This is a genomic window from Pseudomonas sp. efr-133-TYG-103a, from assembly GCF_030209235.1.
GTDB lineage: Bacteria > Pseudomonadota > Gammaproteobacteria > Pseudomonadales > Pseudomonadaceae > Aquipseudomonas.
Map to the genome: position 1 here is coordinate 113,943 of NZ_JARVSK010000019.1, position 56,478 is coordinate 170,420.

The window sequence follows — 56,478 nt, forward strand, 5'->3', positions numbered from 1 at the left end:
AGCGTGCCGCGCAGCTCGCCCTTGAGCGCCGCAGCGTACAGCTCGAAGCCCTCCAGCTCGCCGAGCAGGCGCAAGGTTTCCTGATGAAACAGCTCACCCTTGCTGGTCAGGCTGAAGCCCCCTCGCCCGCGATGGCACAGCACGATGCCCAGCGCCGACTCCAGCTGGCTCATGTATGTGCTGATGGCGGAGGTCGACAGGTTGAGTTCCTGCTGCGCGCTGGCGAAACCTTGATGGCGCACCACGCAGACGAAGATGCGCAGCAATTTCAGATCGGGTAATGCGTTAGCCATGAAAACACCGGAAAGATCACGTGCTCGAATCAGTCAGAACCCTGGCAGCGGCTGTCGCTAAGACGGGGCCGTCCAGGCGCGGCAGCTTAACCTGATTCAGACGATAGTTCAGAAATCTCTGAACTAAGTATTTTGCCTCAGCGATTGTTCGCACCGCGTGCGCTTCGCAGAATCGGCCCCAGTCTGATAACTCACCCTACTCACCGATGAGGCAATCCCGTGGACAAGATTTTCCACCAACCACTGGGCGGCAACGAAATGCCGCGCTTCGCCGGCATCGCAACCATGATGCGTCTGCCACACCTGCAATCGCCCGCTGGCCTTGATGCCGCCTTCATCGGCGTGCCGCTGGACATCGGCACTTCGCTGCGTGCCGGCACCCGTTTCGGGCCTCGCGAGATCCGCGCCGAATCGGTGATGATTCGCCCCTACAACATGGCCACCGGCGCTGCACCTTTCGACTCCCTTTCGGTGGCCGACATCGGCGACGTGGCGATCAACACCTTCAACCTGCTGGATGCCGTGCGCATCATCGAAGAGGCCTACGACGGCTTCCTGGAACACGGGATCATCCCGCTGACACTCGGCGGCGACCACACCATCACCCTGCCGATCCTGCGTGCCATCCACAAGAAGCACGGCAAGGTCGGCCTGGTCCACATCGACGCACACGCTGACGTCAACGATCACATGTTCGGCGAGAAGATCGCTCACGGCACCACCTTCCGCCGCGCGGTGGAAGAAGGCTTGCTCGATTGCGACCGTGTGGTGCAGATCGGTCTGCGCGCGCAGGGCTACACCGCCGAAGACTTCAACTGGAGCCGCAAGCAGGGCTTCCGCGTCGTGCAGGCAGAAGAATGCTGGCACAAGTCGCTGGAACCGCTGATGGCCGAAGTGCGCGAGAAAGTCGGCGGCGGCCCGGTTTACCTGAGCTTCGACATCGACGGCATCGACCCGGCCTGGGCGCCCGGCACCGGCACCCCGGAAATCGGCGGCCTGACCACTATTCAAGCCATCGAGATCATTCGCGGCTGCCAGGGCCTGGACCTGATCGGTTGCGATCTGGTAGAAGTCTCGCCGCCTTACGACACCACCGGTAACACCTCGCTGCTGGGCGCCAACCTGCTGTACGAAATGCTCTGCGTGCTGCCGGGTGTCGCGCACCGCTGATAACCACGCTGAACCCGCAGGAGCGCGCTTGCCCGCGAATGCAACGTGTCAGTTGCCAGAGAGGTCACTGGCAACCTGCAATCGCGGGCTAGCGCGCTCCTACAGAAACTCATCGCTCCACAACACGATAAACAGCCTTCACCGCTGACCGCCTGTGCTGTCTCAGCCGGATGATGCGCGCTTCACTATAAAAACAATGATTGGAGACACTCCATGGCTTTAGATATTTTCGTCGTGCTGATCTACGCGGCCGGCATGCTGGTACTGGGCTGGTACGGCATGCGCAAGGCCAAGACCCATGAAGATTACCTGGTTGCCGGGCGCAATCTGGGGCCAAGCCTGTACATGGGCACCATGGCCGCTACGGTACTGGGCGGCGCTTCCACGGTCGGCACGGTGCGTCTGGGCTATGTTCACGGCATTTCGGGCTTCTGGCTGTGTGCCGCACTGGGCCTGGGTATCATTGCGCTGAACCTGTTCCTCGCCAAACCTCTGCTCAAACTGCGCATCTTCACCGTCACGCAAATCCTCGAAAAACGCTACAACCCGATGGCGCGCCAAGCCAGCGCGGTGATCATGCTCGCCTACGCGCTGATGATTGGCGTGACGTCTATTCTTGCGATCGGCACGGTCATGCAAGTGCTGTTCGACCTGCCCTTCTGGATCTCGGTCGTGCTGGGTGGCGGCGTGGTCGTGGTGTATTCGACCATCGGCGGCATGTGGTCGCTGACCCTGACCGACATCGTTCAGTTCGTCATCAAGACCGTGGGATTGATGTTCATCCTGCTGCCGATCTGCCTGTATCGAGTGGGCGGCTGGGACGAACTGGTCGCCAGACTGCCTGCTACAAGCTTCAGCTGGACGACCATCGGTTGGGACACGATCATCACGTACTTCCTGATCTATTTCTTCGGCATTCTCATCGGCCAGGACATCTGGCAGCGCGTGTTCACGGCGCGCACCGAAAAAGTCGCGCAATACGCAGGCTCCATCGCCGGCGTCTATTGCATCTTCTACGGCCTGGCGTGTGCACTGATCGGCATGGCCGCCCACGTGTTGCTACCGGATCTGGCCAACGTCAACACCGCCTTTGCCGCCATCGTCAAAGCGTCGCTGCCCGACGGCATTCGCGGACTGGTGATCGCCGCTGCGCTCGCGGCCATGATGTCCACCGCCAGCGCGGGTCTGCTGGCCGCGTCCACCACCCTGACCGAGGATCTGCTGCCCCGGCTGCGCGGTGGCAAACAATCGAGCCTGGGCATCAACCGCCTCTTTACGGCACTCACCGGCGTGGTCGTACTGGCGATTGCGCTGGTGGTGAACGACGTGATCAGTGCCCTGACCCTGGCGTACAACCTGCTGGTCGGCGGCATGCTGATTCCGTTGATCGGCGCGATCTATTGGAAACGCGCCACCACCGCCGGCGCGATTACCAGCATGGCCCTGGGGTTCGTCACTGCACTGGTGTTCATGTTCAAGGACGGCCTGGACGCCAACACGCCGATTTATTACAGCCTGGCGGTCGGCTTGGTCAGTTTCGTGATTGTCAGCCTGGCGTCGCCACGTACGGTAGCCGTCGCCAGCGCGGCATGATCGAGACCACCAGACAAGGGCGCCTGCGGGCGCCTTTTTTATGCGCGGTTACAAAAAAAACAGCACATACAGCCCGTTCCTGACGCTTCAAGTTGAACTAGCCTTAACGTCAGGACTGCCAACGAAGCGGCTTCTCACACGCGCTAGTGAGCGACGAAATCTTTGGCCTTCCACCGACAGCCTCTGTCACAGCAGTCGAGGTGATTTCAGACACATCAGCAGAGGCCCGCCATGGACAAAGACGAAGTGAGACAGCACGTAGATGACGCCTTGGGGAAAATTCTGGTCGACAAGACGCTCATTCAAGAGGACGGCGATCCGCAACTGACCGAATTCATGTTGGAGAAGGATGATGTCGTCGACTTCCTCGACGCCCTGCGCAGCGATTCAAACATCCCCCTTCCAAAAGATTCCCTCAACGAATTTCTCGAAGCCTTTGGCGTTCAGGAGAACGTGGAGGAATACCATGCCGAGCCGCAAAGCACGCTCACGGCTGAAGGACTGGTCGAGCTGATCGTGAAAAAAATAAAGGGCTGAAATACGCGTTCAAGTGAACGCAGATGCGTTTGATTTCGGTATGGGAGCCGGCTACTGAAAAACTCGCTGGCGGATCGCAGCGAGTGGAGAAGCGCGAGCGGGCTATCAGGCGATAGCGCCGCCGATGGGAAGTCCAAATCCGGAAAGACGGGACCGGATCAGTGGTTCAACGGCGAGGACGACGGCGCTCGTCATCGGAACGGACAGGTACTGGCTGCAGTTTCGGCCGTTCGATCAAGCCCAGCGCAACACCTACATCGTGAAGCCATTCTTGCAATTTGCTGTTCATTTAACGCCCCCTTCAGGGAAATACTCGGCAGCCAACTTCTGATCTGCTTAGCGCAGATCATAGTGCTAAGTCGCACTTTACGCCTGCTACCGAGTGTCGCGGCAGGAAATTTTCCCATTCTTTACGCTGTGACAGTCCAAATCCGGAATCTGGACGCGTCACGCGACAAACGGCACGCGGTTCATCCAGTCACGGCAGGCGTCAACGCCGCGCCTTCATGGGCTTGCGCGCGTCTGGCGAACAGGAAGAACAACGCTCCGCCGAGGAAACATCCGGTAAACCATGCGAAGTTGGCCATCGGCTGCAATGCCGGGATGAACGTAATGGCGATGCCGACCAGCGTCGCGAGAATGAGCGCTTTCACCGCCGTGTAATTCACTCCGCCGTTATACCAGTACCTTCCGCCAGGGCCGTCGTTGAACAGCGAGTCGACGTCAATCTGCTGCTTCTTGATCAGGTAATAGTCCACCAGCAGGATGCCAAACAACGGGCCGATGAATGCCGCCAGGACGTCGAGGGTGTAATGGATGACTGCGGGGTTGTTGAACAGATTCCAGGGCGTGATAAAGATGGAAGCGACGGCCGCGATCATGCCGCCGACGCGCCAGCTGATTTTGCTGGGTGCGACGTTAGCGAAATCGAATGCCGGAGACACGAAGTTCGCGACGATGTTGATGCCGATGGTCGCGGTCACGAACGCAAACGCGCCGAGCAGAACCGCCACATCATTATCGATGCGCGCAACGGTGGCGATCGGATCGTGAAGCATCTCGCCGAACACTGGCAATGTGCCGGAAACAATGACCACGGTCACCAGAGAGAAGGCGAGAAAGTTGACCGGCAGACCCCAGAAATTTCCCCGGCGCACTTCAGCCATGCTGCGGCAGTAGCGACTGAAATCGCCGAAATTCAACGTCGGGCCCGAGAAGTAAGAGACCACCAGCGCCGTTGCCATGATCACTTGAGAAAACGCCTCCCAGCCAGTCAGCGATTTCTCTGACAAGGTAAAGCTGATGTTGGCCCAGCCGGCTTTCCAGACGATCCAGCCTGCCAGCAGAAACATGACCGCGTACACCACCGGTCCGGCCCAATCGATAAAACGGCGAATCGAATCCATCCCGGTCCAGAACACGGCGGCCTGCACCAGCCACAACGCGAGGAAGCCGAACCACCCCAGGTAGGACAGGCCAGCAAAATGAGGTTCGGCGTACACCGACATCTGTGGGAAAAAGCGCAGCACCACGATGATCAGCGCGCTTGACGCCAGGTACGTCTGAACGCCGTACCAGGCCACCGCGATCAGTCCGCGGATCACCGCCGGAATGTTCGCGCCGAACACGCCGAACGCCAGGCGGCAAATGACCGGATAGGGCACAGCGGCCTGTTGGCTGGGTTTGGCCAGCAAGTTGGCGATGACCTGAATGATGCAGATACCGACCAGCAGCGCGATCAGCACCTGCCAGCTCGCCAGCCCAAGCGCGAACAGGCTGGCGGCGAACACATAACCGCCCACGCTGTGCACGTCGCTCATCCAGAACGCAAAAATGTTGTACCAGGTCCACTTCTGCGGCAACGGCCCCAGATCCTCATTATAAAGACGGGGGCTGTAGCCCTTAGGCATTGGCTCGGTCATCGCATTTCTCCCTGACAGGACGAACTGGCTCCCATAAGCAGGACAGCGACCACACTGCGTACGGGAGCGAGCGTGGGTTGTATACGAACTGGAAGGCAGAATGCGTGCCAGACGCCCGTCAGCCTCGCTTCAGGCCGCGAGCTCTGCGGCATCCGGATGAAGTCAGCAGGTGAAGATAGCGATACGACATCAGCGATATTCGAGCGTCTGACGCTCGCTGACAGTGCAGCCGTGCTTGAAGGCGGTGCACGCTGCCTGGCAAGTTCAAGGGCGGAGAACGATGGCGAAATTTTGTATACAGGATTTCGTTCGATTGTTCGGATGAATGCAGCGTCGTCCTCGGGCATCGGCGTTGACCGGGGGCCCCTATGATCTGTTGCGGGTCCTGATGTTCTTCGTCGGAGGCCGCTCACCGGACGGCCTCCAGCAGTCGCCTTGCAAGATACTCCCCAGCAGAGACAGACGTCTTACTCCGGCAGTTGAACCAGCCCGTCTTCATCCGTCATCGCGCGTTCGAGCAGGTCCGCAGGCAGCTGTTTGCTTGCGCGTGCGCCCAGAAGCTTGAGCTGTTCGCTGCGGCTGACCAGGTTGCCGCGTCCATCGGTCAGCTTGTTGCGCGCAGCACTGTAGGCCTTGTCCAGTTGCTGCAGACGATTGCCCACTTCATCCAGATCCTGAATGAACAGCACGAATTTGTCGTACAGCCAGCCTGCCCGCTCGGCGATCTCCCGCGCATTCTGACTTTGCCGCTCTTGCTTCCAGAGACTGTCGATGACCCGCAGCGTTGCCAGTAATGTGGTGGGACTGACAATCACGATGCTGCGGTCGAATGCCTCCTGAAACAGCGTGGGCTCCGCCTGCAAGGCTGCTGAGAATGCCGCTTCAATCGGCACGAACAGCAGAACGAAATCCAGGCTGTGCAGGCCTTCCAGGCGTTTGTAATCCTTGCCGGAGAGCCCTTTCACATGGTTGCGCAGGGAGAGCACGTGCTGCTTGAGTGCGACCTGAGAAATCGCTTCATCTTCGGCGGATACGTATTGCTGATACGCCGTCAGGCTGACCTTCGCGTCCACGACCACTTGCTTGTCGCCGGGCAGCATGATCAATACGTCGGGCTGGAAACGCTCGCCGTCCGGGCCTTTCAGGCTGACTTGCGTCTGGTATTCGCGACCCTTCTCAAGGCCCGCGTGCTCGAGCACGCGTTCCAGAATCAGCTCGCCCCAGTTGCCTTGGGTTTTCTGGCCCTTCAGCGCGCGGGTCAGGTTGGTCGCCTCGTCGCTCAGGCGCAGATTGAGCTGTTGCAAACGCTCCAGCTCCTTGCCCAACGAAAAGCGCTCGCGGGCTTCCTGCTGGTAGCTCTCCTCTACGCGCTTTTCGAATGACTGGATGCGTTCTTTCAACGGATTGAGCAGTTGCCCCAATTGTTGCTGGCTGGTCTCGGCGAAACGCTGCTCGCGCTCATCGAAGATCTTGCCGGCCAGCTCCGCGAACTGCGCGCGCAATTCGTCGCGAGAACCCTGAAGGTCAGTCAGGCGCTGCTGGTGGCTTTCTTCCTGCTCGCGCAGTTCGGCACCAAGCGAGGCGCACTGGGCATCCAGGCGGCGCAGTTCCTGTTCCTTGACTGCGCGTTCGTGGCTCCATTGTTCTTCGCTCGCGCGCGCCGTTTCCTGCTGCAGGCGCAACAGCTCGACCTCGCGCCGCAGGGCGGCCAGATCAGCCTGCTTGGCGGCATTGGCCTGCCCCAGATCGCTGATCTCATCCCGGCAGGCGTCGAGTTGGGCATTGAGCCCGTCCTGCGCCATCTGCGCATTGCTCAAGCGCTCGTCCAGCAGCACCGCCTGCGCCTCGTGCCGGGCAATACGCCGTTGCAGTTGCCAGGCCAGTGCCATGAGCGGCAAGGCCGCGATGCCTAATCCCAGCAGCAGGCTGGTCAGCTCCAAACCCATCAAAATGCAGACTCCATCATTCTCGCAGGCAGCATTATGCGCAGATCCGCCGGTGACGTCAGATCCGCATGCGAGATTGCAAAGCGACGGAACCGAGCCTGGCTTGAAAACGCAAAGCCGCGTACTAGAGCAAGCGCTTGGGACAATCCACAGAAGCTGTGGATAACTCAGTGGACAACGCCCAGTGATCCCCCGCAAACGCACGCAGAATGGGGCCTGCGTTCAAACTGACGATTTTTTCACCAACAAAAAAAAGCGATGGTTTTCATTGACTTAATAATTGGCTGCGTGAAATCAATCTGTTAGCGGGCAATGTGACAGTGAGATGGCAGCTACCTGTCGCAATGTGCACAAGTCAATTTCCATTCGCTATAAGCGCATAGCCTGATGGGCGAATGGGTGCTTAATTCGGCGAAAATTGAGGCAAAACGCCACCTCAGATGCTGCACACAATTGAGATCGGTTCCCACGCCGGTGCAGGAGCATGCAGTCCGCTCGTCAGCATTCTGCAATTAAAGTAAGTCAGGGCTTGTGCCGCTTTTTGCGTTCGATTACCATCGCCGCCGTTAGTACCAAGCTGAAAGTCAATTCTGATCGAACAAATCCCCCAATCCCGGTTTACGAACTGAGTGAACGGATTGAAAAAAGGGATCGATCACCTCGATGGTTTCCAGACATGAACTCACACGGCCTGCCGAAGAATCGGAGGGTGTGCAGACTCATTCATGCACTGCCAGACCAGCCTGCAAATTGATCAGGATCTTCACCCCGAGCATCGAACCTTTGCTCCTGTTGTGTCGCCTGCCCTCCGAAGTACCTACCAGTCAGCCCAGCGCCACACGATAACCGCGCTTCAACTGGCTGCTTTTGTTCCAGACAGGTTCTGCGCCCTGCCCCTGACTCGCATTCGAGCATGGGTCCGCGTTTACTGGAACGTTTTTATTTTGCACGCCTCTTATTGCGTGTCGATTCAGGAAACACCTAAACATGACTACTCATATTCAGACCCAGGATGCCATTCGCACCCTCACCAATGCCTTTGCACCGATGGACTGCCTGATCATGGCCGCCCGCAAAGGCTGCTTCAGCTTCACCATCGTCAATGAACACGGTATTGCCCGTCACAGCGAGCGTTTGTATCCCGATCAGTACTCCAGCCCGGAGCCGCTGCAGGCGATTATCGACCGCACGCGTCAGGCACTGATCGCCTGATACCGTCTGTCGGCGAATACCTCGCGAGACCCAAGCCTCACCTTTAAACGGTGGGGCTTTTTTGTGTCTGTTTTTCCTGAAAAAAATCACCTTGTCCGTTTCTTCACTGAAACAGGCTACCGTTCAGCGGGCGGGAAATATTTTAAAAACAGCCCTTTACACCCGGAATATGACACTACACTTCAACTCGAGCGGTCTGAGCCGCTTCCGGTGGACCCGATCTTATCCCTGCTGCCAAGCGCCAGGGTCCACCGGCTCATTGAACTCCCGAGGGTGTTATGGGAATCGCCGCCAGTGAACTGTGCCGTTATGTGATCCGCCCTACGCTGATCTATCTGGGCCGACACAATTGCGCAGCTGAATACTTTCTGCTCGGGGTCGCTGCCAGCCAGTCTGCCTTGGGCGCGGAACTCGATACCCAGCGCGGCCACGGCCTCTACAGCATTCCGGACCTGCGGCATCGGCAATTGTGGGATGACTATCTGGCCCGCGACCCCGACCTTGCCAGCCTGGTGCGTGGCCTGGCCAGCCAGCATGCATTCCTCACCGGTCCCGACCTGGAATTGACGGTCAACCTGCGATACGCAACGGCAATCGCCTGGCTGATGGTTGAAGCCAGCCGACTGACCCTGCCCCACTCGGACGATCTGCTCGGCATGGCACGCATGTGGCGCGAAATATTTCAGCCCGAAGGCCGCCTGCAAGATTTCACCGCGGCCTGGCAAACCTCGGTTCGCCCCTTGTTTCAAGTCGAACCAGCCATTTTGTGACTCGGCGGTTTCGCTGACGTTCGCAACAAATTTCCCGGATTGTCCTACAAAAACTGCTCTATCTCGGGTGATCCAGCCTATAGCGCGTTATGAAAAATGTTGGTAATTTCCGCGCGGTGATCAACAAGGAGTTCTAACAATGAAAAAAACAATGATCAAATCCAGCCTCAGTCTCGCCGTCACTCTTGCCTCCACTCAACTTTTCGCATCCGGTTTTGCCCTGAACGAACAGAGCATCAGCGGCATGGGCACAGGCTTTGCCGGTCGCTCATCGTCCGTCGATGATGCCAGCATCGTGTACGGCAACCCGGCCGGCATGTCGCGCCTCAAACGCCAGCAAGTGACTGTGGGCGTTGCTGCGATCGATGCCAAGACTGACATCTCCGACGCCAGCGGCAGCCGCGCCGGTACCAACAAAGGCGACATGGTTCCGTTCATCGCCGTGCCAATGGGTTTCTACGTCAACCCGATCGACGAGCACTGGGCCTTCGGCCTGGGCGTCTACGCACCTTTCGGCCTGGTCACTGACTACGAAAGCAACTTCCAGGGCCAGAACTTCGGCAGCAAGAGCATCGTCAAGGTCGTGACCTTCCAGCCGACCGTCAGCTACGCCTTCAACGACAAAGTTTCGATCGGTTTCGGTCCGACCATCAACCGCATCTCCGGCTCGCTGGAATCCACGCTCAACGTCAGCCCACTTCTGGGTGCTGCCACCGGCGACGGCCGCGTGCAGGTCAAAGGCGACGACGTCGGCTACGGCTTCAACGTCGGCTTGCTGGTGCAAGCCACCGACACCACCAGCGTCGGCCTGACCTACCACTCCAAAGTGACCTACAAGCTGGATGGCCACACCGAGATCACTCCAGGCGCGGGCGTGCCTTCTGCTGTGCTGCCCGGCGGCCGTTACGACGCCAAGCTGAGCCTCGATACACCGGAAAACGTGGACTTCTCCGTCACTCAGCAGTTGAGCGATGCGTGGAAGGTCTACGCGGGTGCTACCTGGACACGCTGGAGCCGTCTGCACGACATCACCGTCAAGAACTCCGGCATCGTTCCGGTCTCCCCGTTCGATGCCACCGGAGCACTGGCCGGCACCATCACCGAAGAGCAGAAATGGCATGACACCTGGGCCTACGCGATCGGTACTTCGTTCCAGGTCAACAAGCAATGGGTTCTGCGCACTGGCCTGTCGTTCGACCAGTCGCCGACCAACAACGAAAACCGCTCGCCGCGCATCCCGACTGGCGACCGTACGATCTTCAGCCTCGGCGCTGGCTATAGCCCGACTGACGACATCACCATCGATGTCGCGTATTCGTACCTGAAAGAAGAAGACGTCAAGGTGCGTAACACCAACGCACTGGGCCAGAGCTACAACGCCAAGTACGAAAACAGCGCCAACGGTTTCGGCCTGGGTCTGACTTACCGCTTCTGATGCAGTTGGCGGGACAGGCAGATCACCAGTCCGCCAGACAGAAAACCCCGCAGCCAGCGATGGCTGCGGGGTTTTTCGTTGCAAGAGCGCCAATCACCAACAGGACATGCCCAGCTGCAGTGCTGCCAGTCCGACGCGCTGCCAGCCCCACCACGCCAATGCCAGCAGCGCCAGCACAAGGGCTGCAACGCCGCACCCGGCCATGAGGCGCGTCACAGCGCCACCGGTTGCACTTGAAGACGGGCAACGGGACGTTCGCGCACCGGCCAGTTGAGCGCGGCTGCCATCAGGCTCAAGGCGATAGACCCCTGCCAGATCAGGTCGTAGCTGCCGGTGCGGTCATACACCACGCCGCCCAGCCAGCCGCCCAGAAATGCGCCCAATTGATGAAAGAGAAACACAATGCCGCCCAGCATCGACAGGTTGCGGACGCCGAACAGGGTGGCAACGGTGCCGTTGGTCAGCGGTACGGTCGACAGCCACAGCAGGCCCATCGCGATGCCGAACAGGCAGGCCGTGGTCTGCGTCAGGGGCGCCCACAAAAACAGCACGATCACCACCGCACGCAGCAAATACAGGCCGGTCAGCAACCGAGGCTTGGACATTTTGCCGCCGAGCCAGCCTGCCACGTACGTGCCGAAGACGTTGAACAGCCCGATCAGCGCCAGCACCGTGGTGCCCACAGAGGCAGGCAGGTGCTGGTCCACCAGATACGCAGGCAGGTGCACGCCGATGAACACCACCTGAAAACCGCACACGAAAAAGCCGAATGCCAGCAGCCAGAAGCCCGAATGCGTGCAGGCCTCGTGCAACGCTTCGCGCAGCGTCTGCTCGCCCGCGCTGGGCGGCAGCGGCTTATCCTTGAGCATGGCCACCAGCGGCAGGATGAAAGCCACCAGCAAACCCAGTGCGATCAGCGCCATGGACCAACCCAGCCAGCCAATCAATCCCAGCGTGCCTGGCAGCATGGCGAACTGCCCGAAGGAACCGGCCGCGCTGGCCAGGCCCATGCCCATGCTGCGTTTTTCAGCCGGCAATGCCCGGCCGACCACGCCGAGGATGATGGAAAAGGTCGTGCCGGAGAGCCCGATGCCAATCAGCAGACCGGCGCTCAATGACAAGGACGCGGGCGAGTCCGCCATGCTCATGAGCATCAGGCCTGCGGCGTAGAGAATGCCACCGACCAGAACGACCCTGGCCGCGCCGAACCGGTCAGCCAGCGCGCCGGTGAACGGCTGCGCGAGCCCCCAGATCAGGTTTTGCAGAGCGATGGCGAACGCGAAGACCTCTCTGCCCCAGCCAAACTGCGCGCTCATCGGTGGCAGAAACAGCCCGAAGCCATGCCGCGTGCCCAGCGACAGCGCAAGGATCAGCGCGCTGCCCAACAGAATCCAGCCACTGGTACGCCAGACCGATGCCATGATTGTTCTCCGCACTCGACACGTTGCCCGATGGATTTAGGCGCATATGCCAGCAAATCCGAAAGAGCGGACGCTACGCGCCGGTTCTGGAGGTGTCAATCCACGCGTCGCCGCTGGATATGAGCGGTTCGCCCCGACGAGGTTGCAGGACGAAAAGCCGCCAGACTACGCTGCGGTAGGCGCTGGCTCAGCTGGCTTTATCGGCGCACATGAACGCCCGCTGCATCGCCTGCGGCGGTTCGCCGAAGCTGCGCAGAAACGCCTGACGCATTCTTTCCCGATCGCCGAAGCCGGCTTCCCTGGCAATGACTTCGACCGGATGGCGACTGGTTTCCATCATCGCCCGAGCCACCTCGACACGCAGGCTTTCAATTGCTTTGGCTGGCGTCTGCCCGGTTTCTTCGCGAAACACCCGACTGAACTGGCGCGGACTCAATCTCGCCACTGCCGCCAGCGCTTCGATGGAAAGATCGCTTTTGAGGTTTTCCCGGGCGTACGCCAAGGCCAGCTGCACGCGGTCGGATTTAGGGTCCAGTTCGAGGAGCGTCGAGAGTTGCGATTGCTCGCTGCCGCGGCGCTGATAGATGACCAGCTTGCGCGCCACCCGCCGGGCTATGTCGCTGCCCAGATCGTTCTCGACCATCGCCAGCGCCAGATCGAGTCCCGCACTCATGCCGGCGCCGGTCCAGATGTGCCCGTCGATGACGAAAAGCTTGTCCTCTTCGACGCGGATGTTGGGGTAACGCTTGCGAAACTCCGGCGTGTGAATCCAGTGCATCGTCGCGCGTTTGCCTTCCAGCAGTCCCGCCTCGGCCAGCACGAAACTGCCGGTGCACAACGACGCCACTCGCCGAGAATGAGCCGACGCCGTGCGCACGAATTCAAGCAGGCTATTGGTCGGCACCTGGAAGTCCATGTAACCGCTGACGATGGTGGTGTCGTAACCGTCGGGGTGAAGCGCGGTGGTGTTCACCGAAAAACCTTCGGAGGTCATGACCGCGCCGCCGGCTTCGGACACCAGATGAAACGAGTACGCAGGCTCGCCCTGCATCAGGTTCGCGCACGCCAGCACCGATCCGATGGACAGGCTCAGCGACTGGAAATTGGGGTAAACAACCAGGGCAACGCTATGCATGCAGCTCTCCGGTGTGCCGGCCTTGAGCGCCGGTCAGACGACTGACAGTCGGGCTGTCGTGATGGAAGCCGATGCTAGCTTGGCACCGAGGAGCGCGCACGCGGATTTTCGTCGATGTCCGAAATCCTTGCGGATATGACATTGCTGGCATTTGCAGCAGACCCTAAGATCACTTCACCCACTAGACGACTGGTCTACTTAACAGTGATCAACCATGAATACTCAAACAGATGTAAAACAGCGAATCCTCGACACCGCAGGTTCGATCATCGGTAAAAAAGGATTCTCGGCAGTTGGTCTTAATGAAATCCTTCAAACCGTCAAAGTACCGAAGGGTTCTTTCTATCACTACTTCAGTTCCAAAGATGCTTTTGGTGAAGCGTTACTTGAGTCTTACTTCTCAGGTTACCTGGCGGAAATGGACGATATCTTTCTGAATCCGGAAGCGTCGGAATATCAGAAGCTGATCAACTACTGGCAGGGCTGGATTCATAATCAGACCAGCCAGCAGTTCTTCGGGAAGTGCCTGGCGGTCAAGCTCGGCGCCGAGGTCGCCGACCTGTCCGAGTCCATGCGCCAGGCGCTGGACAGAGGCACGGCGCAGATCATTCAGCGCCTGAGCGCGGCGATGCTGCGAGGGCAGCAAGAGGGTTCGGTGAACCTACCGGACACACCGGAAAAGGTGGCGCTGATGCTGTACGAACTGTGGCTGGGCGCCAGCATCATGGTGAAGATAACGCGCAGCGCCGTGCCGTTCGAACACACGATGTCGGCCACTCGGCAGATATTGAAGCCGTTGCAGTAACACCGAATATATTCATGTTTCACCGTCACCCGCTGTTCTTGAACAAGAACAGCGCAGGACAGGCTTTACCGCTTCATTCAATCATTCTCTATATAACGAGGTAACAACGATGAAGATTCTCATGGTGCTGACATCCCACGATCAATTGGGCAATACCGGTAAAAAGACCGGGTTCTGGCTGGAAGAACTGGCCGCGCCTTATTACGTTTTCAAAGACAGCGGCCATCAGGTCGTGCTGGCTTCTCCCAAAGGCGGGCAACCACCGCTGGATCCGAAGAGCAACGAGCCGGATTTCCAGACCGATGCGACTCACCGCTTCGAAGCGGACAGCGAAGCCACTGCGCAGCTCAAGAGCACGTTGAGCCTGAAGGACGTTCGCGCCGAGGAGTTCGACGCAGTCTTCTACCCAGGCGGACACGGCCCGTTGTGGGATCTGGCCGAGGACGCGTTCTCCATCGCACTGATCGAAAACACCCTGGCCGCAGGCAAACCTCTGGCCGCCGTGTGCCATGCACCGGGCGTGTTCCGTAACGTCAAGGCCGCCGACGGTCAGCCGCTGGTGGCGGGCAAGTCGGTTACCGGGTTCACCAACAGTGAAGAAGACGCGGTCGGCCTGACCGATGTGGTGCCGTTCCTGGTCGAGGACATGCTCAAGGAAAAAGGCGGCAAGTACTCCAAGGGCGCGGACTGGTCTTCGTACGTGGTGGAAGACGGCCTGCTGATTACCGGCCAGAACCCTGGCTCATCGGAAGCGGCCGCCAAGGCACTCGTGGCTCGACTGAAATAACGATGACCTGTATCAGCACGGCTTGCCAACGTTCATGCAATTGATGAATCGGCTCGGCAAGCCGGATTGATCCGGGATGCTCAGGCGCTCATCAGCGCAAGCGCGACGATCACCAGGGTTTCCAGCAATTCAAGCATGGCTCCCGCCGTATCGCCCGTGCTGCCGCCCAGACGTTTGATCATCATCCGACGCAGCCAGAAGAATCCGCCTACCGCAAGCAACAGCGCCCAGACACCCGCAACGCCCCCTGACAGCACACACACTACAGCGGTCAGCAGCAACGCCTGCACCGCAGGTTTGCGTGGCAGATGATCCGCCAGCGCCTGGCCCAGACCGCCAGCGCGTACATACGGCGTGCTCAGAAACAATCCCAGCATGGCTGCACGCCCGATGACCGGTGCCAGTAACAGACCAACCCCGTGATGAGCGTCGATCAACGCCAGCAACGCCGTGAACTTCAACAGCAGCACGACCGCCAGCGTCACCACCGCAACGGGGCCGCTGCGCGGATCCTTCATGATGGTGAGCGTGCGTTCACGGTCGCCGAAACCGCCCAGCCAGGCGTCCGCGCTGTCAGCCAGGCCGTCCAGATGCAGGCCGCCACTGAGCAGCACCCACGCGCCCAGCAGCAATGCGCCATGCAGGGGTGTCGGCGCGCCGTCGAGCAATGCGTTCAGCGCCATGAGTATCGAGCCGAACACCAGCCCGACCACCGGATAGAACAGCAGCGAACGGCCAAGCTGCTTCGGTGCAGGCATGCCCGGCAGGCGAATCGGCAGACTGCTGAGAAATTGCAGGGCGATCCAGAAAGGAAGCATTTATACCTCCGTCAACCCATAGTCTTCGCCGACGTCCACGCTGAACAGAGCACCATGGCCGACGATCACTTGAAGCAACTGCTCCCGTGGCAGGCCGCGCGCTTGCGCCAGCAGCAGCCGCATCACGCCACCGTGGCTGATCACCAGGATTCGCTCACCGTCGTGGTTGCGTTGTAACCGTCGAACCGCGCCGAACACGCGGGCGGCAAACGCCTGGACCGGCTCGCCGTTAGGCGGCGTGAAGGTGTAGGGATTTTCCCAGAAGCGGCCAAGCCCTTCGGCGTCGGTTTCCATCAACTGCGCCGTGCCCTGCCCTTCCCAGTCGCCGAAGTGCAGCTCCTTGAGATCGGCGTCCAGCGTCAAGGGCAGCGACAGTCGCGTCGACAGCTCGTCCGCGAAACGCGCGCAACGTTGCAGCGGTGAACTGACGATGCGGTCCCACGGCCCACGACCCTCGACCGAAGTGCGCAGTTGCTGCCAGCCCGACTCGGTCAGCGCATCGTCCAGACTGCCCCGTAATCCGCCGCCGGCTTCTGTTTCGCCGTGGCGCAACACGTCCAGACGCAGGGTCATGCCGGGCGATCCGCCACAGCCGCTTCGGCGAACGTCGCCATGCCGTTGTGCAGTTCGCACGCCATTCGCAACAGCGGCACGGCGAGCGCGGCGCCGCTGCCTTCGCCCAGGCGCAGGCCAAGTTCCAGCAACGGTTCGGCGTGCAGGGCCTCCAGCACGTGGCGATGACCCGGTTCTGCGCCACGATGGCCGAAGAACAGCCACTCACGGCAGGAAGAATTGATGCGCACCGCCACCAGCGCGGCAACCGTGCAAATGAAACCGTCTACCAGCGCGGCAATGCCTTGCTGCGCGCACGCCAGGTACGCGCCAACCAGCGCCGCCACTTCGAAACCGCCCAGCGCGCGCAGGCTTCCCAGAGGATCCTGTGCGTGTGCCGCGTGCAGTTGCAGCGCTTGCTCGATGACCCGGACCTTGTGGCTGATGCCTTGCGCATCGAGCCCGGTCCCTGGGCCGACCAATAGCGAGGCCGGGCACTCCAGCAACGAACAGGCCACGGCGCTGGCGGCGGTGGTATTGCCGATGCCCATTTCCCCGCCGATGAACAACTGGCAACCCTTCGCGCTCGCGCGCAGCACGCTGTCGCGACCGGCCTGCAGGGCACGCTCCAGTTGATCCTGAGTCATCGCCTCGGTCTGGGCGAAATTGGCCGTGCCGGCGCCTAAGTTCAGGTGCAAGACGCCCGGCAGATCCAGCGGCGCTACAGTGCCGAGATCGACCACGTCCAGATGCGCGGACAGTTGTCGGGCCAGCACGCTGATTGCCGCGCCGCCCATGATGAAGTTGTGCAGCATCTGGCCGGTGACAGCCTGCGGATAGGCCGACACCCCTTCGGCGACCACGCCATGGTCACCGGCGAAGATCGCGATCCAGACGTCCTCCACGGTCGGTTGCTCCCGCCCCTGCAGACCGGCAAGACGTACCGCCACCGCTTCCAACTGGCCCAGAGAGCCAGCGGGCTTGGTCAATTGCTGCTGACGGGCCAGCGCTTGATCGCGGCTTTCGCGATTGACTTCACGTGCAGGCGCGAGCCACCAGGCATTACTCATAGTGCGGGTCCTTTCAAGGTCATGGGCAGACCGGCAACCGTGAACACCACGCGCTGGCATTGCTCGGCCAGCGCCTGATGCAGCCAGCCGGCTTCATCGACATAACGACGTGTCAGCTCGCCGAGTGGCACGACGCCAAGCCCGGTCTCGTTGCTGACAAAAATGATTTCGCCAGGCAGATTCGCCAGGCCGTTGAGTAAGGCGTCGCGCTCCTGAACCAGGCGCTGCGGATCGTCGAGCATCAGCAGGTTGGTCAGCCACAGGGTCAGGCAGTCCACCAGCAGGCAGCGATCCGGCGCGGCGTTGTCTCTCAATACGCGCGCCAGCTCGACCGGCTCCTCGATCAATCCCCATGAATCCGGGCGCCGCTGCCGGTGCAGCGCAACACGCTGATTCATTTCACCGTCCAGTGGCTGACTGGTGGCGATGTACACGACCTGGAGCGCGCTTTGGCTGGCGAGTTTTTCCGCCAGCCGGCTTTTTCCGGAACGTGCGCCGCCGAGAATCAATTGCAGCATCAGGGTTGCTCCACGCCACAGAGTTCACGCAGCAACCTGCCGTCCAGGTGTTTCTCGACCAGATCGGCGAGGCGCTCGATATCCCGCTCGCGCAACGCGTGATAGTCGACCTGTTGCACGTTCTGCAAACCGGCCCAACGCAACAGCGCGCTGCTGGAGGCCGGCTGTTCGAACAATCCGTGCAGATAGGTGCCGAGCACCTGACCGTCAACACTCTGCGCGCCGTCGCAGCGACCATCGCCAAGCTGCACCAGCGGACGTTCCAGCGCCGCGCCCGTGGTGACGCCCGCATGGATCTCATAACCGCTGACCTGCGCATCCTCCAGCATCAGTCGGCCTTGCACGTTGCGCAGTTGCTTTTCCCGCTCCAGCACTGTGCTCATCGCCAGCAGCCCGAGCCCCGGGCTCGACCCCGCTGCGCCTTCCAGCCCGAGGGGATCATGGATCTCTTCACCGAGCATCTGCAGGCCGCCGCAGATCCCGAGCACCTTGCCGCCGTAACGCAAATGGCGGCTGATGGCAGTGTCCCAGCCATTGCTGCGCAGATAGCTCAGATCGCTGCGCACGCTTTTCGAGCCGGGCAGGATGATCAGATCGGCGGGCGGAATCGGCTGTCCAGGCCCGACGAATTGAAGATTGACCTGCGGATGCAGACGCAGCGGGTCGAAATCGGTGTGGTTGCTGATGCGCGGCAACACCGGTACGACCACGTTGAGCACCTGTTCGGCCTTGTCGGTCTGGCGCTGATCGAGGCCGTCTTCGGCTTCGAGGTGAAGGTCCATCACGTAGGGCAACACGCCGACCACCGGTTTGCCGGTGCGCTGTTCGAGCCAGTCCAGGCCTGGCTGAAGCAGCGCGATGTCGCCGCGAAAACGGTTGATGATGAAGCCTTTCACCCGCGCCTGCTCGCTGGGCGAGAGCAACTCCAGGGTGCCGACGAGGTGGGCGAAAACGCCGCCTCGATTGATGTCGGCGATCAGCAGAACCGGACAGTCCACGGCTTCGGCGAACCCCATGTTGGCGATGTCACCGGCGCGCAGATTGATTTCCGCAGGCGATCCGGCACCTTCCACGATGACCACTGGCCAATGGGCGCTCAGACGCCGGTGCGAAGCCAGCACCGCTTGCATCGCGATGGCTTTGTAATCGTGATACGCCACAGCGTTCATCGTGGTCACGGCGCGGCCATGAATGATCACTTGCGCGCCGGTGTCGCTGTTGGGTTTGAGCAGCACGGGGTTCATGTCGGTGTGCGGTTCCAGCCCGCACGCCTGGGCTTGTACCGCCTGGGCGCGGCCGATCTCGCCGCCGTCGGCAGTCACCGCACTGTTGAGCGCCATGTTCTGCGGTTTGAACGGCACGGTGCGTACGCCCTGCCGGGTCAGCCAGCGACATAATGCAGTCACCAGCGTGCTTTTGCCGGCGTCCGACGTGGTGCCCTGAACCATCAGGGTGTTGCCGGCTGGCTCAGTGATCATGCACGCCCCCGGCGAATTCGCTGAGCGCCTGCTCCAGTCGCTGCCAGTCGGCCTCTTCGCGCGGCAGGCCGAAACGCAGGCTGCTGTTGTGAAGAAAGATACGCAGCAGAATGCCGCGTTGAGCGCAGAACTCGTGCAGCTCGGCAGCCAATGGCGTGACCAGCCACTGAAACAGCGCGCAGCCGCCATGGGGCGTCAGACCCTGTCGGCTCAGCAGCTCGACCAGACGCTGACTGGCCTGCGCAGTGCGCTCACGCTGCAGCCGGTGCCCCTCGACGTCCGCCAGGCACGCCTGACCGAGAATCCGTGTCGGGCCGCTGACGGACCACGGGCCGATCTGCCTGGCGAGCACTTTCAGAAAACGCGACTCGGCCAGCACGAACCCCAGACGTACGCCCGCCAGCCCGAAAAATTTGCCGAACGAGCGCAGTACGATCAGACCCGGCCGCTGGCTGTGCGCAGCGAGGCTCGCATCAGGCGTGTTGTCCATGAATGCCTCGTCCACCACCAGCCAGGCGCCGCGCTGGGCCAACCGGGCATGCCAGTCGAGCAAGCGCTCCGGAGTCAGGCTCAGGCCCGTGGGGTTGTTCGGGTTGACCACCACCAGCACGTCGAGACTGTCGATGAAGCGCTCGACCTCATGTTCCAACACTTCGCGCACCAGAAACCCGCTGCTGCGCCACGCTTCGGCATGCTCGGCATAACACGGCGACAGCACGCCGACCTTGCCCGCCTGACGCAACCGCGGCAGCGCCTGAATCGCTGCCTGCGACCCGGCCACCGGCAGCACGTCGGGGGCGCCGTAGTAAGCGCACGCTGCCGCTTCCAGCCCATCGTCGGTTTCCGGCAGACGCGCCCAGGCCTGCGTCGGTATCGCCGGGATCGGCCATGACCACGGCGAGATGCCGCTGGAGAGGTCGAGCCAGTCCGCTTCATCGATGCCGTATTTCTGCACCGCCCCTCGCAATCGACCGCCGTGCTCAAGCATAGAATTCAGTCCCCAGGCACAAGACCAGCAACCACAGCCAGACCCCACGCTGCACCAGCTGCCAGCCCCGATCGATGGAATCAGCATCGGCAGGCGCGCCCTCGCCCAATTGCGGACGCTGATGCAACTCGCCGTGATAGATCGCCGCACCGCCCAGTTCAACGCCGAGCGCGCCGGCTCCAGCGGCCATCACCGGCCCTGCGTTCGGGCTGTCCCACTTGGGCCCCTGCGTACGCCAGCAGCGCAAGGCGAGTCGGGTTTTGCCGAGCAATGCGTAGGTCAACGCCACGAGACGCGCCGGAATGTAGTTAAGCAGATCGTCGATTTTTGCCGAGGCCCAACCGAAGCGCTCGAACCGTTCGTTGCGATAGCCCCACATGGCGTCGAGCGTGTTGCACAGCCGGTACAGCACGACGCCCGGCGCGCCCAGTACGACGAACCAGAAAATGGCAGCGAACACTGCGTCACTGCCGTTTTCCAGCACGGATTCGGTGGCCGCACGGGCGACCTCGGTGGCGTCCAGCTCTGAAGTCTGGCGGCTGACCAGAAACCCCACTCGACGACGGGCTTCTTCCAGATCATTGCCGCGCAGCGCCTGCGCGACCGGGCCGACATGCTCCCCCAGACTGCGCAACCCCAGCGCGCAATACAGCGCGAGGACCTCGACCAGCCAGCCGATGTAAGGCAGCCAGCTCAAGAGGGTGATCAGCAGGGTCAGCGGCACGACCGCGATGAACCAGGCGGTGACGCCATGACTGCGCCAGCCTCGGCCGCCTGCGTTGAAACGTTGCTCGATGCGCTCGGCATATCGGCCGAACGCCACCAGCGGGTGGTTTCGTTTTGGCTCGCCAAGCAGCGCATCCAGCGCAACGCCCGCGACGCTCAATAACGCCACACTCATTGACTCACTCCCCATTTGTTTTGGTAAACCAGCTCGTGCAACGGCCGCGCCCGCGCCCAGCCTTCCAGCACCAGCATTGGCGCGGGATAGAATTCCTTGACCGGCCCCAGGCACAGAATCGCCAAGGGTTTTGAACCGGTTGGCATGTGCAGCAGATCGGCCAGCGCATGGGGCTCGAACAACGAGACCCAGCCCATGCCCAGACCCTCGGCCCGCGCGGCGAGCCACAGGTTCTGAATCGCGCAGGACAACGACGCCATGTCCATTTCCGGCAGGGTCCTGCGACCAAAAATATGCTTGTCGCGATCATCCATCAGCGCGGCGACGAGCACTTCTGCGCAGTCTCCGATGCCCTCGACCTTGAGCTTCATGAAGTCATCGGACCGCTCGCCCAGCGCCTCGGCGGTGCGAACGCGCTCCTCTTCCACCTGCGCCTGAATCTGCGCACGCAGCGCGGGGTCGCTGATGCGGATGAACCGCCAAGGCTGCATCAGGCCGACACTCGGTGCCTGGTGAGCCGCTTCCAGCAGTCGCGCCAGCAACGCCGGCGCGACCTCGCCGCCGCAGAAATGACGCATGTCCCGCCGCTCGGCAATCGCACGGTAAACCGCTGCGCGTTCTTCGTCGCTGAAAGCCATATCAGTCATGACACGCCTCCGCAGCACGCAAAGACGCCGCTTTTCTGTAGGAGCGAGCTTGCTCGCGAAGGCTGCTCGGCAGGCGCTGGATGCGTGGCTGACTCACCAACCTCTTTGCGAGCAACCTCGCTCCCACAGGGACCGGTGATTCTGCCTTGGCGGGCGCGATGGGGATTGTGGGGGCGCGATTCATGGCAGGAACAGCGCCGCCATCGCCTGTGGATTGGACGGAAAATAGAAGTGCACGTAAGAGGCGGTCATCCGGCCGTCGCGATACACCGCTTCGGCACCGCGGCCGCCGTTGGGGCTGACGCCGCGCGCAATCGGTGTGAGTTCGGTGCTGGTCAGCGAATGATGATACGTGTGCCCGCGCAGCGTGCCTTCCGGCAGTTCGACCGCCTGCAACGCCAGCGCCGCAAGGCGTTTCTGCATGACCGCCTCGCCGTCGAGCAGACCGACCAGCTCGGCGCGCTGCCCTTCGACGTCGGTCAACGCATTGAGCAGGTACAACATGCCGCCGCATTCGGCCAGCAGCGGCTTGCCTGCCGCATGGTGTGCGCGAATGGCGTTGAGCATCGAAACGTTCTGCCCCAGGGCAACGTGATGCAGTTCCGGATAGCCGCCGGGCAGGTACAGGCTGTCGGCGCTCGGCAGGTGCTGATCGCGGATCGGCGAGAAAAATGACAACTCGGCCCCCATCGCCCGCAGCAGGTCGAGGCTGGCGCCGTAGGTGAACGCGAACGCTTCATCGTGGGCAACGGCGATGCGAACGCCCGCCAGCAAAGGTTGCGTCGGGGTGATATCAGGCGCCGAAAAGCTCACCGGGGGCGGCAGCGTTGCATCGCAGGTACTGGCCAGCGCATCGGCGGCGGCATCCAGACGCAGGTCGAGGTCGTTCAACTCGCTCGCCTGAACCAATCCCAGATGGCGGCTTGGCAGCTCGATCCCGGTCTCTCGCGACAACGCCCCGTACCAACGCAGGCCTTCCGTCAGGCTGCCTTCGAGCAGTTGCGCATGGCGCACAGTGCCGACCCGATTAGCCAGCACGCCGGCGAAAGGCAGGTCCGGTTGATAGCGGGCCAGCCCGAGCGCCAACGCGCCAAAGGTCTGAGCCATCGCCGTGCCATCGATGACACCGAGCACCGGCACACCAAACCGTCGCGCCAGGTCGGCGCTGGACGGCGTGCCATCAAACAGCCCCATGACGCCTTCGATGAGGATCAGGTCCGCCTCGGCGGCCGCTTCCCATAACAGGCGGCGACTTTCTTGCTCGCCCACCATCCACATGTCCAGCTGATACACCGGATGACCACTGGCGCGCTCGAGAATCATGGGGTCGAGAAAGTCGGGGCCGCATTTGAAGACGCGCACCTGGCGCCCCTGATTGCGATGCAACCGGGCAAGCGCTGCGGTGACAGTGGTCTTGCCCTGACCGGACGCAGGCGCTGCGATCAATACGGCCGGGCAGTGCCGGGGTTCACGCTCACTCACAATTCAATGCCCTTCTGCGCCTTGATGCCGGCCTGAAACGCATGCTTGACCACACCGATTTCCGACACCGTATCGGACAGATCGATGAGCTCCTGTTTCGCGCCCCGGCCGGTGATCACCACGTGTTGCATGGGCGGACGGGCTTGCAGGTCGCTCAGCACACGATCAAGGTCGAGGTATCCATGCTTCAGGGCGATGTTCAGCTCATCGAGAATCACCAGGCCGATGGTCGGGTCGCGAAGCATTTCCTGAGTCACTGCCCAGGCGGCCTCGGCAGCCGCGATGTCACGCTGGCGGTCCTGAGTCTCCCAAGTGAACCCCTCGCCCATCACGTGGTAGCGCACCTGCTCGGGAAAACGGCGGAAAAACAGCTCTTCGCCCGTGCTGTTACGACCCTTGATGAACTGCACCACGCCGCACTGCATGCCGTGGCCCATGGCGCGTGCGAGCATGCCGAAAGCGGAGCTGCTTTTGCCTTTGCCGTTGCCAGTCAGAACCAGCAACAGTCCGCATTCATTGGGTGCGCTGGCAATGCGCTCGTCCATCACTGCTTTTTTGCGCAGCATGCGCGCCAGGTGGCGTTCGTCACGTTCGGGGGATTCGCTCATCTCAGCTCTCCGCTTGAGGGCAGGTGTGGCAAACGGAGGGCGCAGGCAAAGACTGACAGCACGCGTCGTCACCTCGATGGGCACGCGCCTGCGCAGAGCATCGCCCTCCGTGATGCTGTTGAATGGATCAGGCCGGTCTCCGGACTCATGAGTGGCGACACACAATCTGTCGCCTCAAGCCGCGCGCCTTCCCATGTTCGCTGAACACAGTGGCATCGTGCGTGGCATTTGCTCATTTACCGTTGCGGAGGCAGCGCCGGGATAGAGCATGAAGGCGCTCGCACCGGCTTCCCTGTTTCACCCTGTCGACCGCAAGCGGCCCAAGGCACCTGAAACAATCGGCGAAGGTTAGAGGGTTGACTAAAGAGCGTCAATCGACTCGGCATCCGCCGGCCGGTTGAACCCCGCGCACAGGCGCGCCTCTACTCATAGACATGCGCTTGCATGACTGCCATGAAAGGGAGATCGATCATGTTCACGCTCAGGCCCCATGCTGTGGTTTTACTGATAGTTGCAGGCGGCCTCGCCGCTTGTGGCGAGTCGTCCCGATTGCAGGTGTCCGACGGGACGGGGCCATCACCCCGCCTGCCAGAGCCGAACAAGACCTTGATCCCCACCGTCAACATCGCCCCGGCCGTCGGCTGGCCAGCCGGTGCCAAGCCCGCCGCGGCACCCGGGACACAAGTGGCGGCGTTCGCGGAGAACCTTGATCACCCGCGCTGGCTCTACGTGCTGCCCAACGGTGACGTGCTGGTCGCCGAGACCAACGAGCCGCCCAAACCCGACGACGGCAAGGGCATCCGTGGCTGGGTGATGAAAAAAGTCATGGGCCGCGCAGGCGCAGGTGTCCCGAGTGCTAACCGAATCACCCTGTTGCGCGACAACGACCACGACGGCGTCGCGGAGACCCGCACTGTGTTCATCGATCATCTGAATTCACCATTCGGCATGACGCTGGTCGGCAACAATTTTTACGTGGCGGACACCGATCGCCTGCTGCGCTTCAACTATGTCCCCGGCGAGACATCGATCAAGGGCGAGCCGCTGAAAGTCACCGACCTGCCTGGGGGTACGCTGAATCATCACTGGACCAAAAACGTGATCGCCAGCAAAGACGGCAGCAAGCTGTACGTGACCGTTGGCTCCAACAGTAACGTGGCGGAAAACGGTCTGGACGCCGAAAAAGGCCGCGCAGCGATCTGGGAGGTGGATGCCGCGACGGGTAACCACCGGATTTTCGCCTCAGGATTGCGCAACCCCAACGGCATGGACTGGGAACCGCACACCGGCAAGCTGTGGACGGCAGTCAACGAACGTGACGAAATCGGCAGCGACCTGGTGCCCGACTACGTGACGTCGGTGCAGGACGGTGCGTTTTACGGCTGGCCGTTCAGTTACTACGGCCAGCATGTGGATGTGCGGGTCACGCCGCAGAATCCGGAGCTGGTGCAGAAGGCCATCGCGCCTGATTTCGCCGTCGGCCCGCACACAGCCTCGCTCGGCCTCGCGTTTGCTGACGGGAAATCCCTGCCCGCGCCGTTCAATGAAGGGCTGTTCGTCGGGCAACATGGCTCATGGAACCGCAAACCGCACAGTGGTTATAAAGTCCTGTTCGTTCCCTTCAAGGACGGCAAGCCGAGCGGTACACCGGTCGACCTGCTGACCGGCTTTCTCAACGCGGACGAAAAAGCGCAGGGCCGGCCGGTGGGAGTGGTCAACGACAATAAGGGCGGCGTGTTGGTGGCCGATGACGTCGGCAACAAGATCTGGCGCGTGACAGCCGCGCGCACGGCGCAGGCTTCCAATTGACATCAGACCTGTAGGAGCGCGCTTGCCCGCGATGGCGGTATGTCTGGACCGGAAATATCGACTGACACGCCGCAATCGCGGGCAAGCGCGCTCCTACAAGGCAGGCGGAGGGTCAGACACTTGAGTGTCACATGGCACACCGCGATCGCCAGCAAGCCGGCTCCCACAGGAATCGCGTAACTACTGGCGGGCGAGGTTCGAGGGCTGAATCACGCGCTTGGCATTGAGCCAGGCTTTCTGCCAATACGGCTTGTCGAGACTGTCCAGCTTGACCGTGCCGCCGGTGGCTGGCGCGTGCACGAAGCGCCCTTCTCCCACGTAAATCCCGGCATGGCTGACATTCGACCCGCCGCCGGTGGCGAAAAACACCAGATCGCCGGTCTGCAGCTCGCTGCGATCGATGTTTGGCCCGCGCAGATTGATCATGTCACGCGTCGAGCGTGGCAGCGTGATTCCCGCCGCGCCCTGATACACGTAGCCGATCAGGCCGCTGCAATCGAACCCCGAATCCGGCGTATTGCCGCCCCAGCGATACGGCGTGCCGACGAGCCCGATGGCACGTAGCAAAACGTCATCTGCAAGAGGAGAAGAAAACTGCGCGGGAGCGGAAACGACAGGCCTGGAAACGACCTTTGGAGGAGATGGCGGTGGATTGCTGGAACAAGCGGCCAGCAATGCAGCCATTGAAGCAACAGCCAGGCGAACCGTAAACGACATAAACACAACAACCTTTGCGGGATGCGGCTTACTTTGCCGGGAGCCGGCGTTGCGTGCAATCAGGGATTCCCCGGTTGCACGCCAAAGCAGGGGGTGCTGCGGCCCCTGCTACCGGTGTTGGCGCTTGATTGTAGTCGAGGTCATGGCGGTCGTGGTTTCTGGAACCTTGGAAGGTGCCATGGCCAGCGCGCGCTTGGCTTCGATGAACGTCCGGGCCCAGTAGGCGTCGTCAAGACTGTCTACACGGACACCGCCACTGCGACGACTGCTGGAGTGAATGAACTGATCATCCCCCAGGTAAATGCCCGCGTGGCTGACGCGACCGCGACCGGCCGTGCTGAAGAACAACAGATCGCCCGGCTTGAGGTCGTTGCGTTTGACCAGAGGCGCGTCGATGTTGATCATTTCACGAGAAGAACGAGGCAGGCTCATGCCGGCTTCTTCGCGGAACAGATAACCGATGAAACCGCTGCAGTCGAAACCGGAAGTGGTCGAGGTACCGCCGAAACGATAGCGGGTCCCTATCAGCGACTTGCCGCGTTCCAGGATGCTGTCGGCCAGAACCGGCAACTGGTACGGCTTGTTGTCGGAGAACTGGGCCAGCTCATCTTCGGTAGCGATCTCGTCGTCCAGCACGGAAGACGAATAATCAGCACGCTTGGCGGCGGTCTGTGCGGTTGCGGAGTCCTTGAATTGCGGGCTCTGCGACTGTTGTTGCGACGCTGGCATCTGGGCCGCGCAGCCGAACAACAGCGAAACGAGTGCGAGAGGCACGAGGGGTGCGAAGCGATTTAGCATGGGCACGACCGTGGCTAATATGTAAAGAAGCCGAGACTATGCCTTCTATCGTCATCATTTGCAAATTCAATCGAAACAAATGTGACTTACGATGTCCTCCATCACATCTAAGGCTCTACACCTCAGAAACGCATCCATGTGATCGGAGTGATCGGTGGGCGACGGGTTGATCTCGGCGGTAAAGCCTCCCGTGACCCTCGTGCGCAACATCGGCTCGTGAATATACGGGAAGCTGGCGGTGGTTCCAATGCTGAGTACAGCATCGAAGCCTTTTGCCATCTCTTCGTACAGCATTTTCAATGCCAGCTCTGGCAGCATTTCTTCGAACAAGACGACCGGCGGCCTCAGGACGCCGTGGCATTGCGCGCACAGCGGTGGCAGCGGTCGCTCTAGATGGGCACTCAGCTGCGGATCTTCCGCCCCGCAGGACTGGCAATACAGCGGTGCCATTTGCCCATGAATTTCGATAAGCCGTTCCGGTGGACTGCCCGCGGCACGATGATAACCGTCAACATTTTGTGTCAGCACCCAGCATTCGGGCTTGTACCGCTGCAATTGTGCGATGGCATAGTGCGCCGCATTGGGTTGCCCGGTCAGGCAAGCGCTGCCTAATTGGGCAATGTACTTCCAGCACAACGCAGGATCACGTCGCAGCATCGGCCCGGATAACGCCATTTCAATCGGCAGGCCGTCGTCGGTCTGGCCGTTATAAAGACCGCCGACACCCCGATAGGTCGGCAGACCGGAATCGGCGGATAACCCCGCGCCGGTGATGATCAGAATTCTTCTGGCGTGACGCAGAGCCGCTGCGGTTTGCAGCACGAGGGCTGGATCGACCGCCGTCTGGCTCACCAGCCAAGCGTCTCTTTAAGGAAAGGAATGGTCAACTTGCGCTGCGCTTGAAGCGAGGCCTGATCGAGCTGTTCGAGCAGGTCGAACAGCGCGCTCATGCTCCGCGTACCGCGGGTCAGGATAAAATGGCCGACTTCATCGGTCAGGTGCAGCCCACGCCGGGAGGCACGCAATTGCAGGGCGCGGAGCTTCTCTTCATCCGACAGCAGACGCATCTGGAACACCAGCGCCATGGTCAGTCGGGATTTGAGATCGGCCAGTTTGACCGGCAGTTCGCGAGGAGAACAGGACGCTGCGATCAGCAGGCGCCGGCCACTGTCGCGCAAGCGGTTGAACAGGTGAAACAGGGCTTCTTCCCACTCCGGCTTGCCGACCACGGCCTGCAGATCGTCCAGACAGACCAGTTCGTACTGCTCCAGATGGTCGAACAGCTCGACGCCTTCATCAATCACTTCAGCCATCGGCAGGTACACCGCTGGCTCGCCCAGTTGCTCAAAGCGCAGACACGCGGCCTGCAACAGGTGCGTGCGCCCTACTCCGTGCTTGCCCCAGAGATAGATGAGGCTTTCGGTCCACCCGGCGTCGGCTTCGCACAGCCGCTCGACGTAGCCGAGTGCAGCGGCATTGGCGCCTGGATAGTAATTGATGAAGGTGGCGTCATCACGCAGACGCACACTCAGGGGCAGCTGAACTGGTTTCATGCTGGCTGAACGGTTCATGACGAACCGCCAAGGGGCCTCTGTGTAAAGTCTGCAAAGTTTATACCCGCAGGCCGGGCCGCACAATGCGCCAGACCGCCTGCAAAATCAAAGGGTTGCGTCTGCACCCGGCCAGGCCGCGGATTGCCTGCGAAAGTCAGGCATTTATCCGTGATTACGGGCCGCCTTCCGGGGAAGGCCGAGCCCAAAAATCTGTGGAGCCCCGCTTGCTCACGAATGGGCCGCGTCAGCGCACCTGGCGTGACTCGTCTGCCACATTCGCGAGCGACAGGGATCATGGCTCCCACTTGACGGTCAGAGATCAGGATCTTCCATCCCGCCATAAATATCCGAATCCTTGTACAGATCGTGGACATGACGCACCAGCACCATGATCACTGCCGCCACCGGCAAGGCCAGCAGGATGCCGGTGAAGCCGAACAGCTCGCCGCCCGCCAGAATGGCGAAGATGACCGCCACCGGATGCAGGCCGATACGATCGCCCACCAGCAGCGGCGTCAGCACCATACCCTCCAGCGCCTGTCCGACCATGAACACCGCGATGATGCCCAGCATCGGATACAGATCACCGCCGAACTGGAAGAGGCCCGCCAGGATGGCCGACCCGATCCCGATCACGAAGCCCATATAAGGCACGATCGCCGCCAGCCCGGCGATGACACCGATCAACAGACCCAGCTCCAGTCCGACCAGCATCAGCCCTGCGGCGTAGATCACGCCCAGCGCGACCATCACCAGCAACTGCCCGCGAATGAACGCGCCGAGCACTTCGTGGCATTCGTCCGCCAGTGCGACGATCTTCTTCTCGCGATGACGCGGCAACAGGCTGCGCACCTTGGCCATCATCACGTCCCAGTCGCGCAGCAAGTAGAAGCAAACCACCGGAATGAGGACCAGATTGGTCAGCCAGCCGATCAGCGCAAGCGTCGAGGTCGTGGCCTGCGCCAGCACGATGCCGACGATATCGCCCGTCTGCCCCATGTGCTCGGAAATGGCCGCCTTGACCTTGTCGAACTTCCAGAAACCGTCCGCCAGACCCAGTTTGGCCTGCGTCCAGGGCAGTGCCGTGTGCTGCAGCCAGTCGAGGATCTGTGGCGCCAGTTCATACAGGCGATACAGCTGCTTGGCGAGCATGGGCACCAGCACCAGCAGCAAGCCCATGAAGATCAGCGTGAACAGCACAAACACCGTCACCACGCTGAGCGTGCGCGACATCTTCAGCTTTTCCAGCCGGTCCGCCAGCGGATCGCCCATGTACGCCAGCAGCAGCGCCACCAGAAAAGGCGTCAGAATCGCGTGCAGCAACCCTATAAACAGACAGAGCAGGACAACCCCGCCCAGCCAGAACCAACGACGCGTATCAGTCATTACTGCCCCTTAACCCCGGATGATGTACATCGTGCAACGTCGTTATGAACCCGCTCACCAGCGGAAGTGCAATGCAGGCGCGGAAACAACTGGCGGCTGGGCCGTTGGGGTCGGGCCGTCAACCGGCGGCTGTGCAGCGTTGACCGGCGCGCTGGCCACTTCACTCTCCAGCACCTCCTGCAATTTTGCGAGGGACAATTGCGAGCGCAACTGGTCCGCACTGCCGCTGACATCGAACACCACGCGATCCCCCTCCACCGATTTGAGGCGCCCGCCGAAAGGTTCCAGCAAGCGCAGCAGCTGCGCGTAACGCTCCAGATTCATGCCCTGCACGTCCAGCGCCATGCCGGATGACGCGCCCGGCTTGACCACGAAACGCGGCGCCAGACGCTGACTCACCGCCAGCAGCACCGCATCGGCCAACTCTGCGGAACTCGCTCCCGACGCGCTGCCCTGCTCCATCTTGTCGCCCAGCCACAGATGCCACTTGCCTTGCCACTGACCGCCATTTTCCTGCGCGTGCACGGCAAGAATCGCGTCAGAACCGTAACGCTCGGACGCCTCCTTGAGAGGCTTCACATCGTTGCCATCCAGCGTCTTCGCGTTGCCAATGCCCTGTTCGGCAAGGTCCGCCAGCGGCAGACGCAGCGGCAGACCCCGGTGCTGCGCGGCGCGGCGCAACGGTTCGGCAGAGGACTGCCCGTCGCCTACCAGATTGGCGCCGTCGGTGGCATCGTTCAGCCACCAGGCCATGATTACCGGGCGATTGGAGCCCCACAATGACAGCCCCGCCTGACGCAATGCGCGGTCGGTACTGGCCGGGTCGAAATCGACCTGCAAGGTCTCGGGCGGCCCTGCGTCGTAGCCATATTGACTGATGATCTGCTGCGGATCCTTGCGCACGTCGGCAAGTCCCGGGCCTTGCGCGGCCTTGCCGTCACCGGTCAGGCGAATCACCAGGGTCTCGAGGGCCGCCTGGGTGGCGCGGGTTTTCTCGTCCGGGGTCTGACCGCTGACGGGCTCGCGAACCTGATACAGGTTGGTCACGGTCTCGGCCAGCGCCGGCAGGCTGATCAGAGACAGACAGCCCACGAACAGGCATTTCTTCAGGCGCATGAATGAAGGTGGAAGCATGGAAAATTCCCGATGGGCAAATGGCAGCGTATGGACAGCTGCGTGAAAATGTCTGGCACGACTCAGACCGCAGGTTGGCGCGAATCGCTCACTCTGGCGAAGAACTTACACCTTATATAGCTGCCGACGAACGGGCCAGCCCCGACAGCCCCCGCGATGCCTGCAATCGGGTTATTTTTTCTTCATCATGGCCCTGCCCGTCGGCCCAAGGATGGCCGCTTGAAGCCAATCCTGATAAAATCGCGCGCCTTCGCAGACCGGCGATGACACGGCCACGAGCCGTTCCCACTCGGTCGTTACCCCGAATCCCCCCTAAAGGCCTGGATCATGAGCAAGCAACCCTCCCTGAGCTACAAAGACGCCGGTGTAGACATCGACGCCGGTGAAGCATTGGTCGAACGCATCAAGAGCGTCGCCAAGCGCACCAAGCGCCCGGAAGTCATGGGCGGCCTGGGGGGCTTCGGCGCTCTGTGCGAAATTCCGGCGGGCTACAAGCAGCCGGTACTGGTCAGCGGCACTGACGGCGTGGGCACCAAGCTGCGCCTGGCGCTGAACCTGAACAAACACGACAGCATCGGCATCGACCTGGTCGCCATGTGCGTGAACGACCTGGTGGTGTGCGGCGCAGAACCCCTGTTCTTCCTCGACTACTACGCCACCGGCAAACTGAACGTCGACACCGCCGCCCAGGTGGTCACCGGCATCGGCGCAGGCTGCGAACTGGCGGGCTGCTCGCTGGTCGGCGGCGAAACCGCTGAAATGCCTGGCATGTACGAAGGCGAAGACTACGATCTGGCCGGCTTCTGCGTCGGCGTCGTGGAAAAAGCCGACATTATCGACGGCTCCAAGGTCCAGGCGGGCGATGCCCTGCTCGCCCTGCCATCCTCCGGCCCGCACTCCAACGGCTACTCGCTGATCCGCAAGATCATCGAAGTATCGGGCGCTGACATCGAATCCATCCAGCTGGACGGCAAGCCACTGACCGACCTGCTGATGGCGCCGACGCGCATCTACGTCAAGCAGCTGCTCAAGCTGATCAAGGACACTGGCGCAGTCAAAGCCATGGCCCACATCACCGGCGGCGGTCTGCTGGACAACATCCCGCGCGTACTGCCTGAAGGCGCTCAGGCCGTCGTCGACGTCGCCAGCTGGACCCGTCCAGCGGTGTTCGACTGGCTGCAAGAAAAGGGCAACGTCGACGAGCACGAAATGCACCGCGTTCTGAACTGCGGCGTCGGCATGGTCATCTGCGTGGCTCAGGAGCACGTCGAAGCTTCCCTCAAAGCGCTGCGTGACGCGGGCGAACAGCCTTGGGTCATCGGCCAGATCGGCACTGCTGCGCCAGGCGCCGCTCAAGTCGAGCTGAAGAACCTCAAGGCACATTGATGCCTGACATGCCTCAACCCTGTGATGTGGTGGTGCTGCTGTCCGGCACCGGCGGTAACCTGCAAGCGATGATCGACAGCTTTCAGGAAGACTCGAGCCCGGCCCGTATCCGCGCGGTGGTGTCCAACCGCGCCGATGCCTACGGGCTGGAGCGCGCGAGGAAGGCGGGCATCGAAACCCGCGTCCTCGACCATCAGGGCTATGAAGGCCGGGAGGCCTTCGACGCCGCGCTGATCGAGCTGATCGACACCTTCACGCCCGGGCTCGTTGTCCTTGCCGGCTTCATGCGAATCCTCACACCTGGCTTCGTGCGTCACTACCATGGCCGGCTGCTGAACATTCACCCCTCGCTCCTTCCCCTGTATAAAGGCTTGCATACGCACCAGCGCGTACTGGAAGCTGGCGATGCCGAACACGGCTGCAGCGTGCACTTCGTGACCGAGGAACTCGATGGGGGGCCTCTGGTCGTACAAGCTGTCGTTTCGGTAGAGTCGCATGACACGCCTGCCACACTGGCGCAAAAGGTTCACACCCAGGAACATCTGATTTATCCACTGGCCATTCGCTGGTTCGCAGAAGGACGATTGACCCTCGGCGAACATGGCGCATCATTGAACGGCCAGCCACTGGGACCCAGCGGCCACCTGATTCCGGCCCTCTAATCCAAGACAGGAGATATTATGCGTCGCGCTCTGCTCTTCGCTCTCGCTCTGTTCGCGCTCCCTGCGGTCAACGCGGCAGACCTTCAACCTTTCTCCGCCAGCTACACCGCTGACTTCAAACAGCTGCCCGTGGGCGGCGGCAGTGCCACACGCAGCCTGGAAAAGAACGCCAACGGCAGCTGGACCCTGAGTTTCAAGGCTTCGATGATGATCGCCAGCCTGACCGAAGTGAGCACCCTCAAGGTCGACAAGGACCAGTTGCTGCCGCAGACCTACCACTTCGAACGTGGTGGCCTTGGCAAAAGCAAGACAGTGGATCTGGTTTTCGACTGGCCGACCAAGTTCATCACCGGGACCGATCGTAACGATGCGGTGAAAATCCCGCTGAACACCGGCGTCCTCGACAAGTCCACGTATCAACTGGCCCTGCAGCATGACGTGGCGGCAGGCAAGAAGAGCATGACCTACCAGGTCGTGGATGGCGATGAAGTCGACACCTACGACTTCCGCGTACTGGGCACCGAGAAGGTCGACACCAAGGTCGGCTCGGTCGATGCCATCAAGGTCGAACGCGTGCGCGATCCAACGCAGAACAAGCGCATCACGGTGATGTGGTTTGCCAAGGATTACGACTATCTGCTGGTTCGCCTGCAGCAGGTCGAAACCGATGGCAAGGAGTACAACATCATGCTGCAGGAAGGCTCGGTGAACGGTAAAGCTGTAAAAGGCAGCTGACCCAAGCCCCGCCCTCCCGAAACCCCGCCAACTGGCGGGGTTTTTTATTGGATCGGTTTCGGATCAGCCAAGGCTAATCGCTCAAGCACTGCGGCACTGATTCAGTAGCAGCGCGCTAGCAGCGATGCGGCATCTCAGGCACTGCGAGGGCGACTGGAAAATTGCCTTCGTGAGCAAGCTCACTCCCACCGGTTCGATGCCCGTTCACACATCTTCAGCGCGACGCTGACCCTGTAGGAGCGCGGCTTGTCCGCGATACGGCATCTCAGGCACTGCGAGGGTGACTGGAATATTGCCTTCGTGAGCAAGCTCACTCCCACCGGTTCGATGCCCGTCACACATCCTCAGCGCGACGCTGATCGTGTAGGAGCGCGCCCTCGAAGCCTGATTTTCAACCGATGCATTTCCTCAGGATGCACCGGCCCCTTCCCGGCTGAAGCCGGTCCTACAGACACTGCAAGCTTTTCGCAGGACCGGCTTTAGCCGGGAAGGCGTCGGATGTCAGGAGATCGCGGGTAAGCGCGTTCCTACCATCAACCACACATCTTCAGCGCGACGCTGATCGTGTAGGAGCGTGGCTTGTCCCGCGAACTGCCGCGCAGCGGTAGCAAAACCAATCGACTCAATTTCGCCAGGCCCTCCGCGGCTGCACATGCCCCCGCTCCTCAGACCTCAGAACAAACCTCGACCGCCAATTCATCAGCGCACCCCTGTTCCCCAACCGAACATGAAACTTTCTTCACGCCCTCCAAACGAGTGCGACAAAACGCCGCATCCCAGTTAAAACAACCAGTTAGCAACTGTTACCGAATCGGTAAAAAACTCTTACTGGAATCGCTCATTTACTTAGCAAGCTACCAAATCCTATAAAGGAACCACTGCGACGTCCTGCCGCAGATATCAAAGAGTCAGGAGTTTTCACTATGACGGTAACTGTTACTGAACGCGACGACGCCCACATCTCCCACGAAAGCATCGCGGATGGCATTCAAATCTGGGATGTTCGCCAGCAAGACCAGTTGGTAGGGATGTTTCACCACGAATCGGACGCACAGCGTTACGCAGCAGAGCTCGCGGAACTGGAAGCCAAGAAGGCAGCGAGCAACTCGCAATAACGGAATCGCAACAAGACAAAACCCGCCTCGGCGGGTTTTGTCGTTTCAGGCTTTACCACATCAGATCGTCAGGGATCTTGTAGGCGGCATACGGATCATCGCCATCCGGCTCTTCAGTCGGCTCGCTCAACAAGACGATGCGCCGCGGATCGCGCTCCTGAACCTTGAGCGCCGCCTCGCGCGGGATGACCTCGTAAGTGCCGCCATGATGGACGATGGCCAGCGACCCGTTGCTGAGCTTGCTGCGCATCAGCGCGTTGACCGACAGGCGCTTGACCTTCTTGTCGTCGACGAAGTTGTAGTAATCCTCGGTGGTCAGCTTGGGCAGACGGGTCGCTTCGATCAGTTGCTTGACCTGCGCGGTGCGAGCTTTCTGCTCGGCCTTTTCCTGTTGCTGACGATTCAGTTCCTGGTCGCGCCTGGCTTTCTCGGCCATCGCTTCCTGCGCGGCGCGCTGGGCGGCATCGTCGGCGACGGCCTGCCCCTTGTGCACCAGACGCTGTTCTTTCTGCTTGCTCTTGGCGGCCTGCTTGGCCTGTTTTTCGTTGACCAGACCTGCCTTGAGCAACTGGTCACGAAGGGAAATACCCGCCATGTGTTTTCTCTCTCTGACTTCTCTTTCTAAACAGTCAGCTCAACCGCAGTTGGGCGTGTTCTTTTCCTGACGCTTGGCTTCGCCCCAGAGCGCGTCCATCTCTTCAAGACTGCAATCTTCAATGGGCCGACGGGCATCGCGCAAGGCCTGTTCGATAAATCGGAAACGTCGCTCGAACTTGCTGTTGGCAGCGCGCAGGGCATTTTCGGGGTCTACCTTCAGATGGCGGGCCAGATTGACCACCACAAACAGCAGATCGCCGATCTCGTCGCTGATCGCGGCCGGGTCGTTGTCGGCCATCGCTTCGAGCACCTCGTCGAGTTCCTCGCGCACTTTATCGACCACCGGCAACGCGTCGGGCCAGTCGAAACCCACTTGCGCGGCGCGCTTTTGCAACTTGCCGGCGCGCGACAATGCAGGCAGTACGTTGGGGACATCATCGAGCAAAGACAGCTGCTCCGGCACATGCGCTTTCTCGGCCCGCTCCTGGGCCTTGATCTCCTCCCAGCGATGCTTGACCTGCTCTTCACTGAGGCGCGGCGTTTCCAGAGGCGCATAAAGATCACCGGTCGGAAACACGTGGGGATGGCGCCTGATCAACTTGCGCGTGATCCCGTCGACCACGGCATCGAACTCGAACCGGCCTTCTTCGCGCGCCAGCTGGCAGTAATACACCACCTGAAACAGCAGATCGCCCAACTCACCTCGCAGATCATCGAAATCCCCGCGCTCGATGGCGTCGGCCACTTCGTAAGCCTCTTCGAGGGTGTGCGGCACGATGGTCGCGTAGTTCTGCTTGACGTCCCACGGGCACCCGTATTGCGGGTCGCGCAGCCGGGCCATGAGCGTGAGCAAGTCTTGGAGTTTGTACATAGTTATCCCATCAGCAGCATCGAAGCCTGTAGGAGCGCGCCTGCCCGCGATTGCGGTGTGTCGTCGACATAGTCGTCACAGGCACGACGCGTCCGCGGGCAAGCGCGTTCCTACAGGGTCACGGCGTTCTGTTACGCCGCGTCTCGATGATGTTCGGCAATTGCGAGATGCGCCCCAACAACCGGCCCAGCGCATCCAGGCCCGGGATTTCGATGGTCAGGGACATCAGGGCGGTGTTGTCTTCCTTGTTCGAGCGGGTGTTGACCGCCAGCACGTTGATGCGCTCGTTGAGCAGCACCTGAGAGACGTCCCGCAACAGACCGGATCGGTCGTAGGCGCGGATGATGATGTCCACCGGATAAGTGAGCACCGGCACCGGGCCCCAACTGACCTGGATGATCCGCTCGGGCTCGCGCCCGCCCAGTTGCAGCACCGAGGCGCAATCCTGACGGTGGATGCTGACGCCGCGCCCCTGCGTGATGTAACCGACGATCGCATCGCCCGGCAGCGGCTGGCAGCAGCCGGCCATTTGCGTCATCAGATTGCCGACGCCCTGAATCTGGATGTCGCCGCGCTTGCCCGGCTTGTACCCGGACGCCTTGCGCGGAATCAGCTCCAGTTGCTCGTTGCCACGCTCGGGCTCGACCAGTTGCTGAGCAAGGTTGACCAGCTGCGCGAGACGCAGATCGCCGGCGCCGAGCGCCGCGAACATGTCTTCGGCGATCTTCATGTTGGCCTTTTCAGCCAGCTTGTCGAAGTCCACCTGCGGCAGCGCCAGGCGCGCCAGCTCGCGTTCGAGCAAGACTTTACCGGCCGCGACGTTCTGATCGCGCGCTTGCAGTTTGAACCAGTGAACAATCTTCGCCCGCGCCCGCGACGTGGTGATGTAACCCAGGTTCGAGTTCAGCCAGTCGCGGCTCGGCGTGCCGTGCTTGCTGGTGATGATCTCGACCTGCTCGCCGGTCTGCAGGCTGTAGTTGAGCGGCACGATGCGACCGTTGATTTTGGCGCCGCGGCAGTTGTGGCCGATTTCGGTGTGCACGCGATAGGCGAAGTCCAGCGGCGTCGCGCCTTTGGGCAGGTCGATGGCGTGGCCATCAGGCGTGAACACATAGACGCGATCCGGCTCGATGTCGACGCGCAGTTGCTCGGCCAGACCGCCGATATCGCCCAGCTCTTCATGCCATTCGAGGACCTGACGCAGCCAGGAGATTTTCTCTTCGTAATGATTGGAGCTGGATTTGACGTCAGTGCCCTTGTAACGCCAGTGAGCACAGACGCCCAGCTCGGCCTCCTCATGCATGGCGTGGGTGCGGATCTGCACCTCCAGCACCTTGCCTTCAGGGCCGATCACCGCCGTGTGCAGCGAGCGATAGCCGTTCTCCTTGGGGTTGGCGATGTAGTCGTCGAACTCCTTGGGAATGTGGCGCCACAGGGTATGAACGATGCCGAGGGCGGTGTAGCAGTCGCGCATCTCGGGCACCAGCACGCGAACGGCACGAACGTCGTAGATCTGGCTGAATTCCAGACCTTTTCGCTGCATTTTGCGCCAGATCGAATAGATGTGTTTCGCACGCCCGCTGATGTCGGCCTTGACCCCGGTCGCCAGCAGCTCGTTTTGCAGCTGCGACATGACATCGGTGATGAAACGCTCACGATCGAGGCGGCGCTCATGCAGCAGTTTGGCGATCTGCTTGTACTGCTCCGGCTCCAGGTAGCGGAAGGACAGGTCCTCCAGCTCCCACTTGATGTGGCCGATGCCCAGACGATGGGCCAGCGGCGCATAGATGTCGAAGACTTCCCTGGCAACCCGGTTGCGCTTCTCGTCGTCGGTGTTTTTCACTGCCCGGATGGCGCAGGTGCGCTCGGCCAGCTTGATCAGGGCGACGCGAACGTCGTCCACCATCGCAACCAGCATCTTGCGCAGGTTTTCGACCTGCGCCTGAGTGCCGAGCACCAGCGACTGGCGTGGGCTGAGGCTGGCGCTGATCGCGGCCATGCGCAGCACGCCATCGATCAGCTTGGCCACCGTCGGGCCGAAACGCTGGCTGACATCGGGCAAGGGAATCTTGCCTTCGCGCACGCCGCGATAGATCACGGCGGCGATGAGAGAATCCTGATCGAGTTTGAGATCGGCCAGGATTTCGGCGATTTCCAGGCCCGTCTGAAAACTCGACGTGCCTTCCGCCCAGAGATTCTTGGCGGCGTTGTCCTGCTGCTCGGCCTGCCGGGCAAATTCACAGGCCTCTTTCAACGCCTGTCGGTCCACTGCGAGGTCGACGCTGACCACATGATCAAGCCATGCGTCGAGATTGATACTGCCGTCTGTGTTTATCGGCTGGTGTGCTCTCACCTGTACCATGTTGCTTACCTTCCCTACGGCGCGATGAAATGCGCCATCAGTCGCCAGCCTTCTTGAAGCGCATACGCCTTGCGGGCCATGCAAGGGCGCGTGCGCGGGCCAGTCGGATTAAACGAGACTCCGTGTGAAGCGCTGACTCGATTCCCTGAGCCTGAGGCCTCACTTACTCGCTTCAAATAACGCCATCGCCTCGACATGCGCAGTCTGCGGAAACATATCGAGAATTCCGGCACGTTTTAATCGGTAGCCCTGCCTGATCAATTCGACCGTGTCGCGCGCCAAAGTTGCCGGGTTGCACGACACATAAAGTAACCGTTCAGCACCCAGGGCCTTGAGGTTTCGCACCACTTCGAGCGCCCCGTCACGGGGAGGATCGAGCAGTACCGCGCGGAAACCTTCCGCCACCCAGGCCGCCTTGTCCAGCGGCTGCGACAGATCCGCCTGATAAAACTTCACATTATGCAAATCATTGCTCGCCGCGTTGCCCGTGGCGCGTTGAACCATCGTCTCCACGCCCTCCACTGCCACGACTTCGCGCGACTTGAGGGCCAGCGGTAAAGCGAAATTACCAAGCCCGCAGAACAAGTCCAGCACTCGTTCATCGGCACGAGGCTCGAGCCAGTCCAGCGCCTGGCTGATCATCGCCGTATTGACCTGTGCGTTGACCTGCACAAAGTCGCCCGGACGATAAGCCAGCGCAAGGTTCCACGGCGCCAAGGGATAGCCCAGCGCTGCCGATGGGTCCACAGGCTGCGGCTCACCTTCGCCATGCAACCACAGTTGCGCACCGTGGGCATCACAAAATGCCTTGAGCGTCGCAAGGTCGTTTTCCGCCAGTGGCGCGGTGTGACGCAACAGCAGCGCATTGGCCGACCCACTGAATAACTCGACATGCCCGAGCGCCTGCGGCTTGCCCAGACTCCGCAGCATGGCCGGTAACGCCGTCATGATCGGTTGCAAGGCCTGTACCAGCACCGGACATTCTTCGATGGCGATGATGTCCTGGCTCGAGGCAGCACGGAAACCGACGTCCAGCTGTTTGCTGCGCACGTCCCACCGAACGGCGATGCGCGCGCGGCGACGGTAGGCAAATTCATCACCGGTCAGAGGGGCGGCCCACTCTTCAGGCTCCACACCTGCCACGCGACTTAACTGCTCGGCGAGCATGCGCTGTTTCAGGGCGAGTTGTTCGTCGTGGGGCATTTGCTGCACGCTGCAACCGCCACAGCGGCCGAAATGCTTGCACGGCGCGGGCCGACGTAACGGGCTTGCCTGAAACACGCGTTCGGTACGCGCTTCAACGACCTTGCCATGGGCGCCCAACACGCGCGCCTCGACTTCCTCAGCCGCCAGACTGCCGGCGACAAACCAGGTCCGGCCTTCAACGAAACCGATGCCACGGCCGTCATTGGCCAGCCGCTCGATCTTCAGACGTTGTTTTTTACCGGTCGGGACCTGCGTTGTCCGTGTGCCGCCGCTGGGCTGGAAACGCAGGCCTGAGTCACGCTTGGCCATCAGTTGGGCGCATCGTAGACACCGGTCGACAGGTAACGGTCGCCACGGTCACAGATGATCGCGACCATGACCGCGTTTTCGACTTCCTGAGACAGACGCAGCATGCCGGCCACGGCGCCGCCGGACGATACGCCACAGAAGATGCCTTCTTCGCGCGCCAGACGACGCATGACGTCTTCGGCCTCGCTCTGGGCCATGTCCATGATGCGGTCGACGCGATCGGCCTGATAGATCTTCGGCAGGTATTCCTGCGGCCAGCGACGAATGCCCGGAATCGCCGACCCGTCCATCGGCTGCAGGCCGACGATCTGGATGTCGGGGTTCTGTTCCTTCAGGTAACGCGAGGTGCCCATGATGGTGCCGGTGGTACCCATGGAGCTGACGAAATGGGTGATGGTGCCGCCCGTCTGCTGCCAGATTTCCGGGCCGGTGCCGACATAGTGCGCTTCAGGGTTATCGCCATTGGCGAACTGGTCGAGCACCTTGCCGCGACCTTCGGCCTGCATGCGCTCGGCCAGATCGCGGGCGCCTTCCATACCCTCTTCCTTGCTGACCAGGATCAGCTCGGCGCCGTAAGCGGTCATGGCCGCCTTGCGTTCGGCGCTGGAGTTATCGGGCATGATCAGGATCATGCGGTAGCCCTTGATGGCGGCCGCCATGGCCAGGGCAATGCCGGTGTTGCCGGAAGTCGCTTCGATCAGGGTGTCGCCGGAATGAATCTGCCCGCGCAACTCGGCACGGGTGATCATCGACAGCGCCGGTCGGTCTTTCACAGAGCCAGCCGGGTTGTTGCCTTCAAGCTTGAGCAGCAATGTATTGCTGGTGTTCCCGGCCATGCGTTGCAGACGCACCAGCGGGGTGTTGCCGATGCAATCGGCGATGGTTGGATACTGCAGGGTCATGGCGTGTTCGCGATCCAGACATGCGGGGGTCGCCTATCATACCGGCAATCGCCCCAAGCCCATATCACGCAAAGTGAGTTCGATAGGGCGAAATGGAATAAGCGGCCGATCCAGGGCGGGACGGCGATGCCATCGTGTTCACTCTGTGGGCGCGTGATCCGGTGTGTCCGTCGGGGATCCGGCGGCTGAAAGTCAGTCTTCGCGGGCAAGCGCGCTCCTACAGAATTGCGGCGTGCTGGGAAATCATTGAGCGCCCTCGAACCTGTGGGAGTGAGCTTGCTCACGAAGAGGCCGGTATGTCCGCTGGAGATCCATTGCCAGACAGTCAGCCTTTGCGACCCAGCGCGCTCTTACAGCATTGCGGCGTGCTGGGAAATCATTGAGCGCCCTCGAACCTGTGGGAGTGACCTTGCTCACGAAGAGGCCGGTATGTCCGCTGGAGATCCTTTGCCAGACAGTCAGCCTTCGCGACTCAGCGCGCTCTTACCGCATTGCGGCGATTCAGACGAGTGCTTCGACTTCTCGGGCGGGCAGGCGCATGGTCATTCGCAGCCCTTGGGCGGTGTTTTCTGCCCACATGTCGCCGCCCTGCAGGCGCAGGGAGTTGCGTGCGATGCTCAGGCCCAGGCCGAAACCGCCGTGACCCGGTCGGGCACCGTCCAGGCGGATGAAGGGCGCAAAGATCCGTTCCAGATCATTGTCGTCCACACCGCCGCCCTGATCCTCCAGCCACAGCAGCCAGTCCTCGCCTTGCCGCCTGCCGCTCAGTTGCACGACACCCTGCGGCGGAGAATGCCGGATCGCGTTGCGCAGGATATTTTCCAGCGCCTGAGCCAGCGTGTTGAGGTCGCCGCTGACCCAGCAATCGCTGTCCAGATCGCAGCGCAGCTGTCGCGACGGCCAGCAGCTCTCGAAGCAGGCGTTGTCCACCAGCATGTCCCACAGCGCCAGCACTTGAATGTCTTCGCTGGGCAGTTTCTCGCGCTCGGCGTCCAGCCACGCCAGGTGCAAGGTGTCATCGACCAGACGGCGCATGCCGTCCACTTCGCGGTTCAATCGCTCGCGCAGTTCCGGCAGCGTCTGGTCGCTGTCGCAGGCGACTTTCAGGCGGCTCAGGGGCGTGCGCAATTCGTGAGAAAGGTCGCGCAGCAACTGCTGCTGAATCTGCACGGTGGACTGCAACCGCGCGGCCATGTGATCGAATGCACGATTCAGCTCACCCAGTTCGTCACGGCGTGAGGTCATCTGCGGCGACAGCCGGTTGGACAATCGGTCCGCACGCCAGGCATTGGCCTGCTCGCGCAGCTGGTTGAGCGGGCGAATCAGCAGCCGATACAGCCCGACGCACAGCAGCAACGTGAACAGCGCCGGGATCAGGACATTGGTGAGCATCTGCCAGATCAGCGCGTGCCGACCGGGCTTGAAGCGCGCGGGCAACTCGATGACCAGACTGCCCGCCTGAGGGGCATCCGGGAAGGCGATCTTCAACCACGGGGCGGTCTTCTGTCGGGCGCTCATCGGCCAGTCGACACCGCGCATGAACGTCAGGCGCTGCATCTCACTGCCGCTCAGCGGCGTGCTGCTCAACGATTGCAGATCGTTGCCGATGACGCCGACCCAGCCCTGTTCGTGATGCCTGATCTCATCCAGCCATGCATCGATGCCCTGTCGCTGCCCCGTACGCCAGGCCTGCCCCGCTTCGGCGGCGTAGCGGTTGAGTACATTGCGCGCTTCGTGACTGAGGTAGGCGTTCTGATTCTCGATGTAACGGCCCCAATACCAGCTCAGCCAGATCATCAGCAGGCAAAAGGCGACCAGCAGAAACACCAGTTTCCAGAACAGCGAATGGCGACCGGGGAGGCGATTACCGGATTCACGCATCGGGTGCGGCCGCTGTCAGCACGTAGCCCTTGCCCCAGACGGTACGCACCTCGCGCGCTTGATAACCGACGGCCTTGAGTTTGCGGCGGATCTGGCTGATGTGCATGTCCAGGCTGCGGTCATGCTGTGAATAGCCGCGCTGCAACACATGCTGATAAAGGAATGGCTTGCTGAGCACGTCTTCGGGGTTGCGCCACAAGGTTTCCAGCAAGCGGTATTCGCTGCGCGTGAGTTGCGCCGGCTTGCCCTCGAAACGCACGTCGCTCAAGCCTTCGTCGAACGACAGCGCATCGGCGTCGGGCTCGTCGGCCAAGACCTGTGGCGAGGGCGTCGGGGTCTGAAAGCGGCGCTCAAGGTTCACCCGGCGCAGGATCGCTTCGATGCGTACCCGCAGCTCGTCGACGCTGAAGGGCTTGGGCAGATAATCGTCGGCGCCGTTGCGAAAACCGCTGATGCGATCCGCCTCCGCGCCCAGCGCCGACATGAGGATGACCGGCGTTGTATGGCGGCGGCGCAGGTGGGTCAGGATGTCCAGACCGTTCATGCCCGGCAGCAGAATATCCATGAGCACGACGTCGAAGGGCTGACGCTGCGCACGGTCCAGCCCCTCCGCGCCATCCTGGCACCAGGTGACCTGAAAGCCGCAGCGGTGCAATTGATCGTGCACGAAAGCACCGAGCACAGGATCGTCCTCGATGGCGAGTATGCTGGGGCGTTGAATGCTGGCGGGATTCATTGGCGTCTGCGAGTGATTCTCAAGCCGGCGATTATTCAAGATTGCGTCCGGCTGGGCAATGGCGATTGATCGGGAGTTGCGGCCTGTGTCCCTTCCCGTGGTTTTTTAGCCGGGATTCCTCATGCACAAGTGACTACACTGCGCAGTTATCGAGCCGTTTGGGCTGACATGGCACAGCGGTTGCCTGAATCCGTGCCAGGATTGCTGGAGAGAAAGTGTGCTGAACAAACTGGGCATCAAAGGCCGCGTGTTGCTGCTGACCCTCTTGCCGACCTGCCTGATGGCAGCGCTGCTGGGCGGTTATTTCACCTGGATGCAGCTGTCGGAATTGCAGACGCAGCTGTTCAAGCGCGGCGAAATGATCGCCAACGAGCTCGCACCGCTCTCGGCGTCCGCGCTGGGCAACGGTGACAAGCCGTTGCTGGAGCGCATCGCCGGGCAGGTCCTTGAACAAGCCGATGTGCGGGCGGTGTCGTTTCTGGATGCCGATCACAATCTGCTGGCCCACGCCGGGCCGACGATGATCAATCAGGCGCCGGTGGGTAACAGTTCGCACATGCTGCAGCGCTCGGAAAACGACGCCACGCGTTATCTGATGCCGGTGTTCGGGCGCAATCGTCATCTGACCGGCAATGTCGTGCCTGGTGAAGACGACCGCCTGCTGGGCTGGGTCGAACTGGAACTGTCCCACAGCGGCACCTTGCTGCGCGGCTACCGCAGCCTGTTTGCCAGCCTGTTATTGATCGCCGTCGGACTGGGCATGACCGCCGTGCTGGCGTTGCGCATGAGTCGCACGATCAACGCGCCCATCGCGCAGATCAAACACGTCGTCGCCCAGCTCAAAGACGGCAATCTGGAGGCGCGGTTGCCGCCGATGGGCAGCCATGAACTGGACGAGCTCGGTTCAGGCATCAACCGCATGGCCGCGACACTGCAGAATGCTCAGGAAGAGTTGCAGCACAGCATCGAGCAGGCCACCGAAGACGTCCGCCAGAATCTGGAAACCATCGAAATCCAGAACATCGAGCTGGACCTGGCGCGCAAGGAAGCACTGGAAGCCAGCCGGATCAAATCCGAGTTTCTGGCCAACATGAGCCATGAAATCCGCACGCCGCTCAACGGCATTCTCGGCTTCACTCACCTGTTGCAGAAAAGCGAGCTGACGCCGCGTCAGCACGATTACCTGAGCACCATCGAAAAGTCCGCCGACAGCCTGCTGAGCATCATCAACGAGATTCTCGACTTCTCGAAGATCGAGGCCGGCAAGCTGGTGCTCGATGCCATTCCATTCAATCTGCGCGACTTGCTGCAAGACACCCTGACCATCCTCGCTCCTGCCGCTCACGCCAAACAGCTGGAGCTGGTGAGCCTGGTGTACCGCGACACGCCGCTGTCGCTGGTCGGCGACCCGCTGCGACTCAAGCAGATCCTTACCAACCTGGTCAGTAACGCCATCAAGTTCACCCGCGAAGGCACCATCGTCGCCCGCGCGATGCTGGAGGATGAACAGGACGACAGCGTTCAGCTGCGCATCAGCGTGCAGGACACCGGCATCGGCCTGTCGAGCCAGGACGTGCGCGCGCTGTTCCAGGCATTCAGTCAGGCCGACAACTCGCTGTCCCGTCACTCCGGCGGCACCGGGCTGGGGCTGGTGATTTCCAAGCGCCTGATCGAGCAGATGGGCGGGGAAATCGGCGTGGAAAGCACGCCCGGCGAAGGGTCGGAATTCTGGATCAGCCTGACGCTGCCAAAAACCCGCGACGACCTGGATGACTTGCCCGCACCGCCGCTGATGGGGCGCCGTGCCGCCGTGCTGGAGCATCACGATCTGGCCCGCCAGGCGCTGGAACATCAGTTGGAGGATTGCGGCCTGCAGCCGATGGTGTTCAACAATCTGGAGAACCTGATCAATGGCGTGACGGTGGTGCATCAGACGCCCCATGCCATCGAGATGGCGGTACTGGGCGTGACCGCTCACGAACTGCCGCCCGAACGGCTGCGTCAGCAGATCTGGGATCTCGAGAACCTGGACTGCAAGGTGTTGGTGCTGTGTCCGACCACCGAGCAGGCGCTGTATCAGTTGTCAGTGCCCGACGCCTACACTCAACTGCAGGCTAAACCGGCGTGTACGCGCAAATTGCGCCGCGCGCTGTCGGAGCTGATCAACCCCAAACAGCTGCGCAACGAGGTGCCGGAGCCGATGTCCAGCCGGCCGCCGCGAATCCTCTGCGTCGACGATAACCCGGCGAACCTGTTACTGGTGCAGACGCTGCTCGAAGACATGGGCGCCAAGGTGCTGGCCGTGGACAGCGGCTACGCAGCGATCCAGGCGGTGCAGGACGAACCCTTCGATCTGGTGCTGATGGACGTGCAAATGCCCGGCATGGACGGGCGCCAGGCCACCGAAGCGATTCGCAGCTGGGAGACTGAGCGCCACGTCACGTCGCTGCCGATCGTCGCGCTGACGGCCCACGCCATGGCCAACGAAAAGCGCGCGCTGCTGCAAAGCGGCATGGATGACTACCTGACCAAGCCGATCAGTGAACGGCAACTGGCGCAGGTGGTGCTCAAGTGGACCGGGCTGGCGCTGCGCAATCAGGCGCCGGAGCGGCACCATGAGGTGGCTCAGGGCGGCGTCAACCTGCAGGTGCTCGATCACGAAGAGGGTTTGCGTCTGGCCGCCGGTAAAGCCGACCTCGCGGCCGACATGCTGGCGATGCTGCTGGCTTCGCTGGACACTGACCGCGAGGCGATTCGCAGCGCGCGCGAGGCCGACGATCACGTGGCGCTGATCGAACGCGTGCATCGTCTGCACGGCGCAACGCGCTACTGCGGCGTGCCGCAACTGCGGGCTGCGTGTCAGCGCACCGAAACGCTGCTCAAGCAGGACTCGCCGGACAGCGACAAGGCCCTGGACGACCTGGAAAAAGCCATCACGCGACTGGAGATCGAAGCCCGGGTGAGCGCTTGATACGAGTCAATATCCGTTTGAGGGTGATGGGTATTCTGTAGGCATGAGCTTGCTTCGGTAGAACACCAGTCTTCGCGAGCAGCTTGCTCCCACAAGGGTTTGGCGTTGCTGCTGCCCTTCGGGTGCGGCACAAAACCTGTAGCTGCGGCGTTTCTTAAAAACCAAGGAGCAACCATGCGTACCCTCCTCTACAGCAGCCAGACCTACGACCGCGAAAGTTTCCTCGCCGCCGACGTGCCTTCTGATATCGAGCTGCATTTCCAGCCTGCGCGGCTGACGCTCGACACGGTAGCGCTGGCCGATCAATACGAGGTCGTGTGCGCCTTCATTAATGACGACCTCGGCGCGCCGGTTCTCGAGCGCCTGGCTGCCGGCGGAACCCGGCTGATCGCCTTGCGTTCGGCAGGCTTCAATCATGTCGACCTGCCCGCAGCGAAGCGTCTGGGTCTGGAGGTCGTGCGCGTTCCGGCCTACTCGCCTCACGCCGTGGCCGAACATGCGGTCGCGCTGATCATGTCCCTGAACCGGCATCTGCACCGGGCTTACAACCGCACCCGTGACGGCGATTTTACCCTGCACGGTCTGACCGGATTCGACCTGGTGGGCAAGACCGTCGGCGTGGTGGGCACCGGCCAGATCGGCGCGACCTTCGCCCGCATCATGGCGGGTTTCGGCTGCCGATTGCTGGCGTACGATCCCTGCCCTGCCGAGCAGGTTGAAGCGCTCGGCGCGCGTTATCTGCCGCTGGAACAGGTGCTGGCCGAGTCGCAGATCATCAGCCTGCATTGCCCGCTCAACGAACACACTCGCCACCTCATCAACCGGCAATCGTTGAGCGGCATGCAACGCGGGGCAATGCTGATCAACACCGGTCGCGGCGCGCTGGTGGACACGCCGGCGCTGATCGAGGCGCTGAAAAGCGGGCAACTGGGCTATCTGGGGCTGGATGTGTATGAAGAGGAAGCGCAGCTGTTCTTCGAGGACCGCTCCGACCTTCCGCTGCAGGACGACGTCCTCGCGCGATTGCTGACCTTCCCCAATGTGGTCGTGACCGCCCACCAGGCTTTCCTGACCCGAGAGGCGCTGGGCGCGATCGCGCAGACCACGCTGGATAACATCCGCTGCTGGTCGGCCGGTACGCCGCAGAATCAGGTGTAATCACGCCGCCTGTGGCGTGAGTGTTTACGCGCGGGACCTCCGGATAACCGATGTTCAAAGGCTGCGCTGGCGCCTCGGTCAGTGAGCTCCCTGCCATGACGTCGCCCCTCGATCGACGCCCATCCTGCGCGTGGCGCCGGTTCGTCCGTCCGCCTACCGGCAGCGGGCATCGGCGATCTAAAGTGTTAGGATGCGCCGCCTATCTGGAGACCCTCATGGCCGAACACGATTTTCGCTACAGCATGCTCACCCCGCACCACACCCTGATCGAATGCCGCAGTCTGGCGGTCGGGCGTTATCAAGTGACCGGCAACGGTGGTTCGATCAAACACGACGACGTGTTGCTGGTCACCGTCAAGGGCAGCAAAGACCTGTACATGCGCCTGAACGTGGAAAAAGTCCGCCACCTGATCAACCCGCCCGGCCAATGGGTGGCCGTGGCCAACGGTCCGGCGTTCACCGAGCTTGCGATTCATCAGTGGAAGGTCAACTGCAACGGCTGTGGCAAAGAGCAGGACATCGAGTTCATGGTCGACGGCAAGGACGGCAAGAAAGCCCTGAAGCCCGCCGCCACCGCGCGCATCGCGGAACTGGGCTGGAAAACCGTCGGTGAGAACCATCTCTGCCCGGCCTGCGCGAAAGCCGCCGCATGAAAGGCCTTCTGCTGACGTTGCTCGCCACCACCTTGTTGACAGGCTGCGCGACGGACACCGATGCGCTCAAGCGCGATCATGGTTACGTGCTGGAGTGGATCGGCGAGCGTCCGCTGATCGATAACAGCCACCTGACCATGACCCTGGGCAAAGACGGCCGGGCGTATGGCAATGCCGGTTGCAATCACTGGTTCGCGTCCTATCAGCTGGACGGCGATGCCATCCACTTCGGCCCGGTCGGCAGCACGCGCAAGCTGTGCGCGCCCGCGCTGATGGAACAGGAACACCGGTTCCTCGAAGCCATCGGCAAGGTCGAGCACTGGGATGTATCCGAGGTCGAACAGCTGCAGCTGTGGCCTGCGCAGGGTTTGCCCCTGAGGTTCTGGCCCGAAGAGGGTTGAACGCCCGAGCGCAGCAGCGCTCGCCCGCGATGGGCTGGTGATGGCCGCCGAACAGGTCTCAAGCAAATCGCTATCGCGGGCAGTGCGCGCCTACAAAGGTGTGATCAGACCTTCCTGAATCAACCCTTGCCTTTCAACTCCGCCAGTTTCTGCGCCACGCCCGCGGCGGTCTGCTCACCCATCAACTGCTCACGCACTTTGCCCTTGTCGTCGATGATATAGGTGACCGGCAGCGCTTCGCTTTTGGGCAGGTCATACTGGTCGGCAGGATCCTGCGCCAGTACGGTGAACCTGATGCCCAGCGCGTTACTGGCGCTTTTCAGGTCGTCGCCCTGAAGGTTGTCGAAATTCACGCCGAACACGCTGACCTTCTGCCCGTTCATCTGATCGGACAGCTTGTTCAGCTCGGGGATTTCGGTCCGGCACGGGCCACACCATTCGGCCCAGTAATTGACCACCAGCCAATGTTTGTCGACCCGCTCGCTGGCCACCTTCTGCCCGTTCTGATCGGTGCCCAGATCGACCCCGCAACCGCTGAGCAACACACTTCCCAAAAGCGCTATTGTCGCCGCCAACCGCCTTGCCATGATGCTTGTTCCTGTATGGAAAACCGACTCGGACTGCGCCCCGCTGGCGCGCGATATTGGTCTTTGTCGTCACGCCTGTAGAATAGCCGCCACCTCACGCTAGATGCGACCTGCAAATGACCTATCTGACGCTTTATCACAACCCACGCTGCTCCAAGTCACGTGGCGCGCTGGAATTGCTCGAAGCCCGAGGCCTTGCGCCGACCATCATCCGTTACCTGGAGACCCCGCCGGACGCCGCGCAGCTGCGCGAACTGCTGGGCAAGCTGGGCATTGGCGCCCGCGCCCTGCTGCGCACCGGCGAGGACGAATACAAGGCCCTGAACCTGGCCGACGCCAGCCTGAGCGACGAGCAACTGATCGCGGCGATGGCGGCTCACCCCAAGCTGATCGAACGCCCTGTTCTGGTCGCTGGCGACAAGGCCGTGATCGGCCGCCCACCGGAAAAAATCCTGGAGATCCTGCCGTGAGCGCGCCCTACATTCTGGTGCTGTTTTACAGCCGTAACGGCTCGACCAGCGAAATGGCCCGGCAGATCGCCCGGGGCATCGAGATGGGCGGGATGGAAGCCAGGCTGCGCACCGTGCCAGCGGTTTCCACCGAATGCGAGGCCGTGGCGCCGAGCATTCCGGACACCGGCGCACTGTACGCCACCCTCGACGACCTGAAGAACTGCTCGGGCCTGGCGCTGGGCAGCCCAACTCGTTTCGGCAACATGGCCGCGCCGCTCAAATACTTCCTCGACGGCACCAGCAACCTGTGGCTGACCGGGGCACTGGTGGGCAAACCGGCCAGCGTGTTCACCTCGACCGCCAGCCTGCACGGCGGCCAGGAAACCACGCTGATGTCGATGCTGCTGCCGTTGCTGCATCACGGCATGCTCATCACCGGCCTGCCGTACAGCGAAGCTGCCCTGATCGATACCCAGGGTGGCGGCACGCCTTACGGCGCCAGCCATCACGCCGGGGCGGACGGCAAACGTCCACTGGATCAACACGAAACTACCCTGTGCCGCGTGCTCGGTCAGCGCCTGGCGAAAACCGCGCTGCTGCTGGATCCGTCGCGTGGCTAAAGCGCTCAAGGCCCTGCCCTCTCTGGAATGGCTCGAACCTCGGGTTCGCTGGAGCCGGGTGGCGGCCTTGTCGTGCTTTTTCGGGCTGATCGCGTTGCTGACGGCGTACTACCTGATCGTCGCCGACCTGCATGGCGCGCGGCCCTGGGTGATTCTTTCGATTGAACTGGTGCCGCTGCTGGTGCTCACACCGGGAATGATCAGCGGCAGCGCGCGCGGACATTCCTGGACGTGTTTCGGGGTGAACCTGTATTTCATCAAGGGCGCGCTGGCGGCCTACGATCCGAGCCGCATGGTGTTCGGCGTGCTGGAAATGCTGGCCAGTCTCGCGGTGTTCACCAGCGCCCTGCTGTATGTGCGGTGGCGGTATCAGCTCAACCGCAAGCTCGCCGCCTTGTAGAAGCGCGCTTGCCCGCGACTGCGGTGTGTCGGAGCCATCAACGGTTTCAGGCGCACCGGCGTCGCGGGCAAGCGCGCCGCTATAGGGGTATGGCTCAAATTTCGTTTTGGAGAGGGCATGCAAGACTACAAATGGCTCAATGAATACTGCTTGAATCGCTTTGGATCCGCCGCCGCCCTTGAGGCGCATCTTCCCAGTCCCGCCACCCCCAGACGCCTCGAGTCGATCAGCAACGATCGCTACCTCTCGACGCTGGCCCTGCGCGTGTTTCGTGCCGGTCTGAAGCACAGTCTGGTGGACGCCAAATGGCCGGCCTTCGAGCAGGTATTTTTCGGCTTCGATCCGGAAAAAGTGGTGTTGATGGGCGCTGACCATCTTGAGCGGCTGATGCAGGATGCGCGGATCATTCGTCATCTGGGCAAGCTCAAGAGCGTGCCGCGCAATGCGCAGCTGATCCTCGATATCGCCCACGAATACGGCAGCTTCGGTCACTTCGTCGCGCAGTGGCCTGTGACTGACATCGTCGGCCTGTGGCGCTACCTGGCCAAACACGGCAACCAGCTGGGCGGGCTGTCCGCACCGCGCTTTCTGCGCATGGTCGGCAAGGACACGTTCATCCCGACCTACGACGTCGTCGCCGCGCTCAACGCGCAGAATATCGTCGACAAAGTGCCGAGCAGTCAGCGCGATCAGGCGGCAGTGCAAGCGGCGTTCAACGAATGGCATGAGCAGAGCGGCCGTCCCATGTGCCAGCTGTCGATGATGCTGGCGTACACGGTCAACCACTGATCTTTTTTCGCGTCGACCTGCCGGGCAGTGGCTGTAAGGAATCGGAGGTCGTATACAATATCCGCAACTCCGTCACTGCCGAGCCATCCGCGTGCCCTTCATTCTCCCAGACGCGCCTAATTTAGGCGTCGCCCCCTCGGCGTCCGAGGTCATCTCCCGATTCCTGCGCGAATCGATCATTTCTGGCCAGTTCGCCGAAGATGAGCCCATTCGCCAGGATGACATCGCCCGCGTGTTCAACGTCAGCAAGATCCCGGTGCGTGAAGCGCTCAAACGGCTCGAGGCGGAAGGCCTGGTGCAGTTTCAGCGGAACAAGGGCGCGGTGGTCACGCGGATTTCCGAGCCCGAGCTGGCGCAGATTTTCGAGGTGCGCGTGCTGCTCGAGGTTCAGGCCATTCGACTGGCTGTGCCAAGGTTGACTCAGGCGCAGATCGAACGGGCGACGGCAATCTGCGACGAGTTCGTCGGCGATGACGATATCGGTCGCTGGGCCGAGCTCAACTGGGCTTTTCACACGTGTCTGTATGAAGCGGCGCAGCGGCCGTTTCTGCTGAACATGATTCGCTCGATTCACGACAAGGTCGAACGCTACCTGCGCGTGCAGATGAGCTTTGAAGAGGGCAAGGAGCGCGCCGATCGCGAGCACCGCGACATCCTCAAGGCCTGTGCCGATCGTAATGTCGACAAAGCTGCCGAATTGATCGAACACCACATCATCGGCGTCTGCCGAGCGCTTTACGCCCACCTGCCCAACGCCGCGATTTCCGAAATCTGACGGCATGCCGACTGTGCCGATTTCGTCATTCACAAGGACGAAATCGGTCAAGACCCCGAGGCGCTTTGACGCCAATCTGAAGACCGATCGTGCGCGCGATTGCAGTGCGTGCAGAGTCGTGCGTCTGACATACCGCAATCGCGAGCAAGCTCACTCCCGCAGGAGTGCGCGTCTGTCCACCGCTACCGCCAATCTTCTCCACCTTGGGGTGAATTCATGAAGCGCATCCAGATCCTTGATTCCCACACCGGCGGCGAGCCGACACGGCTGGTGCTGGACGGTTTTCCCGACCTGGGTGTCGGCAGCATGGCGCAGCGGCGGCAGTTGCTGGCGGATGAATTCGATGACTGGCGCGCCGCGACCGTGCTGGAACCGCGCGGCAGCGATGTGCTGGTGGGTGCGCTGCTGTGCAAACCGGTGGACCCGCAAGCCTGCGCTGGGGTGATTTTCTTCAACAACACCGGCTATCTGGGCATGTGTGGTCACGGCACCATTGGCCTGGTGGTGTCGCTGGCGCATCTGGGCAAAATCGGTCCCGGCGTCCACCGCATCGAAACACCGGTCGGGACGGTTCAGGCGACGCTGCACGAAGACCGTTCGGTAAGCGTCGACAACGTGCCGTCCTATCGCTACCGGAAAAACTTCATCGTCGATGTGCCGGGGCTGGGCAACGTCACCGGCGACATCGCCTGGGGCGGCAACTGGTTCTTCCTGATCGCCGATCACGGCCTGAGCGTGACGGGCGACAACCTCGACGCCCTCACCGATTACACCTGGAAAGTCCGTCAGGCGCTGGAGAGCCAGGGCATTCGCGGCGAAGACGGCGGCGTCATCGACCACATCGAGCTGTTTGCCGACGACGATCACGCCGACAGCCGCAATTTCGTTCTCTGCCCCGGCAAAGCCTACGATCGCTCGCCGTGTGGCACCGGCACCAGCGCCAAACTGGCGTGTCTGGCGGCCGACGGCAAGCTGCAACCCGGCGCGATCTGGCAGCAGGCCAGCGTCATCGGCAGCCAGTTCGAGGGCAGTTTCGCGTGGCAGCACGGGGAGCGGCAACTGGGCGACCGCATCGTGCCGACCATTCGTGGCCGCGCCTACATCAGTGCCGAAGCCACCTTGTTGCTGGACGACGAAGACCCGTTCGCCTGGGGTATCCGCGCTTGATCGACCGTCAGGCGATGCAGGGCAACGTGGCCGACGTGATCATCGTCGGCGGCGGCATCATCGGGGCTGCGTGCGCCGACGAACTGGCCAGCCATGGCCTGCGGGTGCTGGTGCTGGACTGCCAGCGCCCGGCCGCGACCGCTGCGGGCATGGGCCACCTTGTGGTGCTGGATCACAGCCCGGCTGAGCTGGCGCTGGGTGAATATTCGGTGCGGGCGTGGCGCGAGCTGGCGCCGCAGCTTCCCGACGACTGCGCCATGCGCAACAACGGCACCCTGTGGCTGGCGTGCAATGAAGAAGAAATGGCCGAGGCCGAACGCAAGCACCTGGCGCTCAACGCGTATGGGCTGACGTGTGAGCTGATGTCCGGGGCAGAACTGGCGACGGTTGAGCCGTCTCTGCGGTCCGGGCTGTCTGGCGCTCTGCGGGTCAAGGGCGACGGCATTCTGTACGCCCCCAATGCGGCGCGCTGGCTGTTGCAGCGTCGACCTGAACAGGTGCGCCAGCAGCGCGCTGAAGTCGTCGAAGTGCAGGGCCATCGCGTCCGTCTGAAAACCGGCGAGTGGTTGCACGCCACGGCGGTCGTGCTCGCCAACGGTATCTATGCCCGCGACCTGTGCGCCGACCTGCCGCTTCAGGCCAAGAAAGGCCATTTGCTGATCACCGATCGTTACCCGGCGCAGATCACGCACACGCTGGTCGAGCTGGGTTATGTCACGAGTGCGCACAAGGGCAACGGGCCTTCCGTGGCGTTCAACGTGCAGCAGCGGCCGACAGGGCAACTGTTCGTGGGCTCCTCGCGTCAGTTCGACAATCACGATCCCGAGGTCGACGCCGCGATGCTGGGACGGATGCTGCGCCGGGCGATAGAGTTTCTGCCTGACCTTGGCCAGATGAACGGCATTCGCAGTTGGACCGGTTTTCGTTCGGCCAGCCCCGACGGCCAGCCGCTGGTGGGCGAGCACCCTTTGCAGCCTGGCTTGTGGCTGGCGGTGGGACACGAGGGGCTTGGCGTGACCACCGCTCCAGGCACCGCGAGACTGCTCGCCGCGCAACTGCTGGGTCTGCCGCCTCCCCCCTCGCTGCAGGCGCACCTGGACGCGTACCTGCCGCAACGTTTTATCGGAGCCCACGCCCATGCCTGAATTGATCATCGACGGCCAGCCCCTGCGCGTCGCCCAAGGCACCACCGTTGCCGCAGCGCTGATGTCCGCGGGTGACCGCTGCAGTCGCACGTCGGTCAGCGGCCAGCGTCGGGCGCCGCTGTGCGGCATGGGCATCTGCCAGGAATGCCGGGTGAACGTCGACGGTCTGCGCCGACTGGCCTGCCAGACGCTGTGCCGCGACGGGATGCACGTGGAGACGCGACCGTGAGCCGGCCTGTCGATCTGCTGATCATCGGCGCGGGCCCAGCTGGCATGGCCGCAGCCCTGGCCGCGGCGCCCAGCGGCATCAACATTGCGTTGCTGGACGACAACCCCGTGCCAGGCGGACAGATCTGGCGTGACGGCCCGCAGGCGCAACTGCCCGGGCTGGCCAGTGACATGCGCGCGCAACTGGCCCGTCATCCCAACATTCATCTGCACAGCGCCTGCAAGGTCGTCGCCCTCGCCGGCCACAAACGGCTGCTGCTCGAAGACCCTGAACGGGGCTGGCTGCTGAGTTACCACAAGCTGATTCTGTGCACCGGCGCGCGTGAGCGGCTGCTGCCGTTTCCCGGTTGGACGCTGCCCGGTGTGACCGGCGCCGGCGGCCTGCAAGCTCTGATTAAAGGCGGCCTGTCGGTAGAAGGTGAGCGCGTGGTGGTCGCAGGCACCGGGTCGCTGCTGCTCGCGTCGGCCGCAACCGCCAGAAAGAACGGCGCAAGGATCGTGCGCGTCGCCGAGCAAGCCGGGCCAGGTGCGGTCGGCCGGTTTGCAATGGGGCTTTGGCAATGGCCGAACAAAGCGATTCAGGCGCTGACGTTGTTCAGCGGCGCTTACCGGACAGCGGCCCATGTCGTCGAGGCGATGGGCTCGGACCGCCTTGAAGCGGTGCGAATCCAGATGGGTGAGCGCGTCGAGGAAGTCGCTTGCGAACGGCTGGCCTGCGGGTTCAGCCTGGTGCCGAACGTCGAGGTCGCCAAGGCCCTGGGCTGTGAGGTGCGGGATCAGGCGATCGTGGTGGACAACTGGCAGGCGAGCACGCTGACCGATCATTACGCGGCCGGGGAATGCACCGGTTTCGGCGGCAGCGAACTGGCGCTGGTCGAGGGCCGG

At 61.9% G+C, this 56,478-nt stretch carries 57 protein-coding genes and 1 riboswitch (2 of these 58 running past the window's edge); of the genes, 26 read left to right on the top strand and 31 right to left on the bottom strand.

The window, feature by feature from the left end:
- Positions 1-293 carry the 5' portion of a LysR family transcriptional regulator gene (locus QRN36_RS16880; RefSeq protein WP_285425098.1) on the bottom strand. It extends 601 nt beyond the left edge of the window, so only the first 293 of its 894 coding nucleotides appear in the window; its start codon is at positions 291-293; the stop codon falls past the left edge of the window.
- A 219-nt stretch (positions 294-512) separates the two neighbouring features.
- On the opposite strand from QRN36_RS16880, the gene speB reads away from it, so the two are divergent.
- From speB to QRN36_RS16895, 3 genes are all read left to right on the top strand, one after another.
- Complete coding sequence (speB, locus tag QRN36_RS16885; protein WP_093460720.1) at positions 513-1,463, top strand: agmatinase; 951 nt, start codon at positions 513-515, stop codon at positions 1,461-1,463.
- Between the two features lie 213 nt (positions 1,464-1,676).
- Complete coding sequence (locus QRN36_RS16890) at positions 1,677-3,056, top strand: sodium:solute symporter (RefSeq protein ID WP_285425099.1); 1,380 nt, start codon at positions 1,677-1,679, stop codon at positions 3,054-3,056.
- Between the two features lie 231 nt (positions 3,057-3,287).
- Positions 3,288-3,593 (top strand): hypothetical protein, encoded by a 306-nt coding sequence (locus QRN36_RS16895; RefSeq protein WP_285425100.1) that lies wholly within the window; start codon positions 3,288-3,290, stop codon positions 3,591-3,593.
- A 166-nt stretch (positions 3,594-3,759) separates the two neighbouring features.
- On the opposite strand, the gene QRN36_RS16900 is transcribed toward QRN36_RS16895, so the two are convergent.
- The 3 genes from QRN36_RS16900 to rmuC all read right to left on the bottom strand — a co-directional run bounded on the left by QRN36_RS16900 (position 3,760) and on the right by rmuC (position 7,347).
- Positions 3,760-3,882 (bottom strand): PA1414 family protein, encoded by a 123-nt coding sequence (locus QRN36_RS16900; RefSeq protein ID WP_285425101.1) that lies wholly within the window; start codon positions 3,880-3,882, stop codon positions 3,760-3,762.
- Between the two features lie 181 nt (positions 3,883-4,063).
- Positions 4,064-5,515 carry an NCS1 family nucleobase:cation symporter-1 gene (locus QRN36_RS16905; protein ID WP_285425102.1) on the bottom strand — a complete coding sequence of 484 codons (1,452 nt, stop codon included), beginning with the start codon at positions 5,513-5,515 and terminating at the stop codon, positions 4,064-4,066.
- A gap of 467 nt (positions 5,516-5,982) precedes the next feature.
- A complete protein-coding gene (gene rmuC, locus QRN36_RS16910) occupies positions 5,983-7,347 on the bottom strand; it encodes a DNA recombination protein RmuC (RefSeq protein ID WP_177182113.1) in 1,365 nt (454 codons plus the stop codon).
- A 1,101-nt stretch (positions 7,348-8,448) separates the two neighbouring features.
- Here rmuC and QRN36_RS16915 point away from each other — a divergent pair.
- The 3 genes from QRN36_RS16915 to QRN36_RS16925 all read left to right on the top strand — a co-directional run bounded on the left by QRN36_RS16915 (position 8,449) and on the right by QRN36_RS16925 (position 10,878).
- Positions 8,449-8,673, top strand: a complete 225-nt coding sequence (locus tag QRN36_RS16915; protein WP_285425104.1) for a hypothetical protein — start codon at positions 8,449-8,451, stop codon at positions 8,671-8,673.
- A gap of 278 nt (positions 8,674-8,951) precedes the next feature.
- A complete protein-coding gene (locus QRN36_RS16920; RefSeq protein WP_285425105.1) occupies positions 8,952-9,443 on the top strand; it encodes a hypothetical protein in 492 nt (163 codons plus the stop codon).
- A 139-nt stretch (positions 9,444-9,582) separates the two neighbouring features.
- Positions 9,583-10,878 carry an OmpP1/FadL family transporter gene (locus QRN36_RS16925; protein ID WP_285425106.1) on the top strand — a complete coding sequence of 432 codons (1,296 nt, stop codon included), beginning with the start codon at positions 9,583-9,585 and terminating at the stop codon, positions 10,876-10,878.
- Between the two features lie 93 nt (positions 10,879-10,971).
- Here the strand turns inward: QRN36_RS16925 and QRN36_RS16930 are convergent, their stop codons facing one another.
- From QRN36_RS16930 to QRN36_RS16940, 3 genes are all read right to left on the bottom strand, one after another.
- The gene (locus tag QRN36_RS16930; protein WP_285425226.1) at positions 10,972-11,094 is read right to left on the bottom strand and encodes a hypothetical protein; all 123 of its coding nucleotides are present in this window, start codon (positions 11,092-11,094) and stop codon (positions 10,972-10,974) included.
- On the bottom strand, positions 11,091-12,299 hold the full coding sequence (locus QRN36_RS16935; RefSeq protein WP_285425107.1) for an MFS transporter: 1,209 nt from the start codon (positions 12,297-12,299) through the stop codon (positions 11,091-11,093). Before QRN36_RS16935 ends, QRN36_RS16930 begins: the two co-directional genes overlap by 4 nt.
- 187 nt (positions 12,300-12,486) lie before the next feature.
- Positions 12,487-13,434: a GlxA family transcriptional regulator gene (locus QRN36_RS16940; RefSeq protein WP_285425108.1), complete on the bottom strand. Its 948-nt coding sequence runs from the start codon at positions 13,432-13,434 to the stop codon at positions 12,487-12,489.
- Between the two features lie 214 nt (positions 13,435-13,648).
- On the opposite strand from QRN36_RS16940, the gene QRN36_RS16945 reads away from it, so the two are divergent.
- Positions 13,649-14,239, top strand: coding sequence for a TetR/AcrR family transcriptional regulator (locus tag QRN36_RS16945; protein ID WP_285425109.1), 591 nt, complete (start codon positions 13,649-13,651; stop codon positions 14,237-14,239).
- 109 nt (positions 14,240-14,348) lie between these two features.
- Positions 14,349-15,026 (top strand): type 1 glutamine amidotransferase domain-containing protein, encoded by a 678-nt coding sequence (locus tag QRN36_RS16950; RefSeq protein ID WP_285425110.1) that lies wholly within the window; start codon positions 14,349-14,351, stop codon positions 15,024-15,026.
- A gap of 80 nt (positions 15,027-15,106) precedes the next feature.
- Here the strand turns inward: QRN36_RS16950 and QRN36_RS16955 are convergent, their stop codons facing one another.
- From QRN36_RS16955 to cobO, 10 genes are all read right to left on the bottom strand, one after another.
- A complete protein-coding gene (locus tag QRN36_RS16955) occupies positions 15,107-15,844 on the bottom strand; it encodes an adenosylcobinamide-GDP ribazoletransferase (RefSeq protein WP_285425111.1) in 738 nt (245 codons plus the stop codon).
- A complete protein-coding gene (gene cobC / locus QRN36_RS16960; protein WP_285425112.1) occupies positions 15,845-16,417 on the bottom strand; it encodes an alpha-ribazole phosphatase family protein in 573 nt (190 codons plus the stop codon).
- Positions 16,414-17,466: a nicotinate-nucleotide--dimethylbenzimidazole phosphoribosyltransferase gene (cobT, locus tag QRN36_RS16965; RefSeq protein ID WP_285425113.1), complete on the bottom strand. Its 1,053-nt coding sequence runs from the start codon at positions 17,464-17,466 to the stop codon at positions 16,414-16,416. The genes cobC and cobT overlap by 4 nt, the downstream gene beginning before the upstream one ends.
- On the bottom strand, positions 17,463-17,984 hold the full coding sequence (gene cobU / locus QRN36_RS16970) for a bifunctional adenosylcobinamide kinase/adenosylcobinamide-phosphate guanylyltransferase (RefSeq protein WP_285425114.1): 522 nt from the start codon (positions 17,982-17,984) through the stop codon (positions 17,463-17,465). The genes cobT and cobU overlap by 4 nt, the downstream gene beginning before the upstream one ends.
- Positions 17,984-19,462, bottom strand: coding sequence for a cobyric acid synthase (locus tag QRN36_RS16975; protein WP_285425115.1), 1,479 nt, complete (start codon positions 19,460-19,462; stop codon positions 17,984-17,986). The genes cobU and QRN36_RS16975 overlap by 1 nt, the downstream gene beginning before the upstream one ends.
- Positions 19,452-20,450, bottom strand: a complete 999-nt coding sequence (gene cobD, locus QRN36_RS16980; RefSeq protein ID WP_285425116.1) for a threonine-phosphate decarboxylase CobD — start codon at positions 20,448-20,450, stop codon at positions 19,452-19,454. Before cobD ends, QRN36_RS16975 begins: the two co-directional genes overlap by 11 nt.
- Positions 20,443-21,351, bottom strand: coding sequence for an adenosylcobinamide-phosphate synthase CbiB (gene cbiB, locus QRN36_RS16985; protein WP_285425117.1), 909 nt, complete (start codon positions 21,349-21,351; stop codon positions 20,443-20,445). The genes cobD and cbiB overlap by 8 nt, the downstream gene beginning before the upstream one ends.
- Complete coding sequence (gene bluB, locus QRN36_RS16990) at positions 21,348-21,998, bottom strand: 5,6-dimethylbenzimidazole synthase (protein WP_285425118.1); 651 nt, start codon at positions 21,996-21,998, stop codon at positions 21,348-21,350. Before bluB ends, cbiB begins: the two co-directional genes overlap by 4 nt.
- Positions 21,999-22,178: 180 nt before the next feature.
- Positions 22,179-23,480, bottom strand: a complete 1,302-nt coding sequence (locus QRN36_RS16995) for a cobyrinate a,c-diamide synthase (protein WP_285425119.1) — start codon at positions 23,478-23,480, stop codon at positions 22,179-22,181.
- Positions 23,477-24,088, bottom strand: a complete 612-nt coding sequence (gene cobO / locus QRN36_RS17000; RefSeq protein WP_285425120.1) for a cob(I)yrinic acid a,c-diamide adenosyltransferase — start codon at positions 24,086-24,088, stop codon at positions 23,477-23,479. Before cobO ends, QRN36_RS16995 begins: the two co-directional genes overlap by 4 nt.
- Positions 24,089-24,200: 112 nt before the next feature.
- A riboswitch (cobalamin riboswitch) is annotated at positions 24,201-24,436 on the bottom strand.
- A 123-nt stretch (positions 24,437-24,559) separates the two neighbouring features.
- On the opposite strand from cobO, the gene QRN36_RS17005 reads away from it, so the two are divergent.
- Entirely contained in the window at positions 24,560-25,897 is a 1,338-nt protein-coding gene (locus tag QRN36_RS17005) for a sorbosone dehydrogenase family protein (protein WP_285425121.1), read from the top strand.
- A gap of 180 nt (positions 25,898-26,077) precedes the next feature.
- Here the strand turns inward: QRN36_RS17005 and QRN36_RS17010 are convergent, their stop codons facing one another.
- The 6 genes from QRN36_RS17010 to QRN36_RS17035 all read right to left on the bottom strand — a co-directional run bounded on the left by QRN36_RS17010 (position 26,078) and on the right by QRN36_RS17035 (position 31,467).
- Positions 26,078-26,614, bottom strand: coding sequence for a C40 family peptidase (locus QRN36_RS17010; RefSeq protein ID WP_285425122.1), 537 nt, complete (start codon positions 26,612-26,614; stop codon positions 26,078-26,080).
- Positions 26,615-26,722: 108 nt separating this feature from the next.
- Positions 26,723-27,412 carry a C40 family peptidase gene (locus QRN36_RS17015; protein WP_285425123.1) on the bottom strand — a complete coding sequence of 230 codons (690 nt, stop codon included), beginning with the start codon at positions 27,410-27,412 and terminating at the stop codon, positions 26,723-26,725.
- A gap of 66 nt (positions 27,413-27,478) precedes the next feature.
- On the bottom strand, positions 27,479-28,264 hold the full coding sequence (locus QRN36_RS17020; RefSeq protein ID WP_285425124.1) for an NAD-dependent deacylase: 786 nt from the start codon (positions 28,262-28,264) through the stop codon (positions 27,479-27,481).
- Positions 28,261-28,965, bottom strand: coding sequence for a DnaA regulatory inactivator Hda (gene hda / locus QRN36_RS17025; protein ID WP_093460782.1), 705 nt, complete (start codon positions 28,963-28,965; stop codon positions 28,261-28,263). The genes QRN36_RS17020 and hda overlap by 4 nt, the downstream gene beginning before the upstream one ends.
- Positions 28,966-29,277: 312 nt before the next feature.
- Positions 29,278-30,351, bottom strand: coding sequence for an AI-2E family transporter (locus tag QRN36_RS17030; protein ID WP_285425125.1), 1,074 nt, complete (start codon positions 30,349-30,351; stop codon positions 29,278-29,280).
- Between the two features lie 54 nt (positions 30,352-30,405).
- Entirely contained in the window at positions 30,406-31,467 is a 1,062-nt protein-coding gene (locus QRN36_RS17035) for a DUF2066 domain-containing protein (protein ID WP_285425219.1), read from the bottom strand.
- A 345-nt stretch (positions 31,468-31,812) separates the two neighbouring features.
- Here QRN36_RS17035 and purM point away from each other — a divergent pair, with 345 nt between their 5' ends.
- The 4 genes from purM to QRN36_RS17055 all read left to right on the top strand — a co-directional run bounded on the left by purM (position 31,813) and on the right by QRN36_RS17055 (position 35,383).
- Positions 31,813-32,871, top strand: coding sequence for a phosphoribosylformylglycinamidine cyclo-ligase (gene purM, locus QRN36_RS17040; RefSeq protein ID WP_093460788.1), 1,059 nt, complete (start codon positions 31,813-31,815; stop codon positions 32,869-32,871).
- An 8-nt stretch (positions 32,872-32,879) separates the two neighbouring features.
- Positions 32,880-33,533: a phosphoribosylglycinamide formyltransferase gene (gene purN / locus QRN36_RS17045; protein WP_093462511.1), complete on the top strand. Its 654-nt coding sequence runs from the start codon at positions 32,880-32,882 to the stop codon at positions 33,531-33,533.
- Between the two features lie 18 nt (positions 33,534-33,551).
- Positions 33,552-34,268, top strand: coding sequence for a DUF3108 domain-containing protein (locus QRN36_RS17050; protein WP_285425126.1), 717 nt, complete (start codon positions 33,552-33,554; stop codon positions 34,266-34,268).
- Positions 34,269-35,191: 923 nt separating this feature from the next.
- Positions 35,192-35,383: a hypothetical protein gene (locus QRN36_RS17055; RefSeq protein WP_062380056.1), complete on the top strand. Its 192-nt coding sequence runs from the start codon at positions 35,192-35,194 to the stop codon at positions 35,381-35,383.
- A gap of 52 nt (positions 35,384-35,435) precedes the next feature.
- Here the strand turns inward: QRN36_RS17055 and QRN36_RS17060 are convergent, their stop codons facing one another.
- The 7 genes from QRN36_RS17060 to QRN36_RS17090 form a co-directional block, all read right to left on the bottom strand.
- Complete coding sequence (locus QRN36_RS17060) at positions 35,436-35,978, bottom strand: DUF2058 domain-containing protein (RefSeq protein ID WP_285425127.1); 543 nt, start codon at positions 35,976-35,978, stop codon at positions 35,436-35,438.
- Between the two features lie 39 nt (positions 35,979-36,017).
- Positions 36,018-36,851 carry a nucleoside triphosphate pyrophosphohydrolase gene (gene mazG / locus QRN36_RS17065; RefSeq protein WP_285425128.1) on the bottom strand — a complete coding sequence of 278 codons (834 nt, stop codon included), beginning with the start codon at positions 36,849-36,851 and terminating at the stop codon, positions 36,018-36,020.
- Between the two features lie 118 nt (positions 36,852-36,969).
- A complete protein-coding gene (relA, locus tag QRN36_RS17070) occupies positions 36,970-39,213 on the bottom strand; it encodes a GTP diphosphokinase (RefSeq protein ID WP_285425129.1) in 2,244 nt (747 codons plus the stop codon).
- Between the two features lie 159 nt (positions 39,214-39,372).
- The gene (rlmD, locus tag QRN36_RS17075) at positions 39,373-40,728 is read right to left on the bottom strand and encodes a 23S rRNA (uracil(1939)-C(5))-methyltransferase RlmD (protein WP_285425130.1); all 1,356 of its coding nucleotides are present in this window, start codon (positions 40,726-40,728) and stop codon (positions 39,373-39,375) included.
- A complete protein-coding gene (gene cysM / locus QRN36_RS17080) occupies positions 40,728-41,630 on the bottom strand; it encodes a cysteine synthase CysM (RefSeq protein ID WP_285425131.1) in 903 nt (300 codons plus the stop codon). The genes rlmD and cysM overlap by 1 nt, the downstream gene beginning before the upstream one ends.
- 501 nt (positions 41,631-42,131) lie before the next feature.
- On the bottom strand, positions 42,132-43,511 hold the full coding sequence (locus tag QRN36_RS17085) for a sensor histidine kinase (RefSeq protein WP_285425132.1): 1,380 nt from the start codon (positions 43,509-43,511) through the stop codon (positions 42,132-42,134).
- Positions 43,504-44,247, bottom strand: coding sequence for a response regulator transcription factor (locus tag QRN36_RS17090; protein ID WP_285425220.1), 744 nt, complete (start codon positions 44,245-44,247; stop codon positions 43,504-43,506). Before QRN36_RS17090 ends, QRN36_RS17085 begins: the two co-directional genes overlap by 8 nt.
- Positions 44,248-44,464: 217 nt before the next feature.
- Here QRN36_RS17090 and QRN36_RS17095 point away from each other — a divergent pair, with 217 nt between their 5' ends.
- From QRN36_RS17095 to QRN36_RS17110, 4 genes are all read left to right on the top strand, one after another.
- A complete protein-coding gene (locus QRN36_RS17095; protein WP_285425133.1) occupies positions 44,465-47,218 on the top strand; it encodes a response regulator in 2,754 nt (917 codons plus the stop codon).
- A gap of 174 nt (positions 47,219-47,392) precedes the next feature.
- Entirely contained in the window at positions 47,393-48,376 is a 984-nt protein-coding gene (locus QRN36_RS17100; protein WP_285425134.1) for a 2-hydroxyacid dehydrogenase, read from the top strand.
- 215 nt (positions 48,377-48,591) lie between these two features.
- Positions 48,592-49,029, top strand: a complete 438-nt coding sequence (locus tag QRN36_RS17105) for a hypothetical protein (RefSeq protein ID WP_285425135.1) — start codon at positions 48,592-48,594, stop codon at positions 49,027-49,029.
- Positions 49,026-49,430 carry an META domain-containing protein gene (locus QRN36_RS17110; RefSeq protein ID WP_285425136.1) on the top strand — a complete coding sequence of 135 codons (405 nt, stop codon included), beginning with the start codon at positions 49,026-49,028 and terminating at the stop codon, positions 49,428-49,430. The genes QRN36_RS17105 and QRN36_RS17110 overlap by 4 nt, the downstream gene beginning before the upstream one ends.
- A gap of 119 nt (positions 49,431-49,549) precedes the next feature.
- Here QRN36_RS17110 and QRN36_RS17115 read toward each other — a convergent pair whose 3' ends face one another.
- Positions 49,550-50,017 (bottom strand): TlpA disulfide reductase family protein, encoded by a 468-nt coding sequence (locus QRN36_RS17115; protein WP_285425137.1) that lies wholly within the window; start codon positions 50,015-50,017, stop codon positions 49,550-49,552.
- A 116-nt stretch (positions 50,018-50,133) separates the two neighbouring features.
- Here QRN36_RS17115 and arsC point away from each other — a divergent pair, with 116 nt between their 5' ends.
- The 9 genes from arsC to QRN36_RS17160 all read left to right on the top strand — a co-directional run.
- Complete coding sequence (gene arsC, locus QRN36_RS17120) at positions 50,134-50,487, top strand: arsenate reductase (glutaredoxin) (RefSeq protein ID WP_285425138.1); 354 nt, start codon at positions 50,134-50,136, stop codon at positions 50,485-50,487.
- Positions 50,484-51,089 (top strand): NAD(P)H:quinone oxidoreductase, encoded by a 606-nt coding sequence (gene wrbA / locus QRN36_RS17125; protein ID WP_093460835.1) that lies wholly within the window; start codon positions 50,484-50,486, stop codon positions 51,087-51,089. The genes arsC and wrbA overlap by 4 nt, the downstream gene beginning before the upstream one ends.
- Complete coding sequence (locus tag QRN36_RS17130; protein WP_285425139.1) at positions 51,082-51,489, top strand: DUF2069 domain-containing protein; 408 nt, start codon at positions 51,082-51,084, stop codon at positions 51,487-51,489. Before wrbA ends, QRN36_RS17130 begins: the two co-directional genes overlap by 8 nt.
- Positions 51,490-51,606: 117 nt before the next feature.
- On the top strand, positions 51,607-52,278 hold the full coding sequence (locus QRN36_RS17135) for a DNA-3-methyladenine glycosylase I (RefSeq protein ID WP_285425140.1): 672 nt from the start codon (positions 51,607-51,609) through the stop codon (positions 52,276-52,278).
- A gap of 91 nt (positions 52,279-52,369) precedes the next feature.
- Complete coding sequence (locus tag QRN36_RS17140) at positions 52,370-53,053, top strand: GntR family transcriptional regulator (RefSeq protein WP_285425141.1); 684 nt, start codon at positions 52,370-52,372, stop codon at positions 53,051-53,053.
- A 216-nt stretch (positions 53,054-53,269) separates the two neighbouring features.
- Complete coding sequence (locus QRN36_RS17145) at positions 53,270-54,220, top strand: 4-hydroxyproline epimerase (protein WP_285425142.1); 951 nt, start codon at positions 53,270-53,272, stop codon at positions 54,218-54,220.
- 14 nt (positions 54,221-54,234) lie between these two features.
- Positions 54,235-55,365: an FAD-binding oxidoreductase gene (locus QRN36_RS17150; protein ID WP_285425222.1), complete on the top strand. Its 1,131-nt coding sequence runs from the start codon at positions 54,235-54,237 to the stop codon at positions 55,363-55,365.
- Positions 55,358-55,594, top strand: a complete 237-nt coding sequence (locus tag QRN36_RS17155) for a (2Fe-2S)-binding protein (RefSeq protein WP_093460854.1) — start codon at positions 55,358-55,360, stop codon at positions 55,592-55,594. The genes QRN36_RS17150 and QRN36_RS17155 overlap by 8 nt, the downstream gene beginning before the upstream one ends.
- Positions 55,591-56,478 carry the 5' portion of an FAD/NAD(P)-binding oxidoreductase gene (locus QRN36_RS17160; protein WP_285425144.1) on the top strand. The gene runs 372 nt beyond the window's last position, so only the first 888 of its 1,260 coding nucleotides appear in the window; its start codon is at positions 55,591-55,593; its stop codon lies off the right edge, out of view. The genes QRN36_RS17155 and QRN36_RS17160 overlap by 4 nt, the downstream gene beginning before the upstream one ends.

Excerpts from the sequence above, each read along its gene's own strand:
- QRN36_RS17135 (WP_285425140.1), top strand. The coding sequence starts at position 51,607 with ATGCAAGACTACAAATGGCTCAATGAATACTGCTTGAATCGCTTTGGA.
- QRN36_RS16890 (WP_285425099.1), top strand. The coding sequence starts at position 1,677 with ATGGCTTTAGATATTTTCGTCGTGCTGATCTACGCGGCCGGCATGCTG.
- QRN36_RS16915 (WP_285425104.1), top strand. The coding sequence starts at position 8,449 with ATGACTACTCATATTCAGACCCAGGATGCCATTCGCACCCTCACCAAT.
- QRN36_RS17060 (WP_285425127.1), bottom strand. The coding sequence starts at position 35,978 with ATGGCGGGTATTTCCCTTCGTGACCAGTTGCTCAAGGCAGGTCTGGTC.
- QRN36_RS17010 (WP_285425122.1), bottom strand. The coding sequence starts at position 26,614 with ATGTCGTTTACGGTTCGCCTGGCTGTTGCTTCAATGGCTGCATTGCTG.
- QRN36_RS16900 (WP_285425101.1), bottom strand. The coding sequence starts at position 3,882 with ATGAACAGCAAATTGCAAGAATGGCTTCACGATGTAGGTGTTGCGCTG.
- QRN36_RS17030 (WP_285425125.1), bottom strand. The coding sequence starts at position 30,351 with ATGACTGATACGCGTCGTTGGTTCTGGCTGGGCGGGGTTGTCCTGCTC.
- purM (WP_093460788.1), top strand. The coding sequence starts at position 31,813 with ATGAGCAAGCAACCCTCCCTGAGCTACAAAGACGCCGGTGTAGACATC.
- QRN36_RS16940 (WP_285425108.1), bottom strand. The coding sequence starts at position 13,434 with ATGCATAGCGTTGCCCTGGTTGTTTACCCCAATTTCCAGTCGCTGAGC.
- hda (WP_093460782.1), bottom strand. The coding sequence starts at position 28,965 with ATGAAACCAGTTCAGCTGCCCCTGAGTGTGCGTCTGCGTGATGACGCC.
- QRN36_RS17145 (WP_285425142.1), top strand. The coding sequence starts at position 53,270 with ATGAAGCGCATCCAGATCCTTGATTCCCACACCGGCGGCGAGCCGACA.
- QRN36_RS16950 (WP_285425110.1), top strand. The coding sequence starts at position 14,349 with ATGAAGATTCTCATGGTGCTGACATCCCACGATCAATTGGGCAATACC.
- QRN36_RS17110 (WP_285425136.1), top strand. The coding sequence starts at position 49,026 with ATGAAAGGCCTTCTGCTGACGTTGCTCGCCACCACCTTGTTGACAGGC.
- mazG (WP_285425128.1), bottom strand. The coding sequence starts at position 36,851 with ATGTACAAACTCCAAGACTTGCTCACGCTCATGGCCCGGCTGCGCGAC.
- QRN36_RS17005 (WP_285425121.1), top strand. The coding sequence starts at position 24,560 with ATGTTCACGCTCAGGCCCCATGCTGTGGTTTTACTGATAGTTGCAGGC.
- arsC (WP_285425138.1), top strand. The coding sequence starts at position 50,134 with ATGACCTATCTGACGCTTTATCACAACCCACGCTGCTCCAAGTCACGT.
- cbiB (WP_285425117.1), bottom strand. The coding sequence starts at position 21,351 with ATGAGTGTGGCGTTATTGAGCGTCGCGGGCGTTGCGCTGGATGCGCTG.
- QRN36_RS16925 (WP_285425106.1), top strand. The coding sequence starts at position 9,583 with ATGAAAAAAACAATGATCAAATCCAGCCTCAGTCTCGCCGTCACTCTT.
- QRN36_RS17155 (WP_093460854.1), top strand. The coding sequence starts at position 55,358 with ATGCCTGAATTGATCATCGACGGCCAGCCCCTGCGCGTCGCCCAAGGC.
- QRN36_RS17050 (WP_285425126.1), top strand. The coding sequence starts at position 33,552 with ATGCGTCGCGCTCTGCTCTTCGCTCTCGCTCTGTTCGCGCTCCCTGCG.
- QRN36_RS17090 (WP_285425220.1), bottom strand. The coding sequence starts at position 44,247 with ATGAATCCCGCCAGCATTCAACGCCCCAGCATACTCGCCATCGAGGAC.
- cobT (WP_285425113.1), bottom strand. The coding sequence starts at position 17,466 with ATGAGTAATGCCTGGTGGCTCGCGCCTGCACGTGAAGTCAATCGCGAA.
- QRN36_RS16895 (WP_285425100.1), top strand. The coding sequence starts at position 3,288 with ATGGACAAAGACGAAGTGAGACAGCACGTAGATGACGCCTTGGGGAAA.
- QRN36_RS16975 (WP_285425115.1), bottom strand. The coding sequence starts at position 19,462 with ATGATCACTGAGCCAGCCGGCAACACCCTGATGGTTCAGGGCACCACG.
- QRN36_RS16935 (WP_285425107.1), bottom strand. The coding sequence starts at position 12,299 with ATGGCATCGGTCTGGCGTACCAGTGGCTGGATTCTGTTGGGCAGCGCG.
- cobU (WP_285425114.1), bottom strand. The coding sequence starts at position 17,984 with ATGCTGCAATTGATTCTCGGCGGCGCACGTTCCGGAAAAAGCCGGCTG.
- purN (WP_093462511.1), top strand. The coding sequence starts at position 32,880 with ATGCCTCAACCCTGTGATGTGGTGGTGCTGCTGTCCGGCACCGGCGGT.
- rlmD (WP_285425130.1), bottom strand. The coding sequence starts at position 40,728 with ATGGCCAAGCGTGACTCAGGCCTGCGTTTCCAGCCCAGCGGCGGCACA.
- QRN36_RS17085 (WP_285425132.1), bottom strand. The coding sequence starts at position 43,511 with ATGCGTGAATCCGGTAATCGCCTCCCCGGTCGCCATTCGCTGTTCTGG.
- cysM (WP_285425131.1), bottom strand. The coding sequence starts at position 41,630 with ATGACCCTGCAGTATCCAACCATCGCCGATTGCATCGGCAACACCCCG.
- bluB (WP_285425118.1), bottom strand. The coding sequence starts at position 21,998 with ATGACTGATATGGCTTTCAGCGACGAAGAACGCGCAGCGGTTTACCGT.
- QRN36_RS17100 (WP_285425134.1), top strand. The coding sequence starts at position 47,393 with ATGCGTACCCTCCTCTACAGCAGCCAGACCTACGACCGCGAAAGTTTC.
- QRN36_RS17035 (WP_285425219.1), bottom strand. The coding sequence starts at position 31,467 with ATGCGCCTGAAGAAATGCCTGTTCGTGGGCTGTCTGTCTCTGATCAGC.
- cobO (WP_285425120.1), bottom strand. The coding sequence starts at position 24,088 with ATGAGCGAATCCCCCGAACGTGACGAACGCCACCTGGCGCGCATGCTG.
- QRN36_RS17105 (WP_285425135.1), top strand. The coding sequence starts at position 48,592 with ATGGCCGAACACGATTTTCGCTACAGCATGCTCACCCCGCACCACACC.
- QRN36_RS17115 (WP_285425137.1), bottom strand. The coding sequence starts at position 50,017 with ATGGCAAGGCGGTTGGCGGCGACAATAGCGCTTTTGGGAAGTGTGTTG.
- QRN36_RS17055 (WP_062380056.1), top strand. The coding sequence starts at position 35,192 with ATGACGGTAACTGTTACTGAACGCGACGACGCCCACATCTCCCACGAA.
- QRN36_RS16945 (WP_285425109.1), top strand. The coding sequence starts at position 13,649 with ATGAATACTCAAACAGATGTAAAACAGCGAATCCTCGACACCGCAGGT.
- QRN36_RS17015 (WP_285425123.1), bottom strand. The coding sequence starts at position 27,412 with ATGCTAAATCGCTTCGCACCCCTCGTGCCTCTCGCACTCGTTTCGCTG.
- cobD (WP_285425116.1), bottom strand. The coding sequence starts at position 20,450 with ATGCTTGAGCACGGCGGTCGATTGCGAGGGGCGGTGCAGAAATACGGC.
- QRN36_RS16955 (WP_285425111.1), bottom strand. The coding sequence starts at position 15,844 with ATGCTTCCTTTCTGGATCGCCCTGCAATTTCTCAGCAGTCTGCCGATT.
- QRN36_RS17150 (WP_285425222.1), top strand. The coding sequence starts at position 54,235 with ATGCAGGGCAACGTGGCCGACGTGATCATCGTCGGCGGCGGCATCATC.
- cobC (WP_285425112.1), bottom strand. The coding sequence starts at position 16,417 with ATGACCCTGCGTCTGGACGTGTTGCGCCACGGCGAAACAGAAGCCGGC.
- relA (WP_285425129.1), bottom strand. The coding sequence starts at position 39,213 with ATGGTACAGGTGAGAGCACACCAGCCGATAAACACAGACGGCAGTATC.
- QRN36_RS16920 (WP_285425105.1), top strand. The coding sequence starts at position 8,952 with ATGGGAATCGCCGCCAGTGAACTGTGCCGTTATGTGATCCGCCCTACG.
- QRN36_RS16905 (WP_285425102.1), bottom strand. The coding sequence starts at position 5,515 with ATGACCGAGCCAATGCCTAAGGGCTACAGCCCCCGTCTTTATAATGAG.